This window comes from Rhizobium sp. WYCCWR 11146 (assembly GCF_013591995.1).
GTDB lineage: Bacteria > Pseudomonadota > Alphaproteobacteria > Rhizobiales > Rhizobiaceae > Rhizobium > Rhizobium indicum.
Genome location: NZ_JACCEY010000023.1, coordinates 99576 through 157246 on the forward strand (window position 1 = coordinate 99576; position 57671 = coordinate 157246).

49 protein-coding genes and 2 pseudogenes (1 of these 51 only partly in view) are annotated in these 57671 nt (G+C 59.7%); 32 read left to right on the forward strand and 19 right to left on the reverse strand.

The genetic code is table 11. From position 1 onward, the window contains the following. The 8 genes from HX899_RS18045 to HX899_RS18080 all read left to right on the forward strand — a co-directional run. Window positions 1-1379: ABC transporter substrate-binding protein (locus HX899_RS18045; protein ID WP_181292996.1), on the forward strand; the 1379-nt coding region annotated here is incomplete at its 5' end. 177 nt (window positions 1380-1556) lie between these two features. Further along, entirely contained in the window at window positions 1557-2564 is a 1008-nt protein-coding gene (locus tag HX899_RS18050; RefSeq protein WP_026188757.1) for an ABC transporter permease, read from the forward strand. A gap of 1 nt (window position 2565) precedes the next feature. Beyond that, a complete protein-coding gene (locus tag HX899_RS18055; protein WP_181292997.1) occupies window positions 2566-3702 on the forward strand; it encodes an ABC transporter permease in 1137 nt (378 codons plus the stop codon). 10 nt (window positions 3703-3712) lie between these two features. Then, window positions 3713-5380, forward strand: a complete 1668-nt coding sequence (locus HX899_RS18060; protein WP_181292998.1) for an ABC transporter ATP-binding protein — start codon at window positions 3713-3715, stop codon at window positions 5378-5380. A 22-nt stretch (window positions 5381-5402) separates the two neighbouring features. Continuing rightward, a complete protein-coding gene (locus HX899_RS18065; protein ID WP_181292999.1) occupies window positions 5403-6773 on the forward strand; it encodes an alpha-glucosidase/alpha-galactosidase in 1371 nt (456 codons plus the stop codon). 357 nt (window positions 6774-7130) lie between these two features. Continuing rightward, on the forward strand, window positions 7131-7370 hold the full coding sequence (locus tag HX899_RS18070) for a DUF982 domain-containing protein (RefSeq protein WP_138389742.1): 240 nt from the start codon (window positions 7131-7133) through the stop codon (window positions 7368-7370). A gap of 64 nt (window positions 7371-7434) precedes the next feature. After that, window positions 7435-7641 carry a hypothetical protein gene (locus tag HX899_RS18075; RefSeq protein ID WP_138389741.1) on the forward strand — a complete coding sequence of 69 codons (207 nt, stop codon included), beginning with the start codon at window positions 7435-7437 and terminating at the stop codon, window positions 7639-7641. 210 nt (window positions 7642-7851) lie between these two features. Further along, window positions 7852-8073 carry a hypothetical protein gene (locus HX899_RS18080; RefSeq protein WP_130826304.1) on the forward strand — a complete coding sequence of 74 codons (222 nt, stop codon included), beginning with the start codon at window positions 7852-7854 and terminating at the stop codon, window positions 8071-8073. An 851-nt stretch (window positions 8074-8924) separates the two neighbouring features. Here the strand turns inward: HX899_RS18080 and HX899_RS18085 are convergent. Next, complete coding sequence (locus HX899_RS18085) at window positions 8925-9359, reverse strand: hypothetical protein (protein WP_138389740.1); 435 nt, start codon at window positions 9357-9359, stop codon at window positions 8925-8927. 204 nt (window positions 9360-9563) lie between these two features. On the opposite strand from HX899_RS18085, the gene HX899_RS18090 reads away from it, so the two are divergent. Further along, on the forward strand, window positions 9564-10460 hold the full coding sequence (locus HX899_RS18090; protein WP_181293000.1) for a GGDEF domain-containing protein: 897 nt from the start codon (window positions 9564-9566) through the stop codon (window positions 10458-10460). 169 nt (window positions 10461-10629) lie between these two features. Here the strand turns inward: HX899_RS18090 and HX899_RS18095 are convergent, their stop codons facing one another. Both HX899_RS18095 and HX899_RS35130 read right to left on the reverse strand, forming a co-directional pair. After that, window positions 10630-10929, reverse strand: coding sequence for a hypothetical protein (locus tag HX899_RS18095; RefSeq protein WP_168280883.1), 300 nt, complete (start codon window positions 10927-10929; stop codon window positions 10630-10632). Between the two features lie 441 nt (window positions 10930-11370). Continuing rightward, window positions 11371-11692: pseudogene (locus HX899_RS35130) on the reverse strand (HEPN domain-containing protein); the annotation flags it as partial. A 580-nt stretch (window positions 11693-12272) separates the two neighbouring features. On the opposite strand from HX899_RS35130, the gene HX899_RS18100 reads away from it, so the two are divergent. The 3 genes from HX899_RS18100 (at window position 12273) to HX899_RS18110 (ending at window position 15372) form a co-directional block, all read left to right on the forward strand. After that, window positions 12273-13661: a hypothetical protein gene (locus tag HX899_RS18100; protein ID WP_181293001.1), complete on the forward strand. Its 1389-nt coding sequence runs from the start codon at window positions 12273-12275 to the stop codon at window positions 13659-13661. 176 nt (window positions 13662-13837) lie between these two features. Beyond that, entirely contained in the window at window positions 13838-13987 is a 150-nt protein-coding gene (locus HX899_RS18105; RefSeq protein WP_181293002.1) for a hypothetical protein, read from the forward strand. An 8-nt stretch (window positions 13988-13995) separates the two neighbouring features. Further along, entirely contained in the window at window positions 13996-15372 is a 1377-nt protein-coding gene (locus tag HX899_RS18110; protein ID WP_181293003.1) for an anti-phage deoxyguanosine triphosphatase, read from the forward strand. A gap of 21 nt (window positions 15373-15393) precedes the next feature. Here HX899_RS18110 and dut read toward each other — a convergent pair whose 3' ends face one another. Next, the gene (gene dut, locus HX899_RS18115; protein WP_181293004.1) at window positions 15394-15828 is read right to left on the reverse strand and encodes a dUTP diphosphatase; all 435 of its coding nucleotides are present in this window, start codon (window positions 15826-15828) and stop codon (window positions 15394-15396) included. 147 nt (window positions 15829-15975) lie between these two features. Between dut and HX899_RS18120 the strand changes: the two genes are divergently transcribed. From HX899_RS18120 to HX899_RS18135, 4 genes are read left to right on the forward strand one after another with little or no spacing between them, the layout of a single operon-like run. After that, window positions 15976-16860: a hypothetical protein gene (locus HX899_RS18120; RefSeq protein ID WP_181293005.1), complete on the forward strand. Its 885-nt coding sequence runs from the start codon at window positions 15976-15978 to the stop codon at window positions 16858-16860. Continuing rightward, a complete protein-coding gene (locus HX899_RS18125; protein ID WP_181293006.1) occupies window positions 16857-18728 on the forward strand; it encodes a hypothetical protein in 1872 nt (623 codons plus the stop codon). Before HX899_RS18120 ends, HX899_RS18125 begins: the two co-directional genes overlap by 4 nt. Next, window positions 18725-19657 (forward strand): hypothetical protein, encoded by a 933-nt coding sequence (locus HX899_RS18130; RefSeq protein ID WP_181293007.1) that lies wholly within the window; start codon window positions 18725-18727, stop codon window positions 19655-19657. The genes HX899_RS18125 and HX899_RS18130 overlap by 4 nt, the downstream gene beginning before the upstream one ends. Next, entirely contained in the window at window positions 19590-20681 is a 1092-nt protein-coding gene (locus HX899_RS18135) for an N-6 DNA methylase (protein ID WP_181293008.1), read from the forward strand. The genes HX899_RS18130 and HX899_RS18135 overlap by 68 nt, the downstream gene beginning before the upstream one ends. A 355-nt stretch (window positions 20682-21036) precedes the next feature. Here the strand turns inward: HX899_RS18135 and HX899_RS18140 are convergent, their stop codons facing one another. From HX899_RS18140 to HX899_RS18175, 8 genes are all read right to left on the reverse strand, one after another. Then, window positions 21037-21849, reverse strand: coding sequence for an ABC transporter ATP-binding protein (locus tag HX899_RS18140; RefSeq protein ID WP_181293009.1), 813 nt, complete (start codon window positions 21847-21849; stop codon window positions 21037-21039). Further along, entirely contained in the window at window positions 21846-22835 is a 990-nt protein-coding gene (locus HX899_RS18145; RefSeq protein WP_181293010.1) for an ABC transporter ATP-binding protein, read from the reverse strand. The genes HX899_RS18140 and HX899_RS18145 overlap by 4 nt, the downstream gene beginning before the upstream one ends. Window position 22836: 1 nt before the next feature. After that, the gene (locus HX899_RS18150) at window positions 22837-23694 is read right to left on the reverse strand and encodes an ABC transporter permease (protein ID WP_003554066.1); all 858 of its coding nucleotides are present in this window, start codon (window positions 23692-23694) and stop codon (window positions 22837-22839) included. A 3-nt stretch (window positions 23695-23697) separates the two neighbouring features. After that, the gene (locus HX899_RS18155; protein WP_003554064.1) at window positions 23698-24702 is read right to left on the reverse strand and encodes an ABC transporter permease; all 1005 of its coding nucleotides are present in this window, start codon (window positions 24700-24702) and stop codon (window positions 23698-23700) included. Window positions 24703-24813: 111 nt separating this feature from the next. Next, window positions 24814-26718 carry an ABC transporter substrate-binding protein gene (locus HX899_RS18160; protein WP_181293011.1) on the reverse strand — a complete coding sequence of 635 codons (1905 nt, stop codon included), beginning with the start codon at window positions 26716-26718 and terminating at the stop codon, window positions 24814-24816. 182 nt (window positions 26719-26900) lie between these two features. Beyond that, window positions 26901-28409: an alpha-N-arabinofuranosidase gene (locus HX899_RS18165; RefSeq protein ID WP_181293012.1), complete on the reverse strand. Its 1509-nt coding sequence runs from the start codon at window positions 28407-28409 to the stop codon at window positions 26901-26903. A gap of 210 nt (window positions 28410-28619) precedes the next feature. Beyond that, window positions 28620-29546 carry a transcriptional regulator gene (locus HX899_RS18170; protein WP_011655028.1) on the reverse strand — a complete coding sequence of 309 codons (927 nt, stop codon included), beginning with the start codon at window positions 29544-29546 and terminating at the stop codon, window positions 28620-28622. A 134-nt stretch (window positions 29547-29680) separates the two neighbouring features. Next, a complete protein-coding gene (locus HX899_RS18175; RefSeq protein ID WP_181293013.1) occupies window positions 29681-30970 on the reverse strand; it encodes a cytochrome-c peroxidase in 1290 nt (429 codons plus the stop codon). A 199-nt stretch (window positions 30971-31169) separates the two neighbouring features. Between HX899_RS18175 and HX899_RS18180 the strand changes: the two genes are divergently transcribed. After that, window positions 31170-32714 carry an acid phosphatase gene (locus tag HX899_RS18180; RefSeq protein ID WP_181293014.1) on the forward strand — a complete coding sequence of 515 codons (1545 nt, stop codon included), beginning with the start codon at window positions 31170-31172 and terminating at the stop codon, window positions 32712-32714. Window positions 32715-32817: 103 nt separating this feature from the next. Here HX899_RS18180 and HX899_RS18185 read toward each other — a convergent pair whose 3' ends face one another. After that, window positions 32818-33576, reverse strand: coding sequence for an IclR family transcriptional regulator (locus tag HX899_RS18185; protein ID WP_181293015.1), 759 nt, complete (start codon window positions 33574-33576; stop codon window positions 32818-32820). A 158-nt stretch (window positions 33577-33734) separates the two neighbouring features. Here HX899_RS18185 and HX899_RS18190 point away from each other — a divergent pair, with 158 nt between their 5' ends. The 12 genes from HX899_RS18190 to ligD all read left to right on the forward strand — a co-directional run bounded on the left by HX899_RS18190 (window position 33735) and on the right by ligD (window position 49426). Beyond that, on the forward strand, window positions 33735-34442 hold the full coding sequence (locus HX899_RS18190; RefSeq protein ID WP_131611673.1) for a 3-oxoacid CoA-transferase subunit A: 708 nt from the start codon (window positions 33735-33737) through the stop codon (window positions 34440-34442). Further along, on the forward strand, window positions 34439-35143 hold the full coding sequence (locus HX899_RS18195) for a CoA transferase subunit B (protein ID WP_181293016.1): 705 nt from the start codon (window positions 34439-34441) through the stop codon (window positions 35141-35143). Before HX899_RS18190 ends, HX899_RS18195 begins: the two co-directional genes overlap by 4 nt. 9 nt (window positions 35144-35152) lie before the next feature. Beyond that, a complete protein-coding gene (gene pcaF, locus HX899_RS18200; protein WP_181293017.1) occupies window positions 35153-36358 on the forward strand; it encodes a 3-oxoadipyl-CoA thiolase in 1206 nt (401 codons plus the stop codon). 76 nt (window positions 36359-36434) lie between these two features. Continuing rightward, window positions 36435-36917 (forward strand): GNAT family N-acetyltransferase, encoded by a 483-nt coding sequence (locus HX899_RS18205; RefSeq protein ID WP_181293018.1) that lies wholly within the window; start codon window positions 36435-36437, stop codon window positions 36915-36917. A 142-nt stretch (window positions 36918-37059) separates the two neighbouring features. After that, entirely contained in the window at window positions 37060-38274 is a 1215-nt protein-coding gene (locus HX899_RS18210) for an MFS transporter (RefSeq protein ID WP_181293019.1), read from the forward strand. Window positions 38275-38716: 442 nt separating this feature from the next. Further along, window positions 38717-43348 carry a caspase family protein gene (locus tag HX899_RS18215; RefSeq protein WP_246697133.1) on the forward strand — a complete coding sequence of 1544 codons (4632 nt, stop codon included), beginning with the start codon at window positions 38717-38719 and terminating at the stop codon, window positions 43346-43348. Further along, a complete protein-coding gene (locus HX899_RS18220; protein ID WP_138389712.1) occupies window positions 43335-43775 on the forward strand; it encodes a hypothetical protein in 441 nt (146 codons plus the stop codon). Before HX899_RS18215 ends, HX899_RS18220 begins: the two co-directional genes overlap by 14 nt. Then, a complete protein-coding gene (locus HX899_RS18225) occupies window positions 43772-44362 on the forward strand; it encodes a hypothetical protein (protein ID WP_138389711.1) in 591 nt (196 codons plus the stop codon). Before HX899_RS18220 ends, HX899_RS18225 begins: the two co-directional genes overlap by 4 nt. Before the next feature lie 111 nt (window positions 44363-44473). Then, window positions 44474-45268: an SDR family NAD(P)-dependent oxidoreductase gene (locus HX899_RS18230; protein ID WP_003548952.1), complete on the forward strand. Its 795-nt coding sequence runs from the start codon at window positions 44474-44476 to the stop codon at window positions 45266-45268. Window positions 45269-45371: 103 nt separating this feature from the next. Next, entirely contained in the window at window positions 45372-47528 is a 2157-nt protein-coding gene (glgX, locus tag HX899_RS18235) for a glycogen debranching protein GlgX (protein WP_171598060.1), read from the forward strand. A 15-nt stretch (window positions 47529-47543) separates the two neighbouring features. After that, a complete protein-coding gene (locus HX899_RS18240; protein ID WP_138389709.1) occupies window positions 47544-48551 on the forward strand; it encodes a DNA topoisomerase IB in 1008 nt (335 codons plus the stop codon). Next, window positions 48548-49426 (forward strand): non-homologous end-joining DNA ligase, encoded by an 879-nt coding sequence (gene ligD, locus HX899_RS18245; RefSeq protein ID WP_181293021.1) that lies wholly within the window; start codon window positions 48548-48550, stop codon window positions 49424-49426. The genes HX899_RS18240 and ligD overlap by 4 nt, the downstream gene beginning before the upstream one ends. Window positions 49427-49497: 71 nt before the next feature. Here ligD and HX899_RS18250 read toward each other — a convergent pair whose 3' ends face one another. Together HX899_RS18250 and HX899_RS18255 are read right to left on the reverse strand one after the other, a co-directional pair. Continuing rightward, on the reverse strand, window positions 49498-50223 hold the full coding sequence (locus HX899_RS18250) for a glutathione S-transferase (protein ID WP_181293022.1): 726 nt from the start codon (window positions 50221-50223) through the stop codon (window positions 49498-49500). Window positions 50224-50229: 6 nt separating this feature from the next. After that, window positions 50230-50520, reverse strand: a complete 291-nt coding sequence (locus tag HX899_RS18255; RefSeq protein WP_181293023.1) for a DUF3175 domain-containing protein — start codon at window positions 50518-50520, stop codon at window positions 50230-50232. 218 nt (window positions 50521-50738) lie between these two features. Between HX899_RS18255 and HX899_RS18260 the strand changes: the two genes are divergently transcribed. Next, on the forward strand, window positions 50739-51116 hold the full coding sequence (locus HX899_RS18260) for a hypothetical protein (RefSeq protein WP_171604765.1): 378 nt from the start codon (window positions 50739-50741) through the stop codon (window positions 51114-51116). Window positions 51117-51147: 31 nt separating this feature from the next. Here the strand turns inward: HX899_RS18260 and HX899_RS18265 are convergent, their stop codons facing one another. The 4 genes and pseudogenes from HX899_RS18265 to HX899_RS18280 all read right to left on the reverse strand — a co-directional run. Further along, window positions 51148-53865 carry a response regulator gene (locus HX899_RS18265; RefSeq protein ID WP_138389704.1) on the reverse strand — a complete coding sequence of 906 codons (2718 nt, stop codon included), beginning with the start codon at window positions 53863-53865 and terminating at the stop codon, window positions 51148-51150. 175 nt (window positions 53866-54040) lie between these two features. After that, complete coding sequence (locus HX899_RS18270) at window positions 54041-54214, reverse strand: hypothetical protein (RefSeq protein WP_018071066.1); 174 nt, start codon at window positions 54212-54214, stop codon at window positions 54041-54043. Window positions 54215-54529: 315 nt separating this feature from the next. Beyond that, window positions 54530-54784, reverse strand: a complete 255-nt coding sequence (locus HX899_RS18275; RefSeq protein ID WP_171598054.1) for a DUF2934 domain-containing protein — start codon at window positions 54782-54784, stop codon at window positions 54530-54532. A 142-nt stretch (window positions 54785-54926) separates the two neighbouring features. Next, window positions 54927-55283 (reverse strand): annotated as a pseudogene (locus HX899_RS18280) (uracil-DNA glycosylase family protein); the annotation flags it as partial. Window positions 55284-55542: 259 nt separating this feature from the next. Between HX899_RS18280 and HX899_RS18285 the strand changes: the two are divergent. Both HX899_RS18285 and HX899_RS18290 read left to right on the forward strand, forming a co-directional pair. Next, window positions 55543-57006, forward strand: coding sequence for a phosphatidylserine/phosphatidylglycerophosphate/cardiolipin synthase family protein (locus tag HX899_RS18285; RefSeq protein WP_180195390.1), 1464 nt, complete (start codon window positions 55543-55545; stop codon window positions 57004-57006). A 92-nt stretch (window positions 57007-57098) separates the two neighbouring features. Then, window positions 57099-57671, forward strand: the 5' portion of a protein-coding gene (locus HX899_RS18290) for an endonuclease/exonuclease/phosphatase family protein (RefSeq protein WP_171598053.1). Its footprint extends 243 nt past the window's final position; only the first 573 of its 816 coding nucleotides appear in the window; the start codon lies at window positions 57099-57101; its stop codon lies beyond the right edge, outside the window.

The window sequence follows — 57671 nt, forward strand, 5'->3', positions numbered from 1 at the left end:
AGGAAGCTTTCCCGAAGCAATATCTCTACACGATGTCCTACCCGAATTTCTGCCCGGGTCCGTCGCACATCCTGAAGGCGAAGCATCCGAAATATTCGAAGAACACCTACGACCAGTTCAAGAACGCCTTCCCGCCCGAGTTCATGAACATGCCGGTCATGGGCGCCTGGGTACCGGTCGAATATCGCCCGGACGACATCATCGTCATGCGCCGCAACCCCTACTACTGGAAGGTCGACGAGAAGGGCGATCAGCTCCCCTATCTGAATGAGCTGCACTACAAGCTCTCGACCTGGGCCGACCGTGACGTTCAGGCCGTGGCAGGATCCGCCGATTTCTCGAACCTCGAGCAGCCGGAAAACTTCGTCGCCTCGCTGAAGCGTGCCGCGGAAGAAACGGCGCCCGCCCGCCTTGCCTTTGGCCCGCGCCTCATCGGCTACAATCTCCGCATGAACTTCTCCGCCAACGGCTGGGGCAGCCCGGACGAGCGCGGTGAGGCGATCCGCGAGCTGAACCGCAACGAGGACTTCCGCAAGGCCGTCACCATGGCGCTCGACCGCAAGGCAATCGGCGACTCGCTGGTCAAGGGACCGTTCACCGCGATCTATCCCGGTGGGCTCTCCTCCGGCACCAGCTTCTACGACCGCAACTCGACCGTCTACTACCCCTTTGATCTTGAGGGCGCCAAGGCGGAACTCGCCAAAGCCGGTCTTAAGGACACCGACGGCAACGGCATCGTGAACTTCCCGGCCGGGACGCTCGGCGGCAAGGATGTCGAAATCGTCATGCTGATCAACAATCAGTACACGACCGACAAGAGCCTTGCCGAAGGTGTCGTCGGCCAGATGGAGAAACTTGGGCTGAAGATCGTCATCAATTCGCTCGACGGCGCAAAGCGTGACGACGCCCATTATGCCGGCCGCTTCGACTGGCTGATCCAGCGCAACACGACGGAACTGTCGTCGGTGGTGCAGAATACCGAACAGCTTGCCCCTGTCGGCCCGCGCACCAGCTGGCACCATCGCGCCGGCAAGGATGATCAGCTCGATCTGATGCCCTTCGAAAAGGAGCTTGTCGACGTCGTCAACAAGTTCAGGACGAGCCAGAACAACGAAGAGCGCGTCGATCTGATGAAGCAGTATCAGAAGATCTCGACGGAGCACGTCAACACCGTCGGCCTGACGGAATATCCGGGCGCCCTGATCGTCAACAAGCGGTTCTCCAACGTGCCACAGGGTACGCCGATCATGATGTTCAACTGGGCTGAAGATTCGGTGATCCGCGAACGCCTGTGGGTGGCCGCCGACAAGCAGGGCAAATACGAGCTGTTCCCCGAACAGCTGCCCGGCAAACCCGGCGAAAAGGGTCCCATAAACTGATGCATGCCGCCCGGAAACAAAGAGTTAAAGCGCGTCGCATGTGATGCGACGCGCTGGAGAGCTCCCTCCCAGCTGAAGTGAGCTTCCGGCCGCGCGTGCAGCGCGCGGCCGGGCAAAACCAACAAGCCGGCCGCGCTGACAAGGAGCGACTGGCGGCAAGGAGAAGCGAACCGTTCGATGTTACGATTCCTGCTCGTGCGCATAGCCTCTGCGATCCCCATTCTGTTCATCCTGAGCGTGGTGACTTTCGCGATCATCCAGGCCCCGCCCGGCGACTACGCCGATTACATCCGCTCCCAGCTGATCAACCAGGGCGGCGCGTCCTATGCCCAGGCCGAAGCGCAGGCGCAGCTCTACCGGGTTGAACATGGCCTCGATAAGCCGCTGGTCGTCCAGTACGTCAACTGGATCGGCGGGATCGTGACGCGCGGCGATTTCGGCTACAGCATGTTCTACAACAAGCCCGTGGCCGATGTCGTCGGTGAACGCCTGCCGCGGACATTGCTTCTGGCGCTTGTCTGCCATCTCTTTGCCTCGGTGCTCGGCATCGGCTTCGGCATCTGGGCGGCGACGCGCCAATACAGCTGGATCGACAGCCTGCTTTCGGGGATTTCCTTCCTCGGCATGACGGTGCCGCGCTTCCTGATGGCGCTGATTATCGTCTATCTCCTGGTTTTCCAGCTTAACGTCTCCGAAATCGGCAGCTTCTTCTCGCCGCAATATGGCGGGGCGCCCTGGTCCTGGGCGAAATTCGTCGATCTGGTACACCATGTCTGGCCGGTCGTGGCGATCGCCACCTTCGGTGGGCTTGCTTATAATATGCGCGTCATGCGCGGCAATCTGCTCGATACGCTGAATGCGCAATATGTCGAGACGGCCAAGGCCAAGGGGCTTTCCGGGGCAGCGGTGGTGATGCGCCATGCGGTGCCGAATGCGCTGCACCCGTTGGTGATGTACCAGGGCGTCGTGTTGCCCTATATGCTGACCGGCGAGATCGAAACCGCGATCATTTTCGCGCTGCCGACCGTCGGCCCGGCGATCGTCGGCTCGATGGCGGTCGGCGACGTCTATGTCACCGCCACCTTCATGATGGTGCTGTCGGCGACGCTGATCGTCGGCAACATCATCGCCGACATGCTGCTCGCTTTGCTCGATCCCCGCGTCCGCCAATATGGAGGAGCCTGAGATGTTGGCTTTCGACTCTTCTGCAACACCGCCGACAACCGACATCGAGACCAAAAAACAATCGCGTGGGCATGAGAGCTATATCGCCCTTGTCTGGCGCCGGCTGAGGCGCTCCTGGACCGGCATGGCAGGGCTGGTGCTCGTCGTGCTGCTGCTCGTCATGGCGATCTTTGCCGATTTCTTTGCGCCGATGGACCCGAAGGCGACCGATGTCGGCTTCGCGCCGCCACAGGTGATGAGCTTCCACGACAAGGACGGCAATTTCGTCTTCCAGCCGCGCGTCTATGCGCTGTCGGATTCCGAAGAGCTCGACCCGGTCACCTTCCAGCCTATCGTCGGCGTCGACTATGACAATCCGCGGCTGCTCGGCTTCTTCGTCAAGGGCGCCGAATACCGGATTTTCGGCCTGATCCCGGCCAACCGGCACTTCTTCGGCTCGACCGACGGCCAGCCGGTGCATTTCCTCGGCACCGACAAGTTCGGCCGCGACGTGCTGTCGCGCGCCATCATCGGCTCGCGCATCTCGCTGACCATTGCCCTGACGGTCGTCTTCATCGTCACCATCATCGGCACGACCGTCGGCATGGTGTCCGGCTATTTCGGCGGCACCTTCGATGTCTGGCTGCAGCGTTTCGTCGAACTGGTGCTCGCCTTCCCGCAACTGCCGCTCTATCTGGCGCTGACCTCGCTGATCCCGGTGACGGCGCCGACCAACGTCTTCCTTGCCTTCGTCATCGCCGTGATGTCGGCGCTCGGCTGGGCGCAGATGTCGCGCGAGGTGCGCGGCAAGACCTTGGCGCTCGCCCGCATCGATTATGTCCGGGCGGCGATGGCCGTCGGCGCCACCGACACGCGCATCATCATGCAGCACATCTTCCCGAATGTGATGAGCCACGTCATCGTCGCGGTGACGCTGCATATACCGAGCGTCGTGCTGCTTGAATCCTTCCTCGGTTTCCTCGGCTTCGCCGTCAAGCCGCCGCTGATCTCCTGGGGTCTGATGCTGCAGGACACGGCGACCTATTCGGTGATCGGCTCCTATCCCTGGATTCTCTCCCCCGTCGGCTTCGTGCTCATCACCGTCTTCGCATTCAATGCGCTCGGTGACGGATTGCGCGACGCGGTCGATCCTTATTGAGGTGATTGATATGGCTCTTGCACTGGTCAATTCCTTCGCCCCGCCCGTCCGCCACGACCATGATGGCCGTTCGGACACGCCGATCATCGACGCCCGCAATGTGGCGGTGAATTTCAAGGTCGAAGACGGCATGGTCGAAGCCGTCAAGGACGTCTCCTTCCAGCTCTATCGCGGCGAGACGATCGCGATCGTCGGCGAATCCGGCTCCGGCAAGTCGGTAACGGCGCGAACGGTGATGGGGCTGTTGTCGAAGCGCGCTGTCGTCTCAGAGAAATCGACGGTTGCCTATGACGGCAGCAATATCCTGAAATTCTCCGAGCGGGCGCGCCGCAAGCTGCGCGGCGACCGCATCTCGATGATCTTCCAGGAGCCGATGAGCTCGCTGAACCCGATCTATACGGTCGGCAGCCAGATCGTCGAAGCGATCCGCGTGCATCGCCGGATCAGCAAGAGGGATGCGCAAAAGCGGGCGCTCGAACTGCTTGAACATGTGCAGATCCCCGATCCCGCCGCGCGGCTCATGCAATATCCGCATCAGCTTTCCGGCGGCCAGCGCCAGCGCGTGATGATCGCCATGGCGCTTGCCAACGATCCGGACGTGCTGATCGCCGACGAGCCGACGACGGCGCTCGACGTCACCGTGCAGGCGCAGATCCTCAACCTGATCCGCAACCTGCAGAAGGAACTGGGGATGGCGGTCATCCTCATCACCCACGACCTGACCGTGGTGCGGCAGTTCTCGGATTACGTCTATGTGATGCAGTACGGCGAAGTGCGCGAGCACAACACCACCGAAGCGCTGTTTGCCAATCCGCAGGACGCTTATACCAAGCATCTGCTTGCCTCCGAGCCGCGTGGCCAGGCCAATCCGCTGCCCGAAGGGTCGGATGTCATCCTCGATGCCAAGGGCGTGCGTGTCTCCTTCATGATGCGTCACGGTACCTTTCTCAAGCCGGCGATGCGTGAGCTTGTCGCCGTCGACAGCCTCGACCTGACGCTGCGCCGTCACGAGACGCTGGGACTCGTCGGTGAATCCGGCTCCGGCAAAACGACGTTCGGCCAGGCGATCCTGCGGTTGAACACGCCCGACAGCGGCGAGATCCATTTCGACCATCAGCCGATCCACGGCCTTTCCAGGGCCGAGATGCGGCCCTTGCGCGCCCGCATTCAGGTGGTCTTCCAGGATCCCTTCTCATCGCTCAACCCGCGCATGACGATCGGCCAGATCATCGAGGAAGGGCTCGTCGTCAACCGGTTGGGCGCGACCAAGGCCGAACGGCAGGACCGGGTGCGCGAAGCGCTGATTGCCGCCGGCATGCCCGGCCATATCCTGTCGCGCTTCCCGCACGAATTTTCCGGCGGCCAGCGCCAGCGCATCGCCATTGCCCGCGCCATCGCGCTCGAGCCGGAATTCATCCTGCTCGACGAGCCGACATCGGCGCTCGACCTTTCCGTCCAGGCGCAGATCATCGAACTCCTGCGCAAGCTGCAGGACGAGCGGGGCTTAAGTTACCTGTTCATCTCCCACGATCTCAAGGTCGTCAGGGCTCTCTGCCATCGCGTCATCGTCATGCAGCATGGCAAGATCGTCGAAGAGGGCCCCGTCAACGAAGTTCTCACCCATCCCAAGACCGCCTACACCGAACGGCTCGTCAAGGCCGCTTTCGAGGTAGCATGATTGCAGAATGCCGGAGGTTATAATGGCAGCAAATCCCAAAATCACTTTCATCGGAGCAGGCTCCACCGTCTTCATGAAGAACATCGTCGGCGACGTGTTGCAGCGTCCCGCGCTGTCGGGTGCGACGATCGCCCTGATGGACCTCAATCCGCAGCGGCTGGAAGAAAGCGCCATCGTCGTCAACAAGCTGATCTCGACGCTTGGCGTGAAGGCGAAGGCCGAGACCTATTCCGACCAGCGCAAGGCGCTTGCGGGCGCCGATTTCGTCGTCGTCGCCTTCCAGATCGGTGGCTATGAGCCCTGCACCGTCACCGATTTCGAAGTGCCGAAGAAATACGGGCTGCGCCAGACGATCGCCGATACGCTCGGCGTCGGCGGCATCATGCGCGGGCTTCGCACCGTGCCGCATCTCTGGAAGGTCTGCGAGGACATGCTCGCCGTCTGCCCCGAGGCGATCATGCTGCAATATGTCAACCCGATGGCGATCAACACCTGGGCGATATCTGAGAAATATCCGACCATCCGCCAGGTCGGCCTCTGCCATTCGGTGCAGGGCACGGCGATGGAACTGGCCCATGACCTCGACATCCCCTACGAGGAAATCCGCTACCGCGCGGCCGGCATCAACCACATGGCCTTCTACCTCAAATTCGAGCATCGCCAGGCCGACGGATCCTACCGCAATCTCTATCCCGACCTTTTGCGCGCCTATCGTGAGGGCAGGGCGCCGAAGCCCGGCTGGAACCCGCGCTGCCCGAACAAGGTGCGCTACGAGATGCTGACGCGGCTCGGCTATTTCGTCACCGAAAGCTCGGAGCATTTCGCCGAATACACGCCCTATTTCATCAAGGAGGGCCGCGACGACCTGATCGAGAAATTCGGCATTCCGCTCGATGAATATCCGAAGCGCTGCATCGAGCAAATCGAGCGTTGGAAGGGCCAGGCGGAGGCCTATCGCTCGGCCGACAAGATCGAGGTCGCGCCGTCGAAGGAATATGCCTCCTCGATCATCAATTCGGTCTGGACGGGCGAGCCCTCGGTGATCTACGGCAATGTCCGCAACAATGGCTGCATCACCTCGCTGCCTGCCAATTGCGCCGCCGAAGTGCCCTGCCTCGTCGATGCCTCCGGCATCCAGCCGACCTTCATCGGCGATCTGCCGCCGCAGCTGACCGCACTGATCCGCACCAATATCAATGTGCAGGAACTGACGGTGCAGGCGCTGATGACGGAAAATCGCGAGCATATCTATCACGCCGCGATGATGGACCCGCATACGGCAGCCGAACTCGACCTCGACCAGATCTGGTCGCTGGTCGACGATCTGCTCGCCACCCACGGCGACTGGCTGCCCGAATGGGCACGCACGGCCCGCAAGGTACAGGCCGCCTGACCCCCTCTCCCGGGTAAGGCGTCAAGGAGCCCCGCGGTCGCAACAACCGCGGGGCTCTTTGCGTGGGGATGGGACGTTTTGCGATTTGGGGACGTGACTCGCCTGGCCGGATCGACATCCTGTCACCACTTTCTTGAATGCACCTTCAGAGCCGAATCGAAGGCGCTTAACCGAAGATAAGGCGAAGCTTTCGAAGCACGGCGGTAGGACGCAGCGCGACAGCGACGGCTATCGCGAGCGGTTGTTGGGTTAAAACGAAAGAGCCTCATGCTGCTGCCGAAATTCCGGCCGGATCGTCCGCTTGGAACAGATCTTCCTAATATACGTTTGTGGGAAGCCTGCCCCACGGAGGACGCCATGATCAGCATCTGGGATGCGAACGTCGAATTGAAGATAGATGATCGTTTTCACGTCATCAGGAGCGCTCGAGAGGCGGTCGCATTTTTGAAGAAATCCTGGCCCGACAACAGAAGCCCGAGCTACGCGACAGCGCGGAAGGTATGCCTGGACGCGGCGAATGGCGTTGTTCCCGGTGCGGAAGCGCGAGCTGCGTTTGAGGCTGCGGCGAAGGAGGCCGGCATCCTGCGACAAACTTAGGGATTACCTTGTTCGTTGCCTGCCATCGAACAGGAGGTGCTGGCGCAGTGCCATGAGGAGCGACATGACAGAGATTGATGCACTCCGCCAGGAAATCTATCGGCTTGCCGCGGCGGCCGAAGCTGACTCAGAAACAACGTCGAATTTGAAGGCGCTGGCCGTGCAGCTCTGGGCAAACTTCGACGAATTCACGGTCGAGGACCTGGAAGATATACTGAGGGACGAATGGAGAACTCGCGGACTGCCGTTCAACGACAACGCGGATATGTAGGCGCTTCTGGAATTGGAGACGTCTGTGCTACCTCAGAGGCCGCTTTGCTGCGTTCGCAATCGGGCCCCTAGCTGACCTTTGTTCGATCTATGACGCATGCTACTCGTGAGCAGTGGCGCCGATATTTTCCGCGCGGCGGGTTCCCAAAATTATGGTACTTGAAAGTACCCAAAACTTCCCTATAGTCGGATCCCTTGGGGAAAATCGGCCATGGACTTCGCACTCCTTTTCAACCTGTTCCGGAAGCCCAAGCAGGCTAGCGTCACTGACGTCACACTCTGGCACAAGCACGAGACACTCCTCCCGGTGCCACTCGTCGACGCCGCCGCCCGAAACCCGTCGGGACAAATCTGGCGCCGGCTGAACGGTGTGCAATGGGAATATAAGCAGGACCCCGAAACGATTGAAGAATTCGATGCTCGACAATATTGAGGCTTAAAGCCCTACTGCGCACGGAATCTATGCCTCTGTATTTGCCACGTCGGCTGCAGCCCGGCATCATCGTCATGCCTTCCTCCGCGGACAGCGACGATGATATCGGATCGAGCGCCGGTTGGTTCGTCGCAAACAGCCAGGCTGTGTTTCTAAAGCGGTCGAAACACTCTCGATGGGCTAGAGCAATTCCAGCAAAAGTGCACAGCGGTTTTGCGTCCGGAATTGCATGAAAACAAAGAGATAGAGCACTTCCGTGATTCGAAGAAAAACGGAAATGCTCTAGTAACCGCCTATCTCACCGCGAACTGGGCCTATCCCCTGCGGCTGTGCATAGGTTGTGTTGTCCGATCCGCTAGTTGCGCATCCTGCGAGTGTCATGAAGACGATTGCTGCTGCGGCCAAAATGTTTTTCAGAGGCACGGCGTTCTCCGATCATGGCAGGCTGCCCAGGCCTCAAGGGCCATGCCGAGGATTTTCCGTTAAATCACCTACAATGGCAAGCGCGTGGTTAGCTGGCGGTAAGCAGCGATACGGCCTCTTCAAGCCTCTGACTGGATAGTCGCTCGGCGAGGCATCTTTCCCCAGCACGCTGACATAGATGTGGGTGCTGCTGGTGAACGTCCTGATCCAAGTCCCTGGGTGGCGTGGTCGGCCAGCGCAGAAAACCTGGACCCGGCAACTGACCAGCAGGAGCCGCTTCAGAAATCTGCCCCCTCAAAATGTCAGCGATAGTCGATGCCGCAGGAGCAACGACCCGACCGGTCTGGCTTCGGTCGTCGCACGTGCCACCGGCGTCGGGGATCGATGCATCCCCGACCAGCACGTCAGATGGTGGCCTCTAGCCTCAATCAGCCAAAGAACGCACGAAGCTGAGCGAAAAACCCACTTGATTTGGAGCCTGACATCTTACGCAAACGGCGGGCGACGACTGCCGCACTGACGCGTTCACCGAAATGGCAGAAGCACACAAGATCATGCAATTGTTCGTCGCTGAGTTCGAAGAACCGTTTGGCTTCTCCATAGCTATCGTTTTCCATTCCTGCCGCCCGCAGAATGGGATCAGCGAATGCAACGGAGATCGGTGTGCCGTCATCCCTGAGAGCAAGCCGATCTGCCATCGGCTGATATTCGGTTTCGTGTAGCGTCTTCAGAAACGGTCTAGGGCTGCGTTCCAGACTTTCGGCCCAGCGTTCAAGCCGTTCGCGCCGCGTTATTTCCAGGCGCTTGCAGGTCGGGCTGACCTTGGCGATGGTTTTCAACTGATCGAGTGCGTACTGTTCCATTTCGGCCTCCTATCTCCGGAAAAATAGATGGTCCGCCTCCCCAAAACAGCGTCGCTCAGGTCGCAGCCGATGTCCAATCACGATTGGGCACGGCGTCTCGTTGACGTTTCCGTAATCACTGGAGGCGCCTTTGCTTGCTGACAGGCTCTTTTCTCATAAGGTTTCTGCACCATCTCATGCCAAGGCAACCAGACAGGGTTCGGTATGGACGAGATATTCGAACAGCTTCTGCACCTTTCTGCACGCACCGAAACGCTGATTGCTGTCTACGATGGTGATGACCGGCTGCGATACGCCAACAGCGCCTTTCGTTCGGTCTATTTCATCGAGCCGGATGAAACTCCACTCTGGCCGGATCTCATGCGGCGCAATTTCGAGCTCGCGCGAGGCACCGTCATTCAGACGAGTAATTTCGACGAGTGGCTGCGATCGACACAGTCGCGCCGCGGCAAGATCGGCTTTCGCGCTTTCGAGACGGACCTCTACGATGGCCGATGGTTCTGGATGACCGAGGCGGTCCAGAAGAACGGTTGGATGTTGTGCATTGCGAGCGACATCACCAGTTTGCGAGCGCATGGCAGGACTGTCCGGCAAGATCGCGATCAGGCGATCAAGGCGTCTTACACCGATGAACTCACGGGTGTCGCCAACCGCCGCTTTGTGATGGCACGCGTCGACGACATGCTGGCAGCCGCTGAGCACGGAAACAACGGATGCCTTGCCGTATTCGACATCGACAATTTCAAACACATCAACGACCGGCTTGGTCACCAGGCCGGGGATGTCGTCCTGCGCGATTTTGCCCATCGTATTCATCAGAATGTTCGCCGCAACGATTGTTTTGGGCGGGTCGGCGGAGAAGAGTTCCTGCTGGTGATGCCGGCAACCGGGCCGGAAGACGCCATTGCTATCGTCGAGTGCATGCTGACGGTGATCCGCTTCTCCCGGCCTCTGCCGGGATCTCCCGACTTCAGCTACACCTGTTCTGCCGGCATCGCCGCCTGCGCCCCGTCAGACAGCGCGTCGGACCTTTATCGACGCGCCGATCAAGCACTCTATGCTGCCAAGTTAAGCGGCCGGGACAGGGTGCGCGCAGCGTAGGCACCTCGGCGATTCAAGCGCGGCAAGCAGGCGGCGGTTCCGGGACAACGACATGCATAAAAAAGGTTGAACCTCAATTTGATCAGGCGACTTCGTCGCGCCGCAGTCGTGGCCGACGGTAATCTGGACCTGTTCGCTGAGGCAGGAACCAATGCCACTGCGCGATTTGTCAAATCCCTGACCCGTAGAGCTCCTGGTCATCGTCGCCTTCCCAAGGGGAGGGCATCGAGGTGCGATTGGCCGAGGGCATGGGCATCCAACACTTCAATTCCGGCTCGGCATATTCGATAATGTGCCCGGGCGAGGAATCCGAGGCGCGCCAGCCTTCTGCAGCGAACTGATCGCCATTCGACCAATAGGCGAGGTCAACTTCTGCCGGCCCCTGTTCGGACGGGCGAATCGTGACGAGGATCCGGCTACCGTCTCTCGGTGCGCTTGCCATGTCGCGCCAGCGGTCTGTGTCGTCCATCGTTTTTCCTCCTGCCTCGCTGCAGGTTGCAAGTGTCGCCTCGCCATCGGAAACGGTCAATTGAAACTTTGCGGTGGCAGTCGTCTGCCGGATCCAATGAACTTCTCCGACTCGCTCCGCGGTAAGACCCTTGGAGCCCACGATGTCACAAAAAGGGCAATGATCTGGGTCGCCACTCATCTGTGGACGGCTGGATTTGAAAGCGCGGTGCATGCTCAAAGCCTTCGACTTTTCGGAAAAGTGTCAATCTCAAAGCGCAGCCAGAAAACGTAGTCCAGGAAAAGCGGATCGTGCTTTGCTATCCCTTGAAAACCAAACATTGATAGGCGGATTTACGGGCGGCAGGTTCCATTTCTTTCAAGACGACCGGCCACATACGCCTTCTAAACTTGTCCGGCCTTGGACCGCATCCTAGAGGCTTGGGCAGCTCGCGGACCACAGTTAGACATTATTTCGCTCAAGCTTTTCCAAATGCTCGGAGCATGCGGTTTTGACCAACTTAAGTAGCTTGGCCGTTCGCTCCCCAAGCTAAATAAGGGCTTCTTCGGTGATCTCGAAGCGGAATACCGTGCCTTCAGGTAGGCTTCGTTTAGCGTGTTGAACCAGCACGCTCTCTGTGCTGATCGCGAGGAAGGCCCCGGCGAGACGACGGTCCTGTTCCCCGGCGAGCGAGCGCAGAAACTTGATGTTGTGCGTGGTGGGCCATAGTTGGTGAAGGTAAGAAGAACGTAAGAAGAACGTAAGAATAGGCTTGTTCGAGTGATGGGCTGAATGCCGACCAATTTATCCATGCGTCTGCGACTCTTTCTGACTTGCGAAGTTGAAACCTAGCTGTCTCGATGATGGTCGTGGCTTCGGCCAGGACACGCACGGAATACGCGGATCGCTACTGATCTCCATCGAAGACATCCCACCCCGACATGCGGTCGGACCGAACTCAACCCAAAGGAACCAAAAAATGCAGAAAGTATTGAATACCCGGCTCGCCGCCGCACCAACGGGGGTCATTAGACATGTCCGAGTTGGAAGCAGCGTTCGTTCGTATCGTCGTTGACCGTTGGCTATCGGTATAAGCCGCACCTCGAAGGGTACGAGAAGAGCTTCTTATACCGAGCTGTAACGCCAACGTACACCGCCAAGGCTCGCCGCCATTGAACACCAGGCGCCAAGCGAGCGACGCAGCTGCTGTTTTGAACCGCTCGCTTGGCCGAGAATTTTGTTGGGGAATGAGCGAGACTTCGTAATGATGTATTCGATTGTCATTTGCCAATGATATGCCGTCCGTGGAATGGTATGCCTCGCGACGGTGTGAAATTGATGCGTAGATTAAAAGGCGGGCAGCGTTGACGGGATTACCAGCCAGCGGCAATGACCTCATTCCGAGTTTCCGAAAGGATCAAAAGCTCGACCGTCTCGCAGAACGCTTCAACGTAGCTCAGTTCGTTAGCTTTGGACCCGGTGACCACGGTCCCGTGCAACAGTACGCTCGTTTATCTGGCGCTACGCCAAATCACCCTTTTTCGTCCGTACCTGCAGCTGTTGAAGCGTTGTTTGCCCAGAGTGCAGAAGGCACCGTGAACATCCGGAGCTTCAGCGAAGCCGATTCCCAGAGCAGAGAATTTTTATACGCCTTGGAGACAGTTGATGATGCGGTTTCGGCGATCCGGCGTATCTCCTCCGAGGGGGCTTACACTATTGCGAACGAAACCATTGATGTGTCTGATGGAGGCGTCTCTGGTGTCGCGATGGATGGATTGGTCGAATTTCGACCGGACTCGACCCCGCGAGGTGTCGAAGGCCCGGGTTTTGCTAGTCTACCTTTGGATTGGGCGCTCTCTGTCTTTAATACCGTCTATGGGATCGAGGTCTCTCTCGACCAAGTCCGGGACGCTCGCGTGGAATTCAGTCTGCATCCGTTGAAGCGCGGGTGGAGGCAGAGTCATCTCATTTTCTGGGAGTACGGCGAAGTTGACCACTTCGACCGCAGCGCAGAGGTCACTTGGCCAAACGACTTCAGTCGGATGATTGGTGATAAGGCGTATGGTCTGATGATTGCCAACTTGATCGGTGTCCCTGTGCCGAGAACAACGGTCATCGGCCGTCGAGTTGCACCTTTCTCGTTCGGAACTGATACCGGCTCCGCCGAGCGGTGGATGCGAACCAGCCCAATCGTTCAGGTTCCAGGGAAATTCACGACGGCTAAAGGTTGGCTTGACCCCTTCAAGCTCGTCCATAACGAAGACCCGGATGGGACAGCGCTTGCCTCGGTGCTCTCCCAGCAGTCGATCCCTGCGGTCTTTTCCGGTGCGGCTATAGAAGGTGCCGACGGGGAATTCATCATTGAAGGAGCCGCCGGATCGGGTGAGGGCTTCATGCTTGGGACAACAGCCCCGCAGGTAATGCCCGAGGATGTCATCGCGGCAGTTTCTCAAGTCAGGTCAAAGTTATCTGAACAGCTTGGAAGCGTCCGTTTCGAGTGGGTCTTTGACGGCGCTGACGTATGGGTTGTCCAGCTTCATACAGGTGCAAGCCAATCCGCTGGCCGCGCCATTGTGCCTGGTGAGGCTGCTCACTGGGTGGTTTTCAACGTGTCTCAAGGACTAGAAGCCCTTCGAGAGCTTCTTCGCTCTCTTCCACCGGACACTGGCATCCAGCTGGATGGAGCTGTCGGGCGAAGCAGCCACATCGCCGATGTCGTTCGAAAAGCAAACGTTCCTACAAGGATGCTCTAATGTTTTGACAAAGCGCTCATCGGAATTGGTGTGTGCCCACCCACATCCAGTCCGTAGAAAGTTGCAATTTCTCGCGATTTGCAAGAAAACGTGAACGAAACGTAAACAAATATGTTGTAAGGTTTAGGCAAGGCTCTTTTGTTGAGTCTTACGCACCGTCCTAAGGAGGATTCGAAATGGCTTATGCTGCAGTCTTGGAAGCCAGACAAATTGCTGAAACGAAAGTAGACACCCTTCGTGCCGCCGTGAGATTGAGCGAAGAGCGTGCGAAGGCGGCAGCAACCGAAGCGCAGAAGAAGGCGCCGTCGGAAGGCAATAAGGACTAACGTAGACAATGATGTACTCTGCCGGTGATTATGAGCGTCCAGTTCCTACTTCAGACACCGAGAACACCGAGTGGCGCCCACCTTTCACCCGCGATTACGGGCGTATTATCCACAGCGCGAGCTTTCGGCGTCAGCAAGGAAAAACGCAGGTTTTTCCTGGTCATGAATCCGATTTCTTCAGAAACCGTCTGACGCACTCGTTGGAAGTCGCCCAGATAGCCGAAGGGATCGCTGACCGGCTAAACGTCGTCTACAAGGACGTCCTCGAAAGGAATCCAATCGACGGCAGACTCTGTGCTGCCGCTGGTCTGGTACATGATATTGGGCATCCGCCATTTGGGCATAATGGCGAGCGAGCGCTTGATGCAAAGATGAAGAAATACGGCGGCTTCGAAGGAAACGCCCAAACGCTTCGCATCTTGAGCCGCTTGGACAAAAAGGCGCTGTACAAGGAGGAAGTTGGGGGCGACAAGCGGGCAGGGATGAACCTCTGCTACCGAACTCTCGCTGCAATCCTGAAGTATGACAACGCCATCCCGTTGGAAAGAGACGAAGGATCTAAACTCACCAAAGGATACTACCTTTCCGAGAAGTCCATTGTAGATCGAATTAAGGGAAAGGTGCTCCGAGGCAAAAGCGGGCCGCCTGAAGGTGAGTTTAAGACGATTGAATGCCAAATTATGGATATCGCGGACGATATCGCTTACTCGGTTTATGACCTCGAAGACAGTCTCAAGGCGGGTTTCCTAACTCCAGCAACTATCTTAGCGACGGACGACAAACGGCTCGATGACGTCGCGGCGGATGTCACGAAGCAAATGAAGCGGCCGGTTGACCGAGGAGAGGTCATGTCGGTGTTCGTCGACCTCTTCAAAGGTATGATCCCTGAAATCTCTGAAGATCATGCTACCGCTGTGGTCAACTTTGCAAAGGCAGTTCAAGGATCCCACGAGCTAAGTGCGAACGGATACACTCGTACTAAGCTGTCATCCCAATTGGTCCATGAATTTATAAACGGCGTCGAGTTTAAATTCGATCCAAATAGACCAGCACTGTCGAAAGTATGGCTAAAGTCGGAAACGAAGCTCAAGGTCGAAGTTCTGAAGCAATACACATACAAGTCGATCATTTATTCGCCGCGCGTGAAGCTAGGAGAGTTCCGTGGAACGCAGCTTGTTAAGGAGATCTTCGAGGCTCTGGAAGGCGAAAAGGGCGAGCTTCTGATGCCTGATGATGTCCGCGCGAGATTTCTCGTGTCGGAAGACGAGGGGCATAGGGCGCGCACGATTTGCGATTTCGTTGCCGGAATGACGGATCGCTATGCAATGGAGTTTTGGGCCCGATTGAAGTCTGACGGCGCAGAGAGCATGTTCAAGGACATATAGCCTGCCGCGTAATATGAACAGCTAGTTGTTGCCTGTTGATCCGAACCCGTTGGATCCCCGTTCCGTTGGGGAAATACTTTCTTCAAAGCGGGGCAAGGCCTGAGGAGCTGGAGCAACAACCAACTGGGCGATTCTCATACCTACTTTGATTTCAAAGTCTTTTTTTCCGAAATTGATCAATATAACCTGGATTTCACCACGATAATCCGCGTCAATCGTGCCGGGGCTATTCAAAACCGTCACGCCATTTCGTGACGCGTGGCCAGAGCGAGGGCGTATCTGGCCCTCCCATCCAGCTGGGATTTCAACCGCGAGCCCCGTGGGTATGACAGCGTAGTCGCCAGGTGCAATTGTTGAGATGGTGATTGCCGAGAGATCCATTCCCGCCGAACCGGGAGTGGCGTACGAAGGCAGCAGAGCATCGTCATGAAGTCGTTGGAAGATGATCTCGATCATTTTAACTCCTTTGCCCTGTAGCCTCAATGATACCCCCAAGGAAATGCTTGGGAAATAGATCTGGCGATCTTGAAAGGCTACAACTTACCTGCGAAGGTCTCAACGATCTTAGGGCCGACTCCTCATCGTCTATTGGCAAGAATACGCATGTCTTCGGAAAGCTCCCCTATCTTTGAAAAGGAAAAGAAATTTAGGGAGTTTCATATTTGGCCACTCTCAGCGGAACTCGATATCCGTCAGTGGCTCAGCAATTTCGAAGAGCAACACCACGACTTCGCGTTGCGATTGTTGGACGGATTTAGCTATTTGGCTGACCCAGTCATCAACGCTATGCTCACCGGCGCCATGCAGCGCCTCGTCACGCAAGCGACGGCCAAATCGAGGACGCCTGCTGTCGGATTCTTCGATGAGACCATTTTCGTCCTTGTACAGGGGGAGCGGCCAAGCGCCTCGGACAGCGGCTATCTGTATGCAAGGAAATTGCGGGACAAGCTCGGGGTTGCAGAGGGAAAGATCAAAGACCCATCAGACGCTTTGAAGGTGATCAATCAGTTTCGAAACGTGGTTTTCGTTGATGATTTTATAGGGTCCGGGCAACAGATGTTGCATACTTGGCACGGTAAGCATGAGATCGCTCCAGGGCAAGTGGCCTCATTCAAGGAACTGAGCACGTTCGGCAGCCATGATTTCTTTTACTGCGCAACAATCTGCAGCGCCGCCGGTCATACGAACCTAAGCCAGCTTATTCCGGAATTGCGAATTTTTGCGGCCAACTTCCTTCGTGAAGAGGACAGTCTGATCTACAAAGATCGGCCGATTTGGCGGGGCCGGTATGATGAGAGCATAGCTCTCTTGAAGCAATATTCGATAAAGGCGGGATATCAAGCCGAGAACGGTGGTGAGGAAGACTGGCGCGGCTTCCACCGACAAGCTCTGGGATTAGCCTACTGGCATGGTGTGCCCGATGCTACATTGCCGGTTTTTCGGTCGACAAGAAATAACTGGAAGCCGCTAGTGAGGACTAAAGGATGAGTGACTCCTCGGGAAAAACGGAAGAGCTGAGAGAGTTGTTCGGTAGCTTTCGCGCGGAATGGTTGCGGGAGCGACTTTTCTCTCTGTTCAATGAACCAGAATATTTTCCGTCGCTAAAAGACAGGCGGCCGTGCGTTCTTATGGGCGGACGGGGAACGGGAAAAACCACTGTACTCCGGTGCATGTCGTACGAGGGGCAGGCCGCATTGAGTGGCATCCGGAACGAAAGCCGCGACAGTTCGTACATCGGGCTGTACCACCGTGTGAACAGCAACCGTGTCACCGCCTTTCAGGGCCCGGAGCTGTCGGACCTTGAGTGGCGTAAGCTCTTCGCGCATTACATGAACCTGCTCATTGCCGAGATGATATTTGAGTATCTCGACTGGTTCGCTGTCAAGCGGGCAGTAAGTATCGTAGTCCCAGCTGCGGCTTGCGCCCGTATCGCAAAGGCATTCGGCGTTTCGAAGGTTGGCACCCGGGAGAAACTGGCCGAAGAGGTGGCGACAGCAAAGCAGGCACTGGAACTTTACGTCAATAACCTTGACGGCGAGCCGCCCCAGTTGTCGATGCTCCAGGCTCCCATTGATGATTTAACGAATGAACTTTCGAAGATCGGTGAACTTGACCGACCATTCTTCTATGTCCTTTTGGACGAGTACGAGAACTTTCTAGATTACCAGCAGGTGGTGATAAATACGCTCATCAAGCACTCAAGCGCCAATTATGTTTTCAAGGTAGGCGTTCGAGAACTTGGATGGCGCATGCGGTCCACGCTCAACGGCACCGAGCAACTCATCAGCCCAGCTGATTACGAGCTTATCCATATTGAGAGGCGGCTTAGTACAAACTTCGCTCAGTTCGCCCGTGATGTGTGTGAGGCGCGTCTCAGAGAGTGGTCCACGCACACGAAGAGTCCCCATCTTTCTCTCGACGAATTACTGCCGGATCTGCCGTATGAAAAAGAGGCTGAACTATTGGGAGTCGTTGATCGGGTGCAAGAGGTGAGACGTCGACTTCAGCAAGAAAAGGACTCTATTACCCTCCGAAGCGTTGAAGATTTCCCGCTGTACGTATTTTGGTCCCTTGAGAATAAAAATTACGAGAAAACGCTGAAAAGTGTAAGAGAATATGCGCTTGGCAGTCCTTATCAAAAGGACAGATACAGCAACTACAAGTATGCGATGCTGTTTACCATCGCTTCCAACGGCGCAAAAATATCGAAGTATTATTGTGGCAATAGAGTTTTCTCGACGATTTCACGCAATAACATTAGATTTTATCTACATATAGTTTCAGCGGCGATTGATTTCCATCATGCTCGCGGCAAGGGCTTGGGTGAGCCAATATCTGCTGTCGACCAAACGTTGGCGGCCCGCGAAGTCGGGCTCCAGTATCTGACAGAGCTGGAGGGGGTGACGGTCCAAGGCGTCCAACTCGTCAAATTAATCCTTGGGTTCGGACGGTTGTTCCAAATACTCTCACGGAATCCCTTAGGGAGTGCTCCTGAAACGATGGAGTTCGCCATCAAGAAAAAGGGGGCGTCGGGAGAGGCGGCTGAATCGGTGAGACAGTTAATTTCAAATGCGGTGATGCATCTAGCGCTTGTCCGTTCGCCCGGGACGAAGCTCGCCACGGAGGCTGACATCAAAGAATGGGATTACTCACTTCACCCCATTTTCGCGCCCTACTTTAACTTTTCCCACCGGCGGAAACGTAAGCTCGACATAAGCGAGAAGGAGTTTCTGGGCATGGTGGAGGCGCCCCAAGAGACGATTAGGATTCTTCTAAAGGAAAAGGCTTCTCTGATTGATGATGAGCCGCCGCAGCAGTTGCAGCTGTTCAACGAATACTATGCCGGTGCGAGATGATCGCGCCGCATCCGATTGAAGTGACAGCTAACGCCGCCCAATTCGTTCCGCCAGGTGGCGGCGTTTTGATCCATGGTACGCTAGAAGAGCGAAGCCTGATCCCCGATGGGTGGCGAGCCGTCCCGGGTTTGGTCTTCGTAGAGATTTTTGAGAATGATCATCTGAGTTCGTTCCGAGTCGGATCGCCGAGTGGCAGCGAAATCACGTTGCGCCGGCGGGATGCTCTAGAGAATTTCCTGGATCGGTTTCATGGCCGCGAACTTCTGATCGACTACACAGGGCTCAGCCATCACGTATGGATGCCATTGTTGAAGGTAGGTCTCGAATCTGGTTTCGAAATCCGTCTGATTTATTCCGAGCCTGGTGCCTATCAATTCGTTTCGAATCCCCGCCTCAGCGACTTTTTTGATTTAAGCGAAAAGGTACGAGGTATCACCCCTATACCGACCTTCTCGAAATTATCGGCTCCGCGGAAAAAGGCTCCAGTCCTTGTTCCTTTGCTCGGGTTTGAAGGCACCCGCTTCAAGCACGTTATTGAGACCCTTCAGCCGGAAGGTCAGGATATATTTCCTATCGTAGGGATACCTGGCTTTCAGCTCGATTTTCCGTTTCATAGCTATCGTGGCAATGCTGACGCACTCAGTTTCAATAGAGCCTGGGAAAATGTCCGTTTCTCGGACGCTGCCTGCCCCTTCTCGCTGTACGCTACGCTTTCGGAAATCAAAAACGCGAGAGCCGATGACTTTTTGCAGATATCCCCAATCGGAACGAAGCCACACGCTTTGGGAGCCGCACTTTTCGCGATATTAAATCCGGAAACCGAACTGGTTTATGATCACCCAGTGCGTAAGAAACAGCGGAGTGCCGGTGCTGGAAGATGCCATATCTACAATGTCAGCGAGTTTGTCCGTAGCAGACGAGCGCCCTGAGCTTGACAGGTTCTATACGCCGAGCACGCTCGCTGACGAACTCGTAGATCTAGTCACTGTTCTCCCGTCATCGGTGGCTGATTTTGCTGCTGGTACTGGTAATCTGCTCGCTGCCGCGTTTAAGAAATGGCCGCAAGCTTTGCTCTATGGCAACGACGTCGATGCCAGCGCGATCAAGAAGGCTGGTGACCGGCTGCCGTTGGTGGACGCGGACACTATCGATTTTCTCTCGCCTAAGTTCCATGCTCGACAGCTGATCGACAATGGCAATTGGTCAGTAATTCTGTTGAATCCGCCATTCTCGCAGCGTGAAACACTCTTCCACGTTCCTCTCGGGCAACATTCCGGGCTCCGTTGTAGCAGGGCGATGGCTTTCGTTATGACCGCTGTGCAGTATCTTGCTGCGGGAGGTCAACTTCTGGTAATCCTTCCGACGTCGACATTGGTGAATAAGATCGACAGCGCAGCGCGTGAAGTTTTGCGGTCGAAATATCTGGCGGAGGTCGTCCGCCCCCCTGCATATGGTTTGTTCAACGACGCTGACGTTTCGACCTATATTTTGCGGATAACCGATTGCAGCAAGCCATCGATTCTCGCGCCGACGAGCTTTGCCGAGCAAGATCCCTGGAAAATAACCAGGGGCACAATATCGATTGCTCGCGCTGACCGACGGGCGACAGGCGGCAAGGGCTGGGTCCACACCACCGGTCTAAATTCCGAATCGATAACGCATCGCTATATGTTTGCGGATCAGCCGTATGGCCACATCGCTCCTTTTGGGTCGATCCTTATGCCCCGAGTGGGCCGGTTTCGCCCAGACAAGATCGTGATCGTAAACGATGAGAATGGGGAATTCATTTCAGATTGTATCTTCGCAGTCCTCAACCCGAAAATTACACCAAGTGAGGTAGTTATGCTTCTCAAGCAGAATTTCGCTCGACTTGCTGGACTCTATGGTGGAACCGGCGCCCCCTACATCAGCCGAGACAGATTGTCCGCTTTTCTTTCAAGCTGCATTAGTTGAGTGAGGCTCGGTGTGGGTCAGCGATTTGCTGACCTAGGGCAAAACGCGCTGGACATTTTTGCGCGGTAACGGTCTAGCGTTCAGGGTTTCGCATGCTGTCTCCACCAGCCTTATGGCGCTCCGTGAGCGGTACTTCTACCAGCAACTTCCGAGGAGCTACCATCGAAAGGCTTAGGCGTTCTGCGCGCTGTCTCGTTTTTACCGACAGAATAGCCTCCGATCAGGCTGGGGACATCGAGCGTGTCCGCCAAGTTGCTCGCCTTGCCGACCACAGTCATCGTGCAGAATTCACGCAACAGATGGATTTGAATCGCTCACTGAAGCGCGGCAATTCTCCTCATCTTCGCCTCAGCAATTACTCTGCCGCACTAAAATCCGCCGCCAGCACCGCATCCTTCAGCGCCCGCGAATACGGATGCTGCGGATTATCCAACACGGCCCGCGCCTGTCCGCGCTCGACGATTTCGCCTTTGCGCATGATGATGATGTTGTCGCTGATATAATAGGCGGTGGCGAGGTCGTGGGTGATGTAGACGATGGAAAGACCGAGTTCGTTTTTCAGGCGGCCGAAGAGATTGACAATCGCCATGCGCAGCGATGCGTCGACCATGGAGACCGGTTCGTCGGCCACCAGGAGGCGGGGTTGCGGGATCAGCGCGCGGGCGATGGCGACGCGCTGAAGCTGGCCGCCCGATAGTTCGTGGGGAAACCGGCCTTTCACTTCTTCAAGGGTCAGGCCGACATGGACGAGGGCGGCATCCGCCATCTTCTCCGCCTGCTCTCGGTCCGGCCGGTTTCCCGAGAATGAAAAATTGCGGGCGGTCTCGAAGAGATAACGGTCGACACGTTTCAGCGGATTGAAGGCTTCGAAGGGGTTCTGCAGAACCGGCTGGACCTCTTTCATGAAAGCCTTGCGTTCGGATCTGCTATGGATGGCGACGGTCCTGCCGCTGAATTGAAGCTCGCCTTCCGTCGGTTCGGTCTGGCCGAGGATCATCGCCGCGATCGTCGATTTTCCCGAGCCGGATTCTCCAACGATCGAGAGGATCTCCGGCTCCGCGCCCAGTTCGAAGCTGACGTCCTTGACCGCCGTGATCAGACGCCGGCCGAGCATGCCGCCCTGGCGGTAGACTTTCGTGACATGCGAGAGGCTAAGAAGAGCGCTCAAACCTGATCTCCCGTAACGGCAAAACACGCCACGCGCCGCTGCGGCTCGACGGTGACGAGCGGCGGAACCTTCTGCGAGCAGATCTCCATGCGCTTCGGACAGCGCGGGTGAAACCGGCAGCCCTCCGGCGGCATGGCGAGGTTCGGCGGCCGTCCCTCCAGCGAAGGGCGGGCCGTCGCATCGCCGATGCGCGGCAGGCTGCCGACGAGGTGCTGCGTATAGGGGTGGAGCGGCATGTTGAAGAGTTTGGCGGTCGGCGCCTCCTCGACAAGACGCCCGGCATAGACAATGCCGATGCGGTCGGAGACCGTCGCGTGAACCCCCATGTCATGGGTGACGAACAAAAAGGACGAGCCCATCTCGCGCTGGATTTCGCGGATCATCGACAGCACGTCGCGCTGAACGATCACGTCGAGTGCGGTCGTCGGTTCGTCGGCGATGATGAATTCCGGAGTCAGGATCGTCGCCAGCGCAATGGTCATGCGCTGGCGCATGCCGCCGGAGAGTTCGTGGGGATAGGCGTCGAGCAGATGCGGATCGAGCTTCAGCCGCTGCAGATGGGTGGCGACCCTTTCGAAAAACTCGGCCTTGCCGACCTTCATGTGGCGAAAGGCGAAATCGGTGAAGGAATGACGGATCCGGCGCACCGGATTGAGCACATTCATCGAGCCCTGCATGATATAGGACAGATGCCGCCAGCGCAGCGCCAGGCGCTCTTCCGGCTTCATCGCGTAGATATCCTGGGTGCCGCCGTCGAAATGGAATGTCACTTTCCCGGACACGACCCTCAACGGCGGTCGGATCGCGCCGGCAATGGTCTTGATCAAGGTCGTCTTGCCGCTGCTCGATTCACCGGCAACGCCATAGACCTCGCCGCGGGCAATCGTCAGGCTGATATCGTCGACGGCGCGCACCTCGCGATCGACGCCGTAGAGGAAGGCACGGTAATAGGCTTTCAGATTCTCAATTTCGACCAAAGGATCCATACTAACTTCCCATCCGGTTCAGCCGGCTGCGCGGATCATTGTATTCGTTCATCGACATGGACAGCAGGAAGAGCGCCAGGAAGAGGACGACGATGACGGCGACGGGGGCGGCCACCCACCACCAGATGCCTGATATCAGCGCCGAATGCGCATTGGCCCAATAGATCATCATGCCCATGGTGGGCGTCTCGATATCGGTGAAGCCGAGCACCGACAGGGTGATCTCCATGCCGATCGACCAGATCATGTTGTTCATCGTGGTGGCAAAGACGATCGGCAGAACATAGGGCAGGTGCTCCTCGACGAGGATCTTGCGCATGCTCATGCCGGAATAGACGCTCTGGGTGGTGAAGGATCTCGTCTTCAGGCTGATCGCCACTGAACGGATGAGGCGTGCGTCATAGGACCAGCCGAGCGCGGCCATGATGAGGATCAGCGCCGTCCAGGTCATGCTGTCCTTCAGCACGAAGTAGAAAAGGATCAGCAGCGGAAATTGCGGGATGACCATGACGCTGTCGTTGATGGCCATCAGCACCCGGTCGACCGCGCCGCCGGCATAACCGGCGACGAGGCCGACGACCAGCGAGATGATGCGTGAAATGAAGGCGACGCCGATGCCGAAGAACAGGGTGTTGCGAAGCGCGGTCGTCAGCTGCCAGAAAACGTCCTGGCCGCGCGACGTCGTGCCGAGCCAATATTCGCCATCCGGCGGCATGTCAGGCGGCAGCAGATAGATGTCGGTCGCGCCGTAGGGCGAGAAATAGGACACCACTATCAGTGCGACGATGACGGCAAAGAGCAGCAGGCCGCAGAGGAATTCCATATTCTGGCGCGCGAGGTCGCGGACGATCGTAAACATGCTCTATTCCACCTTGATGCGCGGATCGATCAGCGGGCTCAGAATGTCGATGATGAAGACGGCGGCGGCGACGCCGACAATCGACAATGCGCTGAGGCCGAGCACCAGACTGTAGTCGCCGGCATGCACCGCTTCGATCAGCAGGTTTCCGATGCCCGGATAGCCGAAGACGATTTCGGTGATGACCGTGCCGTTGAAGATCGCGCCGAGCGACATGGCTAGCCCGGTGAACTGCGGCACCATGGCATTGCGAGCGATATAGGAGCGCAGGATCTTTCGCTTCGGAACGCCGCCGAGTTCGGCGAAGACCACGTAATCCTCGGTGATGATGTTGGAAACGAGCGCGCGCATCCCGATCAGCCAGCTGCCGGCACCGACCATGATCAGCGACAAGGCCGGCAGGATCGAGTGTTTCAGGATATCGAAGACCAGGGCAAAGGAGAGGTCCAGATTGGCGTTCATCTCGTAGCCGCCATTGATCGGCAGCACCGGCCAGAGATAGCCGAACACAATCAGAAGCACGAAGGCCAGAATGTAATAGGGAATGGGAAGCAGGGCGATGAAGACGAGGCTGACGGCCTTCAGCACCATGTCCTTGCGGTAATAGCCGGCGAGTGCGCCGATCGCATTGCCGAGCACGAAGGTGATGAGGGTCGACACCGTCATCAGACCGATGGTCCAGGGCAGGGACCGCAGGATGATGGTGGAAACGGGCGTGGGAAAAGCCGATAGAGACGGACCGAGATCACCTGTGGCAAGCCGCAGCCAGAAATGCAGATATTGCTGCCAGATCGAGCCCTCCATGCCGTAAAGCTCGCGAAGCGACTGGCGCATCAGTTCGATCGCATTCGGATCGGACTGCCCCATCTGGGTGATGGCGCCTATGCTTTCTTCGACCGGATCGATCGGGGTCAGGTGGGTGACGAAGAATGTGATGGTCACGCCAAGAAATACAACGAGCAGAAACTGACCGAACCGCTTCAGCACAAAGATCAGATAGGACGTCATAGGGCAGTGGTTCCTCTCTGGTTCCCTTCATCAAGTGGAAAGGATCGACGGACATGCCACATGCCCGCGATAGGGGGCCGGCGCGCAACACTCGCGCCGGCGTTGGGAGGATTATTTCGGTTGTGCCGGCTTCAGCTTGACCATCATCAGCCTGGAGTTGGCCCAATTCGGCACCGGATCGGTATAGGGGTCGGCGATGGTCGGATAACCGGTCCAATAGGTCGTATCCATCGAGGTGAAGACGTTATACGACATCAGCGGGATCGTCGGCATTTCGCGGGCGACCAGCTTCAGATAATCCTTGCCGAGCTCGACGCCCTTCGGATCGTCGGCGCTGATGCCGCGGATGCTTTCGATGATCTTATCGAGCTCCGGATTGCTCCAGCGCTGCCAGTTGCGCGGCGGCTGATTGTCACCTTTCTTGGCCACGAACTGCGAATGCCAGCTATCGAGGAAGAACGATAGGTCGGGATCGCCGCCCCAGGTTTCGACGCTCCAGGCGATCGCCACCTGGAAATCGCCGGGCTGTAGCGCCGTCTGCCACAGTTTCGCGGCCGGCACGGCTTTGGCGTCGATGCCGAATGCCGCCCATTGCTGTGCAATCAGGGTTCCTGCCCGGGTGAAGACCGAGCGGGTGTCGCCTTCCACCGTCATCCGGATCTTGAAGGGCTGTCCATCAGGGGTCAGCCATTTGCCGCCGGATTTCTTGAAGCCTGCCTTTTCCAGCAGTTCGCCGGCAGCCTTCGGATCCGGTTTCCACCAGCCATAGCCAAAGGCACCGCTGATTGCCTCCGGGTCGGTCGGGATCTGGTCCTTGAACTTCGGCTGCTTGCGCAGGATATCGGCGATCTGTTGCCCGACCGTCGGGTCATAAGGCTTGATCTTGCTCTTGCCGGTATCGATCTCGAAATTCTTCAGCCAATCCTGCATCGGCGCCTGATAGTCCTTCATCGTGGCCGCCGTCGGCGGCACGCCGAGCGCCGAAAGCGTCGCCGCCCCGCGATAGCTCGCCATATCAACCGCCTTGATGTCGATCAGCAGGGCAAGCGCCCAGCGTACATCGGCGTTGTCGAACGGCGGATTCTGGGTGTTGAAGATCACGGCCGGAAGCGTCGGGTCCGGATGGGCGAAGGGAAAACCCGGGAACCAGGTCTCGATCGTCTTGGATTTTTCCTTCAGCGTGAACATGCCCTCGGGCGTGTTGTCGTGAATGATATCGAGATTGTGCTCGAGCTGAGCGATGGTGCGTTTATCCGGCGGGCCGGGATCGGCATAGGTCACATATTTCGGGGCCGGCTCGCCGAAGCGGGCAAGCGAGGTGCGCTGCCAGTCGTCACGCTTCTCCCAGGTATACCACTTGCCCTGGGGGTCGAAGGACTTGAGCTTATAGGCGCCGAGCGAAACGGGATTGGCGAAATCATAACGAAGCGGATCTTCGACTTTCTCGAAGACATGCTTGGGCATGATCCAGGCGCCGTTCCAGCGAACGGTGAAGATGGCGTGGAAGCGCGAATTGGGCTTCTTCAGCTTGAACACCACAGTCGAGGGGTCGGTCGCCTCGACGCTTGCCACCTGCACCGAGAAAGCAGCACTCCAGATCATGCCGGGGTGATCCATCTGCGTCTTCACGGTATAGACCACGTCGTCTGCCGTGAACTCCACGCCGTCGCTCCAGAAGAGCCCCTTGCGCAGTTTCACGGTCATCTCGGTGAAGTCGGCATTATATTGCGGCTTGTCGGCAGCCAGCGAATTGTCCCAGGTCGCGCCGCCAAGCCCTTGTTCGGGGTCGATATACCAGAGCGTATCCATAGTCAGCTGCTGCAGGCCGGTCGATACGCCGCCGCCGCCATTGACCCAGATGTTGAACCAGCCGGGATTTTTGATCGTCCCTTCCGGATTTTCGACGATGAGCGTCTCCTTGCGCGGCAAGGAGGTGTAGTCATCGGCATTGGCCGTCGCTGTCAGGCCGAGTGCGGCCAGCGCGACGCCAAATGCGAGCCTCTTCCACTGTTGCATGAACTCCTCCCTAGAAAGCGACGATACGGCGGCCGCAAGGGCACGCATGGGCACGTCGCGGTTATCGGTTCGCAGAAGCGTCAGGGACCTCAGCGAACCATCTCTCCGGCTCCCTGCCTCCTCGCAGCGAGCCGAATATCTTTAGCCGGGGCGTGCCCCAATGGGCTCCCCGGCGGTAGCTGTCACACCGACAACCGGATGACGTTGTAGGAGAACGGTTTCAGCGCCGCCCGCAGCCGTCCATCCTCGATCTTTCCACTCTCGACGTTGACGGGAACGACCGTTTGCGGCCGCGCTGCCGTGTTGACGGCTTCCAGCTCACCGTGGGTCATCTCCACCTGCTCGATCACCCGGGCATTTCCGAAGCCTTCCAGCCGCACATCGAGATCGAGCGCCGTGCTCGGATGGCGGTTGACGGCAAAGAAGGTCAGCGTCTTGCCGTCCTCGGAATGGACCGCCGATACGTCGAGATAGGGGACGTCGTTCTCCTCGTCGCTGTCATAGGTCGGCCCATCGACGACCAGCTGCAGCGCCGTTCCACGGCCATATCTGGAGGCGTAGTAGAACGGGTAATAGATAGTCTGGCGCCAGGCCGCACCGCCGTCCTCGGTCATGATCGGGGCGATGACGTTGACGAGCTGCGCGATGCAGGCGATGCGCACGCGGTCGGAGCGGCGGATGAAGGTGTTCAGGATGCCGCCGACCTGCAGCACGTCCTCGAAATTATAGATGTCTTCCAGGAGATGCGGCGCATCCGGCCATTCGTCGCGCGCCAGGATCTCCTTGTCCTGCTGGTTGGAATGATACCAGACATTCCATTCGTCGAAGGAAATGCCGATCGTCTTCTTCGAGCGCTTTTTCGCCTTGATGTAGTCGATCACGCCGCCGATCGTGGTGATGTAGCGGTCGAGCTTCGTCGCGCGGGCGAGATAGTTGAGCGTGTTTTTCTCGCGGTTGGCAAAATACATATGCAGCGAGATATGGTCGGCGCTGTCATAGCACTGTTCGAGAACCTGAGCCTCCCACTCGGGATAGGTCTTCATGTCGGAATTGGACGAGCCGCAGACCACAAGTTCGAGCGACTTGTCGAAGCCGCGCATGGCCTTCGCCGTCTCATCCGCCAGCCGGCCATATTCATAGGCCGACTTGTGGCCGACCTGCCAGGGACCATCCATCTCGTTGCCGAGGCACCACAATTTGACATCGTGCGGATTGGACCAGCCGTGCTTGCGGCGCAGATCCGACCAGTAGGTGCCGCCCGGATGATTGCAATATTCGAGGAAATTGCGGGCGGCATCCAGGCCGCGTGATCCGAGATTGACGGCAAGCATCGGCTTGGTATTCGCCTTCTTGCACCAGTCGACGAATTCATTGACGCCGATCTGGTTGGCTTCGCGGGTGCGCCAGGCAAGGTCGAGGCGAACTGGGCGCTCCTCACGGGGGCCGACGCCGTCTTCCCAATTATAGGCCGAGACGAAGTTGCCGCCGGGATAGCGGCAGTATGGCGTGTCAAGATCACGGACCAGATCAAGGACATCCTGGCGGAATCCGTCCTCATCGGCGGTCGGGTGTCCGGGCTCATAAATGCCCCCGTAGATCGCCCTGCCGAGATGCTCGAGAAATGAACTGTAGAGCCTGGAATCAATGGTCGCGATGCGGAAATCGCGGTGAACCACAACGTTCGTCTTCAACGGATCCTCCCGTTTATATATCAGAAATTTTGTTTTCTTGCCTCTAACTTGATATCAGGAATGTTGTTCTGTCAACCAAGTTGCGACTTTAATCATACTAATATGGATTTCAGAAAAAATTGTTTTATTTCAGTTGCTTCTGCGATTTTGACGGCGGCGGAAACTGGAAAGAATCATTATATTTAAATCAAGATTTCCGATTTCTATTTTTCAGACATGCAGCCGCATGATGATATCGCGTCCGTGATTTCCGAAGCCACGCCCGAAAATATTGACGCCACCGGTATGGCCGGCATTTTCCGCGATGCCGACCCGGAGCCGGATGGAGGAGTGCTGGGCAAGGGCGAGGTCGCTGAGCGTGACATTCGAGGCGGCGATACCGTCGATGAAGGTTCCGCGCGTGGAGATCCGCCAGGTCTTCATCATCCCATATTGCGATCCCTCAAGCTTCCACCATGCCGGCGTGAAGGCGCCGCGCTTGTCGCCGTAGTCGCCGGGCGAGGTCCAGGTTCCGATCGCCATTCCATTGACCCAGAGGGTTATATCAGACGGCCAGTCCGGATTGGTGCCGGGCACCTCCGACGACAGCTCCAGCGAAAACTCTATGGCGCGGATATCCTTGTTCAACACCTTGGCATTGTTGGGGAATTTATATTCCACATATCCCCTGCCGAACCAGACAAGCCCGGCCTGCATACGCTGTGGGTCGAGAAAATAGTCGGGCACATCCAGCGGGCCGATGACGCTCTCGGTGGAGCAAAGACCGCACGGCGCATGGACGTCACAACTGGTGTAGAGCCCGACCGGCATCTCGACTTCGATGATATTGTTGGCCCTTTGGGCCGCACTTTCCTCAAAGCTGATCAGAATTTCGCTGTAGATCGCCGAGCAGATCTTCTGGTTTCCCTTCCGCGCCTTCGTCAGCTGGGAATCCACAAGCCGGGCATCTTCCAAAATCTGGATCCCGGTGGCGACAGTCGATTGAGGAAGGGAAAGAGCACGCGCGATGTCGTTGATATTCATCGGCCCTTTGGCGCAGAGCAGCTTGAGCATCTCGAGCCGCGCCGGCGCCGAAAGCGCTCGTATCGCATCATTATTCTCGCCGGCAGCAATCGTCAAAAACGAGCGTTCCATCATTCCCCCACCATTTCCGATGAAATGATGTATATCGGAAATTATGATACATCAAGTGGGATACTTCGCCGGTTTGATTGTTATTGTTGAGAAAGATGTCATTGGTCCTGGGCATTTTTCTTAAAATTCCAGGCGTCCTAGTGCCCGGTCTCCTCAGGCTGTAGATCGGCATCGGTCAGGGTCCCCAGGAATGCGACGATGTCGTCGATTTCGGGATCGGTGAGGGCGGGCGCGTCGCCCGGCTTCCTGCCGAAGGGCGGATCCTGGTTGAGATTGTCCCAATAGGCCTGCGGCAGGTCGTCATATTTACGAACCGTGCCGTCTGAATTTTTTGGATACCAGCGGCCGGGATCGCTGTCGCGCGTCGCGTAGAAGGAGACGACGTCGCGCAACGAGTGGAAAAAGCCATTGTGGAAGAAGCTCTTCTTCAGCGCGACATTGCGCAGCGTCGGCGTGCGGAACAGGCCGCAATATTCGCTGCGTCCGGCAAAGTCGGTCCGCTGAGGCCCGCAGAGGCCGAGGTCGTGATATCCAGGGTCGCTGTTGGCCGGGATCGCCATGTTGCGCGGTGCGGCGAGCCCGAGGAAGCCGAAATCGGAAAATTGCGGCGGCTCGCCGTCATTGGCGGGTTCGCTTAAGTGACAGCTCGAACAGTTGCCCTTGGCTGGGTCCTCGAACAGTTGTCGTCCGTGCAGCTCCTGCGCCGTCAGCGCTGCCTTGCCCGCGAGAAAGTCGTCGTAGCGGCTGGAATAGGGATAGAAATCCGGGCCGCTCTGCTCGAAGGTGGCGAGCGCCTCGGCGGCGGCGTCGAAGGCATCTCGTGGGTTGTCGAACACCGTCTCGCCGAAGGCTGCCTTGATGTCGTCGGCATAGGCCGCCTTCTGCAGTTTCGCCATCACCTCGGTGGCATCCCTGTTGCCCATCTCGAAGGGCGAGAGTAGCGGGATTTTTGCCTGATCGGCGCCGTGATCGACCCGGCCGTCCCAGGTCAGGCCGCCCGTCGGGCCATTGTCGACGCTTTCGTCGCCCTCGTCCTCGGAATCGTAATAGTGCTCGGTGAAAGCAGGCACCGATTGCAGATAACGCAGCGTCGGAACGGCGCGCAGCCCCGGCTGGTCCCTGTGTTCGCCACCCATCTCGACCGGCGTCGCCGATGCCGGGCTGAAGGCGTGAGCCGGATCATGGCAGGACGCGCAGGCCTGCAAGCCAGAGGCCGACAGCGAGGGATCTGAGAATATCTTGCGGCCAAGCGCGGTGAGCGTTTCGGCCCGGGCGAAGGCCTCAGCGCGCGTCATCGGTCCGGGATGCACGCCGGCGGCGGTCGCCGCGCTGCTTTGCCGCAGGGGAAAAATGGCAAGACCAAGCGCCATGGCACCCATGCTGACGGCCAGGCCGGAGCGCACAAGCCAGATGATCTTCGTCGTCATGATAAGGATTCCAATAAGTTGGCGCTGGTTTCAACCATGATCGAACCTCCGTGCAACAAATTGATGACGGCCACTCCCCTGCGGCATCACGGCAACCCCGGATGTCACAAAGTTGATAGAAGGCCGGAATAGCGTCGAGGTGCCCCCGAGCGTTTTCCGCTCCCTCTAGCCAACGCCCCCTAGCCATGAGGTACTCCCCGTGAAAAGACTGAAACTCCTTCATTCGATCTGTCTCGCCGGAACGGCCTTCGTGCCGTTCGCGGTGTCGACGGCAGCCCATGCGGCGCCCGCCGGTTACGACAAGATCGACAATGTCGTCGTGATCTATGCCGAAAACCGCAGCTTCGATAATCTCTACGGCAGCTTTCCCGGCGCCGACGGGCTCTCGAATGCGACCGCCGATCGCGCCCGCCAGCTGGACCGCGACGGCCAGCCGCTGCCCGAACTGCCGCCGGCCTGGGGCGGCCTCACCGCCAAGGGTGTCTCGCCTGCCGTCACCGAGGCGCAATCGGCCCATCTTGCCAACGCCTCCTTCGCGATCGACGATCCGCAGGGTTTCGCCCAGGCGCCTTCGGTCATCACCCGCGACCTCTGGCACCGCTTCTACCAGGAGCAGATGCAGATCGACGGTGGCAAGAACGACAAGTTCGTCGCCTGGGCCGATTCCGGCAGCCTGGTCATGGGCCATTACGACGGCTCCATCCTGCCGATGTGGCAGGTCGCCAAGAAATACGTCATTGCCGATAATTTCTTCCAGGGCGCCTTTGGCGGTTCGTTCCTCAACCATTTTGCACTGGTCTGCGCCTGCACGCCCTTTTATCCGGATGCCGACAAGAGCCCGGCCAAGCCCACCATCGCCAAGGTGGATGCGGACGGCACGTCGCTGACGGTCGCGGAAAACGCCCCGAAGTCGGCGCTGGAGGGCGCACCGAAATTCGTCTCCGACGGCACGCTGACGCCTGACTTCTACGCCGTCAACACCATGCAGCCGCCCTACCAGCCGAGCGCCAATCCGCCGGCCAAGGACGGCGATCCGGCCTATGCCGATCCCGCCGCCGCAACGACGCTGCCGCCGCAGCATGAAATCACCATCGGCGACCTGATGTCGCTGAAGGGCGTCAGCTGGGCCTGGTATAGCGGCGCCTGGCAGGCAGCTCTGGACGGCAAGAACGCCACCCCGGTGCCGAACTTCCAGTTCCATCACCAGCCGTTCAATTATTTCGCCAATTTCGCGCCTGGCACGCCGGCTCGCGCCGAGCATCTGAAAGACGGCGGCCTCGGCGGCGAAGCCTTCCTCAAGGATATCGACGATGGCAAGCTGCCGGCGGTTTCCTTCTACAAGCCGCAGGGCAACCTCAACGAACATGGCGGTTACGCCGATGTTGCGAGCGGCGACCAGCATCTTGCCGATATCGTCTCCCACCTCGAGAAGAGCCCGCAATGGGGTCATATGCTCGTCATCGTCACCTATGACGAGAATGGCGGCTTCTGGGATCACGTCGCGCCGCCGAAGGCCGATCGCTGGGGTCCGGGCAACCGTATTCCGGCCTTCATCATCTCGCCCTTTGCCAAGGGCGGCATGGTCGATCATACCCAGTACGACACGACGTCGATCATCCGCTTCATCACCGCGCGTTATGATCTGCCGGTGCTGCCCGGCGTCATCGCCCGTGACAAGGCGCTGCGCAATAACGACCGGCCGCCGATGGGCGACCTGACGGCCGCGCTCGACCTGTCGCATTGACCGATTGCGAGCGGCCCCGGCGCTGACCGGGGCCGCTCCATCTCTTTCTGTTACGCATTCCGGACGCGAAACCGTTGCGCACTTTTGCTGGAACTGCTTACCGTCACCGCCGCAGCAGCGGCCGCAATGAGGCTTGTGTTTCCTTCAGCAGCGGCAGATAGCGTTCCTTCATCTCCGCGGCCGGGACGAGCGCGGCCGGCGCGCCGATATTGATCGCCGCGACCGTTTCGCCGCGGTCGTTGTCGATGGGCACGGCGATGGAGCAGAGGCCGATCTCCAGCTCCTGATCGATGATGGCGTAACCCTCGGCGCGAACGCGGCGGAATTCGGCGATCAGTTCGTCCTGATCGGTCTTCGTATTCGGCGTGTTTTGCTTCAGTTCGCTGCGGGCGAGGATCGCGCGCGCATCGCTCTCGGGAAGGGCTGCGAGCAGCACGCGCCCCATCGAGGCGCAGTAGGCGGGCAGGCGACTGCCGGGGGTGAGGTTGATCGACATGACGCGGCGCTGCGAGGCGCGGGCGATATAGACGATCTCGGTGCCGTCGAGCACCGAAGCCGAGGCACTCTGGCCGGCCTTTTCCGAAAGATGATCGAGATGCGGCTGCAACAGCGCCGGCAGCGGCGTGGCCGCAAGATAGGCATGGCCAAGGCGCAGGATCTTCGGCGTCAGCGTGAAGAACTTGCCGTCATAATCGGCATAACCGAGCTCGGCGAGCGTCAGCAATGAGCGGCGCACGGTGGCGCGGTCAAGCTCCGTCAGCTTCGAGGCCTCGGCGATCGAAAGCCGCTGCCGCGTTTCGCCGAAAGCTTCGATCACCTTCAGGCCGCGGGCAAAGCCACTGACGAAATCCGTTTCGCGCATGGGTCCAGTCTCCAATGGATTCACCTCAATTTGTGCGATATATGAACAAATGTCAAATATCGCACAAATATATTGCCGCTTGGCCCGCCGCGCTTTATGTCTACGCCAGAGGACGGGATGGGAGTTCCCCGACCGATATAGCCAAGGAGAGATCCCGCATGGACAAGACAGTCGGGAGCACGGCGGAAGCCGTCTCTGAGATCGGTGATGGCGCGACCGTCATGATCGGTGGTTTTGGTGGCTCGGGCGCGCCGATCGAGCTTATTCATGCCTTGATCGACAAGGGCTCCAAAGGCCTCACCGTCATCAACAACAATGCCGGCAACGGGCGCATCGGTATCGCTGCGATGATCGATGCCGGCATGGTGCGGAAGATGATCTGCTCTTTCCCGCGGTCGTCGGATCCGCGCGCCTTCACCGATAAATATCTGGCCGGTGAAATCGAGCTCGAGCTGGTGCCGCAGGGAACCCTTGCCGAGCGCATCCGCGCCGGCGGGGCCGGCATTCCGGCTTTCTACACGCCTACCGCCTACGGCACCGAGCTTGCCAACGGCAAGGTCATCGCCGAATTCGATGGCCGCCACTATGTGCAGGAGCGCTGGCTGAAGGCCGACTTCGCGATCGTCAAGGCTGAGATCGGCGACATCCAGGGCAATCTCACCTACAACAAGGCCGGCCGCAACTTTAATCCGCTGATGTGCATGGCGGCGGCGAAGACCATCGTCCAGGTCTCATCCATCGTTCCGGCCGGCGGCATCGATCCCGAGCAGGTGGTGACGCCAGGCATCTTCGTCGACCGTGTCGTCACTGTTCCCAATCCCCAGCAGGAAGAAGAGCTCATTCGAGCCGGAGTGGCCTACGTATGACCATCGATCACAGCTCCATCAACACCCGCGAAGACATCAAGCTTTCCAATGCGCAGATCGCCTGGCGCGCCGCGCAGGACATCGCCGACGGCGCCTATGTCAACCTCGGCATCGGCTTTCCCGAAATGGTCGCCCGTTATCAGCCGCCCGGTCGCCAGGCGATCTTCCACACCGAAAATGGCATCCTGAACTTTGGCGAGCCGCCGGCGGCAGGCGAAGAGGACTGGGATCTGATCAACGCCGGTAAGAAGGCGGTGACGCTGAAGCCGGGTGCTGCCTTCTTCCATCACGCCGACAGCTTCGCCATGGTGCGCGGCGGCCATCTCGACGTCGCGATCCTCGGCGCCTATCAGGTCGCCCAGAGCGGCGACCTTGCCAACTGGCGGGTGGGCAGCAAGGGCGTGCCGGCCGTCGGCGGCGCCATGGACCTGGTGCACGGCGCCAAGCAGGTCTGCGTCATCACCGAGCACGTCACCAAGACAGGCGAGCCGAAGCTGGTGGAGAAATGCACCTTCCCGCTGACCGGCGTCGCCTGCATCACCCGTGTCTATACCAGCCACGCCGTCATCGACATCGTCAAGGGACGCTTCGTCCTGCGCGAGAAGTTGGCCGCGATGTCGCAGGAGGAATTGCAGGCGATGACCGGCGCGCCACTGCACGTCGAGGGGCCGGTCGGCGACCTCGTCGTCCCCAAACTCTGAGGAACAGCCATGACCGAAGCCTTTATCTGCGACTATATCAGAACGCCGATCGGCCGCTTCGCCGGCTCGCTGTCCCAGGTGCGGGCCGACGATCTCGGCGCAATCCCGCTGAGGGCGCTGATGCAACGAAATGCCGCCGTCGATTGGGAAGCCGTCGACGACGTGATCTTCGGCTGCGCCAATCAGGCGGGCGAGGACAACCGCAATGTCGCGCGCATGTCGACCCTGCTGGCAGGCCTGCCGATCGCGGTACCCGGCACGACGATCAACCGGCTCTGCGGCTCCGGCATGGATGCGGTGATCACGGCAGCACGCGCCATCCGCTCCGGCGAGGCCGAGCTGATGGTCGCCGGCGGCGTCGAGAGCATGTCACGCGCGCCCTTCGTGATGCCGAAGGCCGAGACGGCCTTTTCACGGGCGGCCGAAATCCACGACACGACGATCGGCTGGCGCTTCGTCAACCCGCTGATGAAGAAGCAGTACGGCGTCGATTCCATGCCGGAGACCGGCGAGAATGTCGCCGAGGACTATCATGTCAGCCGCGAAGACCAGGATGCCTTCGCGGTGCGAAGCCAGGCGAAAGCGGCTGCCGCCCAGACGAACGGACGGTTGGCGAAGGAGATCACTCCGGTGACCATTCCGCAGCGCAAAGGCGATCCTGTTGTCGTCGACAAGGACGAGCATCCGCGCGTAACGACGATCGAAACGCTGGCGAAACTCGCCACGCCTTTCAAAAAGGACGGCGGCACGGTGACGGCGGGCAATGCTTCCGGTGTCAATGACGGGGCGGCGGCGCTGATCGTCGCTTCCCAAGCGGCGGCGCGGAAATACGGCCTGACACCAATCGCGCGTATCCTTGGGGGCGCGGCTGCCGCGGTTCCGCCAAGGGTGATGGGTGTCGGGCCGATCCCGGCCTCGCGCAAGCTGATGGCGCGGCTCGGCATGACCCAGGAGCAGTTCGACGTGATCGAACTCAACGAAGCCTTTGCCAGCCAGGGGCTGGCGGTGCTGCGCGCGCTCGGGATTGCCGATGATGACGCGCGCGTAAACCGCAATGGCGGCGCCATCGCGCTCGGCCATCCGCTCGGCATGTCGGGCGCACGAATCACCGGCACGGCGGCGCTGGAACTGCTGGAAACCGGCGGACAATATTCACTGTCGACCATGTGCATCGGCGTCGGGCAGGGGATCGCGATAGCACTCGAAAGGGTTTGAGGCCGGGACGCTTCCAGCTTTTGCCGGAGGCTGCCGACCCGTTGCGCGGCGTGCCCGGTTTCGTTAGAGATCGGGCATGCTGATCCGACCCGCAGACAAGAACGATCAAGGCGCGATCTGGAGGATCATCGGTCCGACGATCCGCGCCGGCGAAACCTATGCGCTCGATCGAGATCTGAGCGAAGCCGATGCGCTGGCCTACTGGATGGGACCGGACCGCGAGACCTTCGTCGCCGAAGAAAACGGCGTGATCCTCGGCACATATTACATCAAGACCAATCAGGCCGGCGGCGGCCGGCATGTCTGCAATTGCGGTTACATGACCGATGCTGCTGCGAGCGGCCGCGGCGTCGCCCGACTGATGTATGAGCATTCCCTGCAGCATGCCCGCTTGCGGGGCTTTCGGGCGATGCAGTTCAATTTCGTCGTCAGCAGCAATGAACGCGCGGTTGGGCTGTGGCAATCTCTCGGCTTCGATATCGTCGGCCGGCTTCCTGGCGTCTTCCTTCATCCGACACAGGGTTACGTCGACGCATTGGTGATGTTTCGCACGCTTTAGCGGGCGCCTCCTGCGGCGAAAAAAGATGTGAGTGCGCTGTCGAATCCACCCCGGCCCAAACGTCTTGAGATCGCAGGCGCGAAATGCGGTAGGCTTGCCGCATGCGTCGCGATCACTCTGTCGGCATGGAGGTTATGAAGCCATGGGTGTTTCCTATCGTTGGGTCATCGTCGCTGCGGGCGCATTGATGACATGCGTTGCGCTCGGCGCGATGTTCTCGCTGGCGATTTTCCAGGAGCCGATTGCAACGGCGACCGGCTGGTCGCATGTCGGCATAGCGAGCGCGATGACGCTGAACTTCATCGTCATGGGTTTCGGCGGCTTCTTCTGGGGGGCTGCAAGCGACCGCTTCGGCCCGCGCGTGGTCGTGATGATAGGATCCGTGCTGCTCGGCCTGGCGCTGGTGCTGGCGAGCCGGGCGGAGACCCTGCTGCAGTTTCAACTGACCTACGGCATCCTTGTCGGATTGGCCGCCAGCACGTTTTTCGCGCCGATGATCGCGGCGACGACCGCCTGGTTCGACGAAAACCGCGGCCTTGCGGTGTCGCTGGTCTCCGCTGGCATGGGCGTTGCGCCGATGACCATCTCACCTTTCGCGCGCTGGCTGATCACGGCCTATGAATGGCGGCCGGCCATGCTGATCATCGGCATTGCCGCCTGGGTGCTGCTCGTGCCGGCCGCTCTGCTGGTCAGGCGTCCGCCGGCCGAGACCACTGACACCGGAACCGAGTTCGCGGCCGACGGCGCCCGGCCGCAACTGTCGAAAGTCTTTCGATCGCCGCAATTCATCGTGCTTGGCCTGACCTTCTTTGCTTGCTGTGCGGCGCATTCCGGGCCGATCTTCCACATGGTCAACTATGCGACGATCTGCGGCGTCGCACCGATGGCGGCCGTCAGCATCTACAGCGTCGAGGGCCTGGCGGGACTGGGCGGCCGATTGCTCTATGGCAGCCTTGCCGACAGGATCGGGGTGAAGCCGGTGCTGGTCGCCGGCCTGCTGGTGCAGGCGGCAGCCCTTGCGACCTATCTCTTCGTCAGCCAGCTCGGCGAATTCTACGCGCTCGCAATCGTCTTCGGCAGTGCCTATGGCGGTGTGATGCCGCTCTATGCCGTGCTGGCGCGTGAATATTTCGGGCCGCGTATCATCGGCACGGTCTTCGGTGCGGCGACGATGCTCTCCAGCCTCGGCATGGCCTTCGGCCCTCTCATCGGCGGCTGGATATTCGACACCTTCGCCAATTATTCCTGGCTGTTCATCGGCTCCGCGATGGTCGGGCTAGGGGCTGCGGCGATAGCGCTCGCGTTCCCGCCTCTCGCCCGCCAGAAACCGCAGCCGGCCTTCGGCATGGCGCCGTAACAGGCGCCTTACAGTCCTCACGAGCAGTATCGAGAGTGGACGTCGGTGACGACGCCCACTCAAGGTTTTCGCATCGTCGCGACTTTTGCCGCCAAATCGCCAACACCGCAGGCTGCACAGTCGCCTCCACCGTAACAAATGGACGACGAGGCCGGACCGCGATCATTCAGATCCGCTGGCTTGTGTGCCATTCTGGATGGCGAAAGAACAAAGCGTTACAAGGCAAGGAATAACTTGATTCACGCAAAAGTAGAGTTCGTATTGATGTAGTAGCGGACGATGCGGCGACGCTCTCTGCTAGGGAAGTAACGGCTAAGACGCACCAATCCTTAAATATTCACTTGAGGAACCCTCAGTTCTTCGGCAGTATACTGTTTATTAACTTTTGGCTGGGGGCCATGCTGCAGCAATGAGGGTTATAGGATTTGCTCTGGCATGTGTCATGTTGCTGTCGCAGCCGGCTCTGGCGCAGTCTCCACTCGACATCATCAGGAGCTTGACCGACGGCGTCACGCGTGATGCTGCGCCACCAGATGCTGGTCGCCGAACGTCTAAACCGATATCGACTCTTCGGTCGCAGCTGACAAGATCGCAAGTGCAACGCCTGCAACGTGCCCTGGAAGCGCTCGGTTACTATCATGGTCCGATCGACGGAGACGCCGGGGTCGAGACGTGGAGTTCGGTTATAGCGTGGGCACGCGACCGGGGATGGGAGGCTCCAACAACCCTCCGTGTCGCGCATCTCAATTCCCTGGAAGCTGAACGCGCGCAGGGACAGGTTGCAGAACAGGATCGTCCAAGCTCTGGTCCAGAAGAAGGGACTGTTCGTCGCGTTCAAACGGCCCTCTCACGGCTCGGCTACTATTCTGGGCCGGTGAATGGGCAGACAGACCAAGCGACCATGGCTGCGATGGCGGCCTGGGCGGCGGATCGGAGCTGGGAAGCCCCGGCATCGATCCGCGAGGCACATGCCGTCAACATGGAGGAGGAGCTCTCCCATAGGACAGGCCCGGTTGTCGGTGACGCGGCCTTGCCACCGTGGCAGCCGGACGACACCGGGATCGGCAGCAAAATCTGCGCCTCCACCGGCTACAGCAAGGTCTGCCTTCGTCTTGCCTGCGATGCCGAAGCCGGTGTGGTCCTTGATTTACAAGAGGTGGCGGGCTACTCGACACCGTCGGTCTCCAGCGCGGGTCTGACGGTGGATCGGGGCCCTGAGGCAATGCTTCCTCTCGATGGCATCCGCAAGAGACCGGTCCTCGATGCCGGTCGCGATGCAGCGCTCATCGCCCGCCTTTCCTCCGGGCAGTCGCTGAACCTCAAGTTGGGGACATGGTCGATGTCCTTCGGTCTCGCGCAATTCGGCCCCGAGTACGACCGGGTTGGAAAGGCATGTGCTACCCTCCTCGCCAGGCTCCGTAGCGGCCAGGATCCCTACCCTGGGCGGTTCGCCCGCCTTGCCGACGAACTGGCCGAGGTCACCGTGTCCGAAGGAACCTGGACCTCGCAGCCGAATACGGATCTTGGCGGCAATGACATTCGACATGGGCTGGCCGATCCGCTTCTGCGTGGCCTGACGGAAGGCGAATGTATCGCGATCTGCTCGGAAACCGACATGTGCCGGGCCTATACATTCAACCCGGGCGGCGGGGCATGTTTCCTGAAGTCCGCAAAGGGCTCGCCCAAACCCTACGCAGCCGCAAAGAGCGGCGTTTTCGATGGCCGGAAAGCGGGTTTAGCACCTCCACCCACCCGCGGACCGGGACCGATCGTCGATGGAGCGGTCGGGTGGCGAGAGGGCGAGACACTGGAGGGCTTTCAGGCTCGCGTAAAACAAGCGGCTCGCAGGCTCGGCGGGTCATGCGACGAGGAGAAGGAGACGCTCCGGCGTCTGGCCGAAAAATTCCAATGGACACTGCCGCATCAGGGACCGCTCCGCGCCGGGAACAGTTTTGAAATCGAGTGGTCGGGCAACACGCTCGAAGATCGCATACCGGTTTGGTTCATGGTCAAAGCAGAACAGCCCGTCCGTTTTAAAGGCAAGGGGCATGTCGCGTTGGGTCCTGACGCACCCAATCCGTTCGCGATGAAAACCGGTCTCGGGAAGACACGCGCCATGGTCGCTCTGGCGACGCGTGGCGCCGCAGCGAGTGGTTCAGTTTCAACCATTCCGTTGCAAGCCGGGCCATTGAACCTATCCGTCTCATTAGTGGGCTATCTGCGCGCCTGCGAGGAGGAGATCGTTCTGAAGGAAGAATCGGAGCGGCTCGAAATCGCACCGGCGCCTGCTGAGATCGTCCTCAACACCGCCGAGGGCCGCGCGGCGTTCACACATAGTATCGATGTCCCTAAATTCTCCCGCCGCATCCTCCTCAACGAAACCCGCTTTCTTCTGCTGGATGCGGCAAGCGGGACGGAAATCGTCGAGCGGGCAGGCACACACCTCCAGATCTCGCCGACCCACCGCTTCATCGGCGTCGAGCATAATGGCCGGCTCGACATCGTCGATATGGTCGATGGGCATACCGCTGCGACAGCGGATGCCGGCGACCTTCGCTGGGCGCTCGGCGACAGTGTCGTCTTCACCACACTTGCGCCTTGGGCGGAGGTGAATTTTTCCTCCACCTTCGGCGATCATTTGCGCATACGGGAGCAGATTACCGGGCCGTCTTGCTGCACCGCGGAACGCGGTCAAACGCGCGTGGCGATCGATTTGGAGAATGCTGCCTACGCCATCTGGGGTGGCGCCGGCTACCGCGTTGGTGCGCTCCAGAACCCGGATTACGCCTCGACCGCGAATTCCTCCGGCGCTTACAGTTCTCAAGGTGGCGAGACCATTCCCCTTCATTTTCATATGTTCTGGTCGCTTGGCATGGTGTCGCCCGTCAGTGTCGCTCGGGAATTCGATGTTGCCGGCGGCTTCAAGACGACCAGTACCTGGGAAGACTGGGAGGTCGCGGACGCCGACAGCCGCCGCCCCCGCGATTTTACGGAGAGCCTGTCGCGCACATTGGGCAAAATTGAGCTTCGGGCAGTCAGGATCGATACGGCCGTGGCATCGAACGACCAAGGCTCCACCAGAGCCGGCAACGACACACCTCTCGCCGCTGCCTTGCCCGAACAACTCTTGCGCCTCGGCGTCGCGCTCGATCCAATGGTCGACGGTGAACGCCTCGTCGCGTCCTACGCGGCAAGTGAGAATAACGACCTTCACGCGCTTGATCGTGACAAGCGGCTGAAACGATCCGCAGAGGCGATGGGGCGCTTCCGCCGCGAGGCGGAGCATGCGGGCTGGCGCTTCGACTGGGCTCTGCCCATCGGGGACGAGGGCCCCATCTCCGACTGTGAACATCTTCTGCTCGGAGAATCCTCAAACACGGGGAGCACGGGCGCGCTGCTAGCGCCTCGCGATGTTGTCGAGGTCTCGACGGTCCGCACGTCTCGGGGGGCAGTATGGGTGGCGCGTGCGGAGTGTGTCGCGGGCGCGACGTTCGGGAGCCTCAGGCCCTATGCTGCTTTTTACGTCATGGATATCGCGCGCCCCGCGCCGGCGGCGAGTGCGGCACTTCAGGCGGAAGGCGCATTTTTCTTCGAAAACAATGCCCATCGTCTGTGGTACCAGCACCCTTTTCGTATCAAAGCCAATGACGACCTGCTGCTGACCTATGCGCCCGGCAACGGCGTCATTACTGTGCGTGACCGCGCAACACAGAAGTTCCTCTGGGTCGGCGAGAATCTTCCGAATGGCGACCTCCTCGTCGAGGCCTGGTTGACGAAAGACCGTCGCCATGCGGTGCAACTTAATTCTGACGGCAACTTCTATATTCACGCCATTCTGGACGATAGGCAGTCGCTCCTTTCCGGGCGCATCGCCGACGACGAGATCGCGGTCTGGACCAAGGACTACTTTTACGACGCGACAGCCGAGGCCGCTGCCCTCATCGATCTGAAGTTTCCCGGTAGGGTTGGACAGTATAGTCTCGACCGGTTTGGCACGGCGCGCCTGGTTCCAGATCTGGCGCGCGCTGTCCTTGATCGCGGGCAGACGCCGCAGGCCGTCTCCGAGGTGGGCGTACCGCCGTCGTTGACAGGCGAGATCGCGCTCGAGGAAAACGGCGGTCGCGTAAGAGCCGTATTGCACTTCGATCCGGCCGAGACGGTGCATATGTCCGTTTTTCAGGACGGTGTGCTGACCGAAACGGTTGATGCGGCCACCGTCGCAAATGCAGTGTCGTTCGAGAGGCTCAAGGACGCGCGTTGGGTGTCGGTCATCGGATTCAATTCTGCGGGCCTGGCGAGCCTCCCGGTATCCGCTGATCTCGGCGAGCCTCTTGCGCGCCGTGCGGTCACCCGCGCGCTCGTCATCGGCGTGAACACTTACGAGGATGAGCGCCTCCGTTCGCTCAACTACCCTCTGCGCGATGCAGGCACGGTGCTCGAAACGCTGACCGAGCCGCTTGGCAAAGAGCCACCGTTCCGCGGCGAGGTAGGGCCGAAGGACAGGCGTGCCACGCCCGAGGCCATACTGGAGGCGACGGCGCGACTGCTGGACGGGCTGGCCCGTGGGGACCACGCGGTCCTGTTTCTGGCCGGCCATGGCATGCAGGATCGCAATGGGCGTTTCTATTTCGCGACGTCGGCCACCGATCCAACGGATCTCGAACACACAGCCTTGCCTTTCGACCGGCTGGCCGCGCTGTTCGAAAGGACCGAGGCGCGCATCACCATCCTTCTTGATGCCTGCCACTCGGGCGCCGCGGGGACCGGGTCTTTCACCACCAACGACGATCTCGCCAACAGCCTCGCTGCCCTCAGATCCAATCTCACCGTTCTCGCCGCTGCGAAAGGGCGGCAGGAGTCGCTCGGGCGGCGCGAGGTCGGGGGCCTGTTCACCAACGCGATCGTTACCGTCCTCGGAAAGGAACGCGATCGTTATGACCACAACCATAATGGTCGCATTGAGGCCTCCGAACTGTATCGCGGCGTCAAGACGCTGGTTTTCGCGGCGAGCGACGGCAAGCAGACACCCTGGATCATCAACAGCCGACTGGTGGGAGACTATGCCCTCTTTTAGATTTCGCGACGCGTATAAAGCGGTTGCGGTCCTAACCGTTGCCATGCTGCTTCTGCCTCCGGCGGCCTCCCTTGCTGCGTGCCTCATCTGCGACGAGGTCGTCGAGCTGGATGGAGTGCGGGCAAATTGCTTCCGTCAGGACTATGAAAAGTTTCTTTCAACTGCTCGAAGCGCGGAAACGAGCAATGCGGAGGTCGATCTCTCCGCCTGCGCCGGGGACGACGGACGCGAACGACGCGGTCTTGATCGGATGCCCGGGCTATTACCAGCCGGAAGTGAATCCAGCGCGCGGAACCAGCGTGAGCTACGCTCGGTCTACATTTTCGATGAGGCAAGCCTTATTTGCCTCAAGCGATTGCTGGATGGGCACGAAGGTACGATCGATCCGTCGGTGCGGTTCGATCTGGTCGAGAACTGCAAGCCATGAGCCAGCCATCATCCAAGCGGCGGGTCGGGCTCTCTTTCTTCCACGTTTCGGATGCCGGCTGGTCGCTTCTGAGCAGCATTGTCACCGTAGTGACCTTCGTCGGCGCGGTGGGGGGTATCTTTTGGGCGGTCTTCGAGTACCGCGAGAGCCAGGAGACCGAACGCACGAAATATACGCTCACTCTCATCGAGACATGGGAAACGCAGGGCTATCGGCAAGCCTATGGTGAACTTCGTAAGTTCTATACGGCGTTCATCGAGACGGTCCCGCCCGCCGACAGGAGGACGGCCGAGACGAGCGGACACGCTAGGGACAACCTTCTGCAGTCCTTTAACCGTCGGATCGCGCAGGAGCCCGCGCACCAGGAGCAGGTTAGGGAGGTCGTCTATTTCTTCAACCGGCTTGGTCTTTGCGTGAGCGCGTCGCTCTGCTCCAAGGAAACAACCGCGGTCTTCTTCAATGATACCGTGCAGTCTTTCCTAGATGCTTACGGCCCTTATATCGAAAGCAGCAAGGAAACTTTGCCAGGCCGGGGCGCGACACTTGTCGATCTCTCTCGGGAACTCAATCCCGCTGGTCGGGACTAGGCACCATATCTCCCGCTTTCGTGCATTGCCCTTGGTCGAGTTCCCCTGATAAGACTTCTCATATTCGTTTCATCACCTATGTCCTTGGTTTTTCGGGAGGCAATCGTCGCCATGGTCGAACTTGCGCAATCGCTCGCATCCATCAAGCTGCCGGACCTGTCCGGCAAGGCCGTACTGATCACTGGCGCCTCGACCGGGATCGGCGCGGCGCTTGCCCGCGCCTTTGCCGCTCAAGGGGCCAAGGTCGGCGTGCATTACAATGCCAGCCGCGAACCGGCGGAGAAGCTTGCCGAGGAGATCCGGGCTGCCGGCGGCACGGTGCATCTGATCCAGGGTGACGTGTCGAGGGAAGGCGAGACCGAGCGTGTCGTCGAGGAGACGGCGAAGACCTTCGGTCATCTCGACGGGCTCATCAACAATGCCGGCGGCATGCTGGGGCGCAAGCCGACCTCGGACTATACCGACGCGCATTACGCCGCGGTCATGGACCTCAATGCCCGCTCGGTGCTGGCGGCAACGCGTGCGGCGCATCCCTGGCTGAAGAAGCAGGGTGGCTTCATTATCAACACCACCTCGATCGCCGCGCGCAATGGCGGCGGCAATGGTGCGATCCTCTATGCGGCATCAAAGGGCTTCGTCTCGACGATCACGCGTGGTCACGCCAAGGAATTCGTCGCCGACAGGATCCGCGTCAACGCGGTGGCACCGGGTGTCATCGCCACGCCGTTCCACGAGCGTTATACCAATGACGAGCAGATGGAGCTGCAGCGCAAGTCGATCCCGATGGGGTTTGTCGGCACGTCGGAAGATTGCGTCGGCGCCTATCTCTTCCTCGCCTCGCCGACGCTATCGGGTTACATCACCGGCCAGATCATCGAGGTCAATGGCGGCCAGCTGATGCCATAGGCCCTTCCTTCGGCGCGCAACATCGTTCCCTTTTCCCTTTCACGAGGGAACTTTCGAACCGCCGTTACGTTATCCGCTTGGTCTTTTTACCAAGCGGGGCACCATGAGCTTTTCATTTTCGGAACTCGACTTCCTCAAGCCGGAGCTCGGGGCGGAATATATTGGTTCGGGCACCCATTTCGCCATCTTTTCAGCCCATGCGGAACAGATCGAACTCTGCCTCTTCTCGCCTGATGGAAAGAAGGAGGTCGCCCGGCTGCCGCTGCCGAAGCGCGAAGGCGACATCTGGTCCGGCTATATTGCCGGCGTCGGACCGGGCACGGTCTACGGCTATCGCGCTCATGGTCCCTACGATCCTGCCGCCGGCCATCGCTTCAATCCGAACAAGCTGCTGCTCGATCCCTATGCCAAACAGGTGACGGGCGAGCTTAAATGGGACGACGCGCTGTTCGGTTATCAGATCGGCGAGGACGACCTTTCCTTCGACGAGCGCGACAGCGCGCCCTTCATGGTCAAGGGCGTGGTGCAGGATCCTGATTTCGACTGGGCGGGTGAAGAGGCGATCCGCCGCCCCTGGCCGGATACCATCATCTACGAGGCGCATGTGCGCGGCCTGACGATGACGCATCCGAAGGTGCCAGACCGGCTGCGCGGCACCTTTCTCGGCATGTGTAGTGATCCGATCATCGACCATCTCGTCAAGCTCGGCATCTCGGCGATCGAGCTTCTGCCGATCCAATATTTCCTCGACGATCGTTATCTCCTGGAAAACAACCTACGCAATTATTGGGGCTATCAGACACTCGGCTTCTTCGCGCCGCAATCGCGCTACATGTCTGGCGACAAGATCACCGAAATCAAGACCATGGTGAAGAAGTTCCATGCCGCCGGCATCGAAGTCATCATGGATGTGGTCTATAACCACACCGCCGAAGGCAGTGAGAAGGGACCGACACTGTCCTTCCGCGGGCTCGACAATGCGAGCTATTACATTCTCTCCCCCGACGATCCGCGCCATACCTTCGACACGACGGGGACCGGCAACACGCTGAATGTCGCCAACCCGATGGTGATGCGCATGGTTCTCGACAGCCTGCGCTACTGGGTGGGCGTCATGCATATCGACGGTTTCCGCTTCGATCTCGCCAGCACGCTCGGGCGGCAGGATCTGGAATTCGACCGCCAGGGCGGCTTCTTCGGCGCCATAAGGCAGGATCCGATGCTATCGGGCGTCAAGCTGATCGCCGAGCCCTGGGATATCGGCGAGGGCGGTTATCAGGTCGGCGGCTTCCCGCATCCCTTCCGCGAGTGGAACGACAAGTTCCGCGACGACGTGCGCCGTTTCTGGAAGGGTGATGGCGGCATGGTGTCAGAGGTGGCGGCGCGCGTCACCGGCTCGGCGCTGCAGTTCAACCATTCCGACCGGGGAGCGACCTCCTCGATCAATCTTCTGTCGGCCCATGACGGCTTCACGCTGATGGACACGGTCTCCTTCAACGACAAGCACAACGAGGCGAACGGCGAGGATAACCGGGACGGCCATTCGGATAATCATTCCGACAATATGGGTGCCGAGGGTGCGACCGATGATGCCGATATCAACGCCGCGCGGGCACGGCGGCGCCGCAACATGATGGCGACGCTGATGCTCTCCCAGGGCGTGCCGATGATCCTGGCCGGCGACGAGCTCGGCAACAGCCAGGACGGCAACAATAACGCCTATTGCCAGGACAACGAAATCGGCTGGACCGATTGGGCAGGGCTCGACGATCCTTTCCTCGATTTCTGCCGGCAGGCAGTCGCCTTCCGCAAGGCCCATCCCGTTCTGCGGCAGGAGCGGTTCCTGACCGGCGAAACCGGCGAGGACGGCCGCATCGAGATCGCCTGGTACAGACCGGACGGCGGCTTCATGGATGACGATGCCTGGAACGATGATGAGCTGCGGGTGCTCGGCGTCTATCTCTCGAAGAGCGCGAATGCGCCCGAGACCGAGACGATGGATGACCTCTTCCTCATCTTCAATGCCGGCGGCGACTGCGAATTCCACGTGCCGGAGATAAATGGACTGACGAAATGGTCGCGGATTGCCGACACCGGGGCGGAGAGGGATGCTTTCAAGGTTCGCGATCAGGATAATCCGGTCATGGTCTATGCCCAGAGCGTGGCCGTCTTTGCGCCGGAGGGACAGACCGAGCCGCTGAAGGATATGACCAAGGCTGGGCGCCGGTGGTGGTTCCAGTTCGGCCGCAGGAGCAAGTAACGGGTCGCAGAGAACATGAATGCCGAAGCCATCAGCGACCTTGGTCTCGTCTATGTCAGCGATACCGAACCAGGCATCCGCAGACGAAGGAAGGGTAAGGGTTTCAGCTATGTGATGCCCGACGGCACGACCCTTGCCGACGAATTGCAGCGGGCGCGCATCGGCGCGCTCGGTCTGCCGCCGGCCTATGAAAATGTCTGGATCTGCCTCCACGACAACGGCCATCTGCAGGCGACCGGCTTCGATGCGCGCGGGCGCAAGCAATACCGCTACCATAAGGAATGGCAGTCCTTCCGAAGCGCGGGTAAATTCCATCAGCTGATCGAGTTCGGCCGGGCCCTGCCTCGGATACGCCGCACCGTGCTGCGCCATCTCGACACCGGTGCGGAGGATGTCAACGGCGTGCTGGCGGCTTTAACGACGCTGCTCGACGAGGCGCACTTACGCGTCGGCAACCAGGCCTATGTCAGGGAGAACGGCACCTATGGCGCAACGACGCTGCTGAAGCGGCACCTGAAGATCGTCGACGGGCAGATCGAGCTGAAATTCCGCGCCAAGGGCGGCAAGCGTGTCCAGCGCAGTCTCAAGCATCCCAGGCTGCAGAAGATCCTGGAGGAGATAGCCGACCTGCCCGGCCGCCAGCTCTTCGTCTGGAAGGATGAAAGCGGGGCGCTGAAGCCGATCGATTCCGGCCGGTTGAACGCCTATCTGGCCGAGATATCTGGGATTCCCATTTCGGCGAAGACCTTCCGCACCTGGGCCGGATCGCTGGCGGCCTTCGGGGCGGCGCGCGAGGCGATCCTCAGTGGCGGCCGGCCGACGGTAAAGCAGATGTCGGAGGCTGCGGCCGAGGCGCTGCACAACACACCGGCGATCTCGCGCTCGAGCTATATCCATCCGGCGATCATCGCGCTCGCCGGCAACGATCATCCGCTGATCGAGAGCGGCAACGAGCCGCTGCGGGGCTTGCGGGCCGAGGAAAACAGGCTACTTGATTTCCTCACAAGCGAGATCGAAGAATGAGCCCCAGAAATCCGCCGACATCGGACGTATCTTTGACGCATCCCGACCGGCTCTACTGGCCGGATGAGGGCGTGACCAAACAGGCGCTGGCGGATTACTACGCGGCGGTCTGGCCATTTATGGCGCCTTATGTCGTCAATCGGCCGCTGGCATTGCTGCGACTGCCGGACGGGATAAAAAGCCACCAGCGGTTTTTCCAGAAACATGCCTGGAAGGGGATGAATCCGCATATCGAGGAGATCGCCGATCCGCAGGAGGCGGACGGCGAAAAGCTGCTGCGCATCGGCGATTTCGACGGTCTCGTGGCGCTGGTGCAGTCGGCTGTGCTCGAAATTCATCCCTGGGGCACGACGGCCGACAATTGGGAAAGACCCGATATGATCACTATGGATCTCGATCCCGGCGAGGACGTGACCTGGAGCGCTGTCATAACCGCAGCGCTTGAATTGAAGACGCGGCTGGAAGCACGTGGCCTGGCGGCCTTCGTCAAGACGTCGGGCGGCAAGGGGCTGCATGTGGTCACGCCGCTTGCGCCGAAGGCCGGCTGGGCGGAGGTGAAGGATTTCGCCCATTCACTGGCCGAAAGCATGTCGTCCGACGCGCCGGAGAAATATCTGGCAACCGCGACGAAGGCAAAACGCGGTGGACATATCTACATCGACTATCTCCGCAACGGCCGCGGCAACACGGCAGTCGCGGCCTATTCGACGCGCGCGCGATCGGGTGCGCCGGTTTCGATGCCGCTGGATTGGTCGGAATTGAACGAGGTGAGCGGTCCCGCCGCTTTCACGCTCGGAAACGTGCCGCAACGGTTGGAGATTCAGCCGGGAGACCCGTGGGGGAATTTCTTCGATGCGGCGGTGCCGCTCGAATAAACGGCTCTATCCTTTTGCTTTTACGCAATTCCGGACGGAACCGCTTCGCAGTTTTCCTGAAATTGCTCGTCTCAGCTCGCACCGTCCAACTCAGGATAATGCCTGAAGATCCCCTCCTCGTTGAAGGCGAGGCGGCGGGGGGAAGCGAGATAGCGGGCAATGTTAGGCCGCTTAGCCACCGCGTCATGCAGAGCCAAGAGGCCGGGATATTCCGCCTTGCGCTTCGCCATGGCTTTCGGAAAGGCATAGGTCAGGCCCTCAATCACCTGGAAGAGCGAGAGGTCGACATAGGTGAGCGCATCGCCGACCATATGGTTGGCGCCTTTCGGGTTCTGCCGCAGCACCCGCTCGAAATAGCCGAGGAATTTCGGAATGCGGTCGCGGATGAAGGCGGCCGCGCGGGCTTTTGCCTCTGGCTTCTGGTCCTCATAGTAGAGTGACATGTCGATCGGGTGGTGCGTATCGTGCACTTCGGCGACGAAATCGGTGACGGTCAGCTGCAGGCCGTTGACGACATGGCGAAGGCCTTCGTCCTCGGGCGCAAGGCCGAGTTTCGGACCGAGATAAAACAGGATGTTGGCGGCATGCGGGATGATGAGGTCGCCATCCTTCAGGAAGGGCGGGGCGAAGGGAATGTGCGCTTCGCTTTTGCTCTCCATGATCTCGAACGTCGCCCCGGTGCCGCGCCCGGGTTCACGGGTGATATCGATATAGTCAGCGCCGGCTTCTTCTAGCGCCAACCGCACAAATTCGCCGCGGCCTTGAATGCCGTCCCAATAATAAAGTTCGTATGCCATGAGCGCTCAATCTTTCGGTTGACGACGGAAGTCTTGTCGCAGTTCGACCTTGGCCTTTTCAAGCGTGCCACGCCGCTTTTTCGTCAGCTGTTCGCCGGCGCGATTGATGTAGAAGGTCAGCATCGACATGGCGGCGCGATAAGGGCTCGACTTGCGGCGATCGCTCTCCTCGGCGGAGTGCTTGACGGAGCGGGCGATCTTCTTCGGATCGTCCGATTTAAACACGCCATCCTTCAAGTCCATCGCATCGCTGTGTTCGGTGACGTCCTGCGACCATTTCTTCTTCGATTTGGCCATGTCGAAAATCCTTTTACCGGATGCGGTCGGCGGCAAGCCACCGGCTGTCGATCCTTGGTTGGCGGTCGGTTTGCAAAGGGATTGAACCGGTACGGAGCCCAAAAGTTCCGGCCGCGGGCATGGCTTGCAAGCCCCGGATTCGGGAACAAAAGCCGATTTTATCAGGTTTCCGATGGGAAAGCCTGCACACGGGCCGCACATAAGAAGGAGCCGAGAACATGGAAAAACACATCGTCAAAGCCGATGGAAACGGCGCGATCGACGTGAACGGCCAGGTATCACCGGTCACCTATACCGTCAGCCTCAAGCAAGGGAAGGGGCGTTCCTACGAGGTCGACATCCGCCTGATGGCGCCGCGTGACTGGCTGTTGCAGAGGGGCTTTGAGCGGGATGCCGTGCTGGTCAGTCAGAGCGGCGCGCGCATTCCCGTCTATCACGATGGCGGCAGTCGTCACGATGGCGGCAGCCACCACGATGATGGCCGGCTCGATCCTGCCGACACGCTCTCGATCGAACTGACGGCGCGCGACGACAGCTGCACCAGCGAGGTGGATCTGATGCGCAAATATCCCGAGTTCGACGGCGCCGACGCATAAAGCAGAAGTTACAGCAAAGAACAGAGATACTCTAGGCGCCAGGCCGCTGCTGGACGGCATTCTTGACCGCCTGGTCGAGCGCCGTGCTGCTGAAGGGTTTCGACAGCAGCACCGAGCCGGGGAGACGGTTTGCATCCGGCAGGCTGCTGTTGCCGGTGGCAAAGACCAGGCCGACCGACGGAAAGGCCTCGCGGGCCTTGGCGGCAAAGACCTGGCCCGACATGCCGGGCAGGCCGACATCGGCGACGATGATGTCGACAATGGTGTGTCCGAGGATTTCCACGCCCCTTTCGCCACTATCAGCTTCGATGACGTCATAGCCGAGATCCTGCAGAATCTCGGCAGTATCCATACGGATGAAGGCGTCGTCTTCCACGAGCAGCAGCTTCAGCTTTTCACGGGCGATCTCGGGATGTTTGGGAACGGCCACTGCGACATTGCTGGCCCCCTGGCGGCGTTGCGTCCTGATAGTAAGCACGTGGCGGATCTTGCGGGCGAGTTCCTCGCGCGTATAGGGCTTGGAGAGCAGTTCGAGGCCGGGATCGAGCCTGCCGCCATGGACGATCGAATTTTCGGTATAGCCCGATGTGTAGAGCACGGCGATGTCAGGCAGACGCTCGCGCGCCATGCGCGCAAGCTCCGGGCTCCGCAACGGCCCAGGCATGACGACATCGGTAAAGAGCAGATCGATATGGGCGCCGCTTTCGATCACGGTGAGTGCGCTTTGCGCATCCTTGGCCTTCAACACGTAGTAGCCGAGATCTGACAGCATCTCGACGACGGTGACGCGCACGCCCTCATCGTCCTCGGCGACAAGGATGGTTTCCGTGCCCCCGGCTGCGGGTACGCTGTCGGCGGCCGTGACGCGATCCTCGCTCCGGAACGAGCGGGTCAGGTAGAGCTTGACGGTCGTGCCTTCGCCGATCTCGCTGTAGATCTTCACGTGGCCGCCGGATTGCTTGACGAAGCCATAGACCATCGACAGGCCAAGACCGGTGCCCTTGCCTTCCGGTTTCGTCGAGAAAAAGGGCTCGAAGGCCTGCTCCATCACCTCCTGCGTCATGCCGGAGCCGGTATCGCTCACGGCGAGCACGACATATTGGCCGGCGGTGACTTCAGGATGGGTGCGGCTGTAGGAATCGTCGAGAAAGGCGTTACCGACCTCGATCGTCAGCTTGCCGGCGCCATCCATTGCGTCGCGGGAGTTGATCGCAAGGTTGAGCAGTGCGTTCTCGATCTGGGTCGGATCGGCGAAGGTGTTCCAAAGGCCGCCGGAGACCATGGTCTCGACTTCGATCTCCTCGCCGAGCGCGCGGCGCAGCATGTCGTCCATGCCGGTGACGAGACGGCCGATGTTGATGACCTTCGGTTCCAGCGGCTGGCGGCGGCCGAAGGCGAGCAGCTGGCTTGCCAGCCGCGAGCCGCGTTCGACGGCGGCAAGCGCGTTGGAAATGCGTTCCTTACCCCGGCCGCTATCTGCCACATCCTTGCCGAGAAGCTGCAGATTGCCTGAGATCACCTGCAGCAGATTGTTGAAGTCATGGGCGACTCCGCCGGTGAGCTTGCCGATCGATTCCATCTTCTGCGACTGCTGGAGTGCTGCTTCGGCCTGCTGGCGTTCGGCGATCTCGGCCGCGACGCGGACCTCGAGCATTTCGTTGAGTTTCCGCAGCTGATCTTCCATGTCGCGGCGCTGGTCGATTTCGACTTTAGCGGCACGGAAGAGCCGGATATTGTCGATCGCGACGGCCGATTGGCCGGCGAGGCTGACGAGGCTCGCCTCGGCCGCTTCGGAAAAACGGCCGGGCTGGCCGTGACCGAAGAACAAGCCGCCGATGACGCTTCCGTCGCGTGATTTCACCGGCACGGCAAGATAGCTTCTGACCGGCAGATGCCCCTTCGGCATGCCTGAGTGCGGCGTATTCTGCCCGTAGCGCGGGTCGAGCAGGATGTCGTCGGAGCGCACGATGCCTTCGCCGTCGAAGGTCGGCGCGAAGACCTTGGTATTGCGCGGCATCGGGAATTTCTCGAAGTTCTTCCGATCGACACCGGAGAGCGCATAGAGCATGTAGCTGCCGCCCTCGCCATCGTCGACATTGTAGAAGAAGGCGCCGAATTCGGCGCCGGTCAGCGTCACGCCGGCATCGACGACAATCTGGGTGAGGCGTTCGACACTGGGCTCGGCGGTGACCGCGGCACCCGCCCGGTTGACGACCGCAAGCGCCTCCGATTTCGCGCGCAATTCTTCCAGCGCCGTCTGTTCGCCGCGCTTGGCCGACACCTGGTCGCTGACATCAAGGGCCGCGCAGAGGATGCCGGCGACCTTGCCGTCATCGTCGCGCAGCGGCGTGTAGGAGAAGGTGAACCAGGTGTCCTCGGTGCGGCCGTCGCGGCGCATCGGAATGAGCAGCTCTTTGAAGAGCTGCGAGCTGCCTTCCAGTGTGCTGGCGACGATCGGCGAAAACTGTTCCCAGATATCCGCCCAGACCTCGCGGAAGGGTCTTCCGAGTGCGTCGGGATGGCGCTGCGGGAAAACAGGCACGTAGGCGTCATTGTAAAGAAAAGCGAGCTCCGGACCCCAGGCGACGAATTTGGGCTGGCGGGAATTCAACACCATTTCGGCGATATGCTTGAGAGACGCAGGCCAGCTTTCGACCGGACCGAGACCAACGGCGTGGAAAGCCGGATGCCGTAACAATTCGCCGATTTCGCCGCCGCCTCTCGGCCAGCCGTTCCCGACGCTTCCCATTCAAAATCGCTTCCTTGTCGTCCGCGCACCGGTGTAGCTGGCCACCTCGGGGGTCAGCCCTTCCAAACCGTCAACATAGAGGCTTCCGATAGGAGGGAAAGGGCGCGGTCGAAATATCCTTAACTGCCGGGCGTTCCACACTTTTAGCAGTCAGCGGACGGCCGCCTACAGGCTGTTATTTTCGATAGAGTTTCTGCGATGCGGCGAAGGCGCGGCCGATGTAGACGGAGACCAGTTGCACCGGTGCGCGCGGATCGCGGAAAACCAGCCCGACGAGATTGTCGACGACAAGGATGAACCCGAGCGCGAGACCGAGGTAGAGTAGCGCGGCGATGATGAGGAGCGACATCTCCATCCCTCACACGATCGCAGTCGACACGCGGTTGCTGGCTAAAAAGAGGATTTCGGTATGACCGTCGTTCATGGCAACTTCCTCGTCCCGCCATAAACAGTCATCGTATCTTCTTGTTCCCCGTTATCGGGGCAAGGCTCAACTTTTTTTGGAAGCCTCAAAGCTTGCAGCGTCATCCGGCCTCTGTTCACCCCCGCATGGAAGCCCACCCCTGCAATTCAATATCGCACAACCAATTCAGGCATATGACAAAAAGGATCAAGGGCGTCGAGCCGACGCCCTTTTTAATCGAGATGCTCAGTATTCTAGTGTTCAGGACGCGGTCTTGCGGCTCGCGGTGCGCTTCGGCGCCGGCGTGACCACGCCATTCGTCTTGGCGCCCGTCGCAGTGCGCTTCGCCTTGGGCTTGACCTCTTTGCCGTTGGGAGACGCAGCCGAGCCCTCGAGCGCGTCGCGCTCGTGTCGTGCCTGTTCCCAATGGATGGACTCTCGCCCTGTCGGATAACCCTCTTCTTCCCAGAGGGTGTATGCACGTTTTTTGATCCACTCTTCCCGAGTTTCTGCCATCGCTGATCTCCAGTCACATGATGCCGTCGTTCGAACGCGATACTCTTCGGATGGTTCCAGAGGAGGGGAGCTCTTTCAAGCGAAATCGCGCCGCAACCGGAAATATTTCGCATCGCAGCATATTAGGGTTGAGAATCGGAACTCATGCGGGCCGAAACGCCGCCGCCTTGTGCAGATCTGAGACGAAATCCCGGTGCTGCCGGCGCTGCTCCGCCTCGTCGCGGATGCGCAAGAGATAGGAGGGGTGGATGGTGACCAGGACAGGCGGACGGTTTGCCGGATAGAGGATATGGCCGCGCTCCGGCGTCAGCTTCACCTTCGGCCCGACCAGCGCATAAAGCGCGCTTGCGCCGAGCGTCACGACGAGCTTCGGCTGCAAGATGTTGAGCTCTGCACCGAGCCACCAGGCACAACGCCTGATCTCGCCGGCATTCGGTTTTGCATGCAGCCGCCGTTTGCCTCGCGGCGTGAACTTGAAGTGCTTGACGGCATCCGCCACTTCGAGCGCCAAGGCCGGACCGACGTTTGCGGCTATGTTCATGATGGCGATCCTCAGTCTCCTCGGGATCAATCGATCCGTGCCGGCATTGTTCCCGCAATGGAATGGGCAGCGCGCTTTCAATTGGGCAGGAGGGGGATAGCTTTCGGCGCATTCGCGCGGTCCCGGGCCGGCAAAATGGTCACGGCGAAAAAATTCGCGTCATGGGAGAGCGGCGGCGCGATTGAACGCCGGCGTTTCGCGGCTATATTCGCCAGCGATGTTCTATCTCCTGTCGACCTACTGGCCGCATATCCTCTTTGTCGTCTCGATCGCCATGGGGGCCGCGGCGGCGATCCATGCCGCCATGACCAAGGAGGAGGTGCGCGCCGCGATCGGCTGGGTCGGCGTTATCATTCTGTCTCCAATCATCGGCGCGGTGCTCTATGCGATTGCCGGCATCAACCGCATCCGCCGCAAATCGTTGAGCGTCCGCCGCGACGCGCTGCTGCTCGCGGCCGAATTCGACGAGTTGGAGACCTTCGACGCCGAGGCCGAGACGGTGATCAGCCAGTTCGGCCGCCGCTTCGCGGCGCTGCAGACGCTGGGCGACCGGGTGACGCGCAATCCGCTGACCTCAGGCAATACGATCGATGTGCTGGAAACCGGCGACGAGGCCTATGCGGCGATGAAGACGAGCATCGACGAGGCGACGCGCAGCATCCTGCTCGAAACATATATCTTCGACCGCGACGCTGTCGGCCTTCGCATCGCCGATGCGCTGATTGCGGCGGTCAGACGTGGTGTGGAGGTCCGGGTGCTGATCGACGCGGTCGGTGCGCGCTATTCGGTGCCGAGCATTCTCGGCCATCTGAGGGAAGGCGGCGTCACCGTTGCCGTCTTCAACGGCAACGTCATCATGGGCTTGCGGCTGCCCTATGCCAATCTGCGCACCCACCGCAAGATCCTGATCGTCGACGGGAAAATTGCGCTGACGGGCGGAATGAACATCAGGGCGGGCTTCAGCGAGGAGGCAACAGGCGAGAGCTTTGCCCACGACACGCATTTCAGCGTCACCGGCCCTGTCGTGGCCGACCTTTTCGACCTCGCCGCCGAAGACTGGCGCTTCTCCACGCAGGAGTTGTTGAACGACGAGCCCTGGCGCATCGAACCGCCGCAGCGCAGCCCCGGCGATCCCATCCTGATGCGCGTCGTCGCCTCCGGCCCGGACCGCAGCGTCGAGACCAACCATAAGATGCTGATGGGCGCCTTTTCCGTGGCGCGCCAATCGATCCGCATCATGTCGCCCTATTTCCTGCCGGACCGTGAACTCATCAGCGCCCTGGTGACGGCGGCGCGGCGCGGCGTCGAAGTCGATATCGTCGTGCCTGCGGTCAACAACCTCGTGCTGGTCGACCGGGCGATGACGGCGCAATTCGACCAGATCCTCAAGAACTACTGCCGCATCTGGCGCTCCACCGGCAGCTTCAGCCATTCGAAGCTGCTGACGATCGACGGCACCTGGGCCTATGTCGGCTCCTCCAATCTCGACCCGCGCTCGCTGCGGCTGAATTTCGAGGTCGATCTCGAAGTGCTGAACGAGGGCTTCGCCGCCGAGATCGACGAGCATATCGAGGAAACCCTGAAAACGGCGACGCCGGTGACGCTTGAGGGGCTGCAGGCGCGACCCTTCGCGGTGCGGCTGCTCGAGAAGGTGCTATGGCTAGGGTCGCCCTATCTCTGACGGATTTTTTGTGATCGGACGTGGCAAGTTCGGCTTGCCTGCCTATACTGCTGTGACAAGCTTTTCGATCAACGGAACAAGTGCGCCTGCCGATGCACGCCAGAAAAGACAGCCTTCCCGCCAGCATTCTCGCCTCGATCAGGAGCAGGAAAAAGCGGCTCGACGCGGCCTATACGGAGACAAGGCCGCGCAGCGCCGGAACGCTGATCGCCTCCTACAACGTGCACAAGTGCATCGGCACCGACCGCCGCTTCGATCCGGAGCGCACCAGCCGCGTCATCCATGAAATCGGCGCCGACGTGATCGCGCTGCAGGAGGCCGACACGCGCTTTGGCGAGCGCACCGGCATTCTCGATCTCGGGCGGCTGGAGCGGGAGACGGGGCTGATCGCGGTGCCGGTTGCCGGCATGGCGAAGGCGCATGGCTGGCACGGCAATGTCGTGCTCTTCAAGAAGGGGCTGGTGCATGACGTGCATCAGGTCAAGCTGCCGGGGCTGGAGCCGCGCGGCGCGCTCGTTGCCGAGATCGAACTCGAGAAGGGCGGGGTGCTGCGCATCATCGCCGCGCATTTCGGATTGCTGCGCCATAGCAGAGCCCAGCAGGCCCGCATGCTGGTCGAACTGATCAATAACAGGCACGAGATGCCGACCATCCTGCTGGGGGAC

What these genes read in the sequence shown, in the direction of transcription:
- HX899_RS18065 (WP_181292999.1), top strand. Translation starts at nt 5,403, where the DNA reads ATGGCAGCAAATCCCAAAATCACTTTCATCGGAGCAGGCTCCACCGTC.
- HX899_RS18060 (WP_181292998.1), top strand. Translation starts at nt 3,713, where the DNA reads ATGGCTCTTGCACTGGTCAATTCCTTCGCCCCGCCCGTCCGCCACGAC.
- HX899_RS18265 (WP_138389704.1), bottom strand. Translation starts at nt 53,865, where the DNA reads ATGGGAAGCGTCGGGAACGGCTGGCCGAGAGGCGGCGGCGAAATCGGC.
- HX899_RS18070 (WP_138389742.1), top strand. Translation starts at nt 7,131, where the DNA reads ATGATCAGCATCTGGGATGCGAACGTCGAATTGAAGATAGATGATCGT.
- ligD (WP_181293021.1), top strand. Translation starts at nt 48,548, where the DNA reads ATGAGCCCCAGAAATCCGCCGACATCGGACGTATCTTTGACGCATCCC.
- HX899_RS18150 (WP_003554066.1), bottom strand. Translation starts at nt 23,694, where the DNA reads ATGTTTACGATCGTCCGCGACCTCGCGCGCCAGAATATGGAATTCCTC.
- HX899_RS18185 (WP_181293015.1), bottom strand. Translation starts at nt 33,576, where the DNA reads ATGCGCGAAACGGATTTCGTCAGTGGCTTTGCCCGCGGCCTGAAGGTG.
- HX899_RS18275 (WP_171598054.1), bottom strand. Translation starts at nt 54,784, where the DNA reads ATGGCAGAAACTCGGGAAGAGTGGATCAAAAAACGTGCATACACCCTC.
- HX899_RS18125 (WP_181293006.1), top strand. Translation starts at nt 16,857, where the DNA reads ATGAGTGACTCCTCGGGAAAAACGGAAGAGCTGAGAGAGTTGTTCGGT.
- dut (WP_181293004.1), bottom strand. Translation starts at nt 15,828, where the DNA reads ATGATCGAGATCATCTTCCAACGACTTCATGACGATGCTCTGCTGCCT.
- HX899_RS18055 (WP_181292997.1), top strand. Translation starts at nt 2,566, where the DNA reads ATGTTGGCTTTCGACTCTTCTGCAACACCGCCGACAACCGACATCGAG.
- HX899_RS18130 (WP_181293007.1), top strand. Translation starts at nt 18,725, where the DNA reads ATGATCGCGCCGCATCCGATTGAAGTGACAGCTAACGCCGCCCAATTC.
- HX899_RS18260 (WP_171604765.1), top strand. Translation starts at nt 50,739, where the DNA reads ATGGAAAAACACATCGTCAAAGCCGATGGAAACGGCGCGATCGACGTG.
- glgX (WP_171598060.1), top strand. Translation starts at nt 45,372, where the DNA reads ATGAGCTTTTCATTTTCGGAACTCGACTTCCTCAAGCCGGAGCTCGGG.
- HX899_RS18050 (WP_026188757.1), top strand. Translation starts at nt 1,557, where the DNA reads ATGTTACGATTCCTGCTCGTGCGCATAGCCTCTGCGATCCCCATTCTG.
- HX899_RS18090 (WP_181293000.1), top strand. Translation starts at nt 9,564, where the DNA reads ATGGACGAGATATTCGAACAGCTTCTGCACCTTTCTGCACGCACCGAA.
- HX899_RS18285 (WP_180195390.1), top strand. Translation starts at nt 55,543, where the DNA reads ATGTTCTATCTCCTGTCGACCTACTGGCCGCATATCCTCTTTGTCGTC.
- HX899_RS18215 (WP_246697133.1), top strand. Translation starts at nt 38,717, where the DNA reads ATGTTGCTGTCGCAGCCGGCTCTGGCGCAGTCTCCACTCGACATCATC.
- HX899_RS18155 (WP_003554064.1), bottom strand. Translation starts at nt 24,702, where the DNA reads ATGACGTCCTATCTGATCTTTGTGCTGAAGCGGTTCGGTCAGTTTCTG.
- HX899_RS18110 (WP_181293003.1), top strand. Translation starts at nt 13,996, where the DNA reads ATGATGTACTCTGCCGGTGATTATGAGCGTCCAGTTCCTACTTCAGAC.
- HX899_RS18255 (WP_181293023.1), bottom strand. Translation starts at nt 50,520, where the DNA reads ATGGCCAAATCGAAGAAGAAATGGTCGCAGGACGTCACCGAACACAGC.
- HX899_RS18195 (WP_181293016.1), top strand. Translation starts at nt 34,439, where the DNA reads ATGACCATCGATCACAGCTCCATCAACACCCGCGAAGACATCAAGCTT.
- HX899_RS18190 (WP_131611673.1), top strand. Translation starts at nt 33,735, where the DNA reads ATGGACAAGACAGTCGGGAGCACGGCGGAAGCCGTCTCTGAGATCGGT.
- HX899_RS18205 (WP_181293018.1), top strand. Translation starts at nt 36,435, where the DNA reads ATGCTGATCCGACCCGCAGACAAGAACGATCAAGGCGCGATCTGGAGG.
- HX899_RS18075 (WP_138389741.1), top strand. Translation starts at nt 7,435, where the DNA reads ATGACAGAGATTGATGCACTCCGCCAGGAAATCTATCGGCTTGCCGCG.
- HX899_RS18210 (WP_181293019.1), top strand. Translation starts at nt 37,060, where the DNA reads ATGGGTGTTTCCTATCGTTGGGTCATCGTCGCTGCGGGCGCATTGATG.
- HX899_RS18085 (WP_138389740.1), bottom strand. Translation starts at nt 9,359, where the DNA reads ATGGAACAGTACGCACTCGATCAGTTGAAAACCATCGCCAAGGTCAGC.
- HX899_RS18250 (WP_181293022.1), bottom strand. Translation starts at nt 50,223, where the DNA reads ATGGCATACGAACTTTATTATTGGGACGGCATTCAAGGCCGCGGCGAA.
- HX899_RS18105 (WP_181293002.1), top strand. Translation starts at nt 13,838, where the DNA reads ATGGCTTATGCTGCAGTCTTGGAAGCCAGACAAATTGCTGAAACGAAA.
- HX899_RS18240 (WP_138389709.1), top strand. Translation starts at nt 47,544, where the DNA reads ATGAATGCCGAAGCCATCAGCGACCTTGGTCTCGTCTATGTCAGCGAT.
- HX899_RS18170 (WP_011655028.1), bottom strand. Translation starts at nt 29,546, where the DNA reads ATGATGGAACGCTCGTTTTTGACGATTGCTGCCGGCGAGAATAATGAT.
- HX899_RS18095 (WP_168280883.1), bottom strand. Translation starts at nt 10,929, where the DNA reads ATGGACGACACAGACCGCTGGCGCGACATGGCAAGCGCACCGAGAGAC.
- HX899_RS18145 (WP_181293010.1), bottom strand. Translation starts at nt 22,835, where the DNA reads ATGGATCCTTTGGTCGAAATTGAGAATCTGAAAGCCTATTACCGTGCC.
- HX899_RS18230 (WP_003548952.1), top strand. Translation starts at nt 44,474, where the DNA reads ATGGTCGAACTTGCGCAATCGCTCGCATCCATCAAGCTGCCGGACCTG.
- pcaF (WP_181293017.1), top strand. Translation starts at nt 35,153, where the DNA reads ATGACCGAAGCCTTTATCTGCGACTATATCAGAACGCCGATCGGCCGC.
- HX899_RS18120 (WP_181293005.1), top strand. Translation starts at nt 15,976, where the DNA reads ATGTCTTCGGAAAGCTCCCCTATCTTTGAAAAGGAAAAGAAATTTAGG.
- HX899_RS18225 (WP_138389711.1), top strand. Translation starts at nt 43,772, where the DNA reads ATGAGCCAGCCATCATCCAAGCGGCGGGTCGGGCTCTCTTTCTTCCAC.
- HX899_RS18220 (WP_138389712.1), top strand. Translation starts at nt 43,335, where the DNA reads ATGCCCTCTTTTAGATTTCGCGACGCGTATAAAGCGGTTGCGGTCCTA.
- HX899_RS18160 (WP_181293011.1), bottom strand. Translation starts at nt 26,718, where the DNA reads ATGCAACAGTGGAAGAGGCTCGCATTTGGCGTCGCGCTGGCCGCACTC.
- HX899_RS18080 (WP_130826304.1), top strand. Translation starts at nt 7,852, where the DNA reads ATGGACTTCGCACTCCTTTTCAACCTGTTCCGGAAGCCCAAGCAGGCT.
- HX899_RS18175 (WP_181293013.1), bottom strand. Translation starts at nt 30,970, where the DNA reads ATGACGACGAAGATCATCTGGCTTGTGCGCTCCGGCCTGGCCGTCAGC.
- HX899_RS18270 (WP_018071066.1), bottom strand. Translation starts at nt 54,214, where the DNA reads ATGTCGCTCCTCATCATCGCCGCGCTACTCTACCTCGGTCTCGCGCTC.